Source organism: Stieleria maiorica (assembly GCF_008035925.1).
Lineage (GTDB): Bacteria > Planctomycetota > Planctomycetia > Pirellulales > Pirellulaceae > Stieleria > Stieleria maiorica.
In genome coordinates this window covers 5901261-5958931 of the sequence record NZ_CP036264.1, presented here as the reverse complement: position 1 = coordinate 5958931, position 57671 = coordinate 5901261, and the positions used below count along the sequence as shown (strand labels likewise).

Here is a 57671-nt window from a genome sequence, read left to right as displayed (position 1 = left end):
ATTTGCATTTTCAGCGACCTTCACGAGCATTCTCTTTTCTCGCTGGGCTTCCTTGAGTTGCTGATCTGCTGTATCCAGCTGTGTTCTGAAGTCCGCGAGATGTTCGTCTTTCGCCGGATCGCGTGCCGCTTTCTTGGCACGCTCTGACATCCAGCACGGGTCAGCCTGGCACCGAGCGTACGGTTTGGTTGGATCGGCTTCGTATTCCGCGATCTGTCTTTTCAGGAGTGTGATCGTTCCTCGACATTCCCCGATGGCACCCTCGGCGTCGGTCACTTGTTGCAGAGCCGCTGTGTGTGCAGACTCCAGTTCTGAAACTTTCGACTGGTCGATTCGCTCCTTTCTCAATCGTCGCAGTGAGGCGACTTTATCTGTGACGACCTTCGCAGGTGTGATGGAAGCAAGCGAAGGCTGGTCGTCTTCGATCTCGGCATCCTCGGTAAGCTCCAGCCTTTCGCGGAGTGATTCCCACAGCGTCTCCAACTTCTTTTGTTCGCGGTCGACGGTCCGTTTCTGTTCAGCACGCTGTTTCAGTAGATCGGTGTGCTTTAACCGCAACGCAACTTCATCGGCGGACATCATGCCCATCAGCCATTGCATGATCAGGCTGTTCTCGTCGCGATCGAGTGTGGGGCCGGAATGTGCATCCTCGTGTCGCCACTCGTTGGCTTTGCGATAGCCGCATTGGTAATCACGTGACAGCCAGGCGAGTACATCCAGCCACTTGGCATCACGGCCGCGTGGCAATGTGAAGGTCGGCAAGTCGGTAAGAACAGCCGCGTTGACCGTTTCAACAAAATAACGATGCGGAAGTTTCTGTTCAGGAGCGTCAATAGCCTGCTGCCACTGATTGCATTGGACACAGTAGGACTCGCTCGACTCGTCCATGCGCAACGGGCGAACGACAGCCCAGTCGTTTCCAGCAACCGTCCAATGAGCAACCACGTGGGCCGCTTCCAGCCCCGGTGTGCTAGCCAGGTTATGTTGGGTTTCCTCGGTTCCGAAGTACGGTTCGCCAAGCGTGTAGCGAATCATCCGCATCAGCAGCGTTTTACCGACGCTGTGACCGGCAACGGGGCCGCCCTGGGCTTTCATCTGTTTAGTTTTGATGATGTTCAGGCCACGGCGAAACGGGATGTTCCGAATCACGGCTTTGGAATCGAGTATTGACAGGATCACCACGCGCCGCAGCATGAGGTCCGGCTCGCGGCGATTCTTCGCGGGCTTCAGTGTCTCCCGATCAAGCGGGAATAAGGTCGACGTCGGCATCGACTACCTCCTCGCTGATGGTGACCTTGCCTGTTTCCCGTTCCCGATTCAGGAACTCTAGCACTTCTTCGACGCGTTTCTGATCATCAGCGGACAGCTCGGTCACAGGAGCAGCCTCGGTGATGCGCCAGAGCTGCTGATGTTCCGAATCAGCCTGTTCGATGTACCCGTCGATTTCCAGATCGGTAAAGAGCTGGTTGATCGTCGTGGATGACTTCTTGTTTCCAGACGAAACATTGCTGTTCGAAAGGACCGACGAGCGCAGAGAATCGTCGAGCATCAGAATTATGCCAGCGTTGAGGACGCGGCGTGACACCGAACGGCCCTCCCATTGCCGGAGCAGCATCAGCAGGCAGTGATGCTCGCGTTCCAGCGTTGTGGAGAATAGCCCGGCATCGTCTGGCATGGCTTTCGCTTTCCCCTTGGTGGACTCCTTCGGCTTCTTCTCCTCTTTCTCGGCCTTTGTGGATTGTTTGGCGAGGAGCAACTCTTCTTTGTGGCGTTGTTCGTTGAGTTCGAGGAGGCGGGCGAGGACTTCGTCTCGAAAGTCGTCGGGCCAGCGGTAGCGCCAGGGCTTCTTCTTTTTGGATTTCTTGCTGCCCGGCTCGTCTTCTTCTTCCTCTTCGTAGTCGAGCAGGAATTGGCAGAAGTCGGGCTTGGCGGCTTGGTCGGCCAGATCGTCCCAGCCGTAGGCCCGCAGCACCGCTCCATCCATCAAACCGTGAAGACGACGAAGCCCCAAGATGCCCTCATTACGCTCCTCCGGCGAATGAAAACGGTTGTAGGTGTCGGTAAGACCTTCATTAGCTGCTGACATTAGAGTCGCTCGCTCACTGTAATACCTCCTGCCGATATCGTTTAGATCTTCCAAGTCCGCTTGTAGCGGAAATGGGAACGTATCGAAACAATCCGTTGTTGAGTAGTTGAGCCGGTCTTCAAGCGTGGATCCAAAGAAGCGCGCCCATATTTCATGCACGCGACTTTGAAGTAACGCAAATGCCGAGTGAGAGTCGATAATGAGAATCCCAAGCTTGTGGGAAAAGACGTAGTGAGCGGGCAAGAAGGCAAAGCTCATATGCTTGGTGACCAAAGAGATTGCAAGAACCTGTTTCGTTCGAGCCAACGCTTCAAAAAGTGCAGGTGTGGTTTCCCCGAATCTCCACCAATACTTTTTTCTTGTAGCACGCTTGTTCTTCATACGGTCTGGCTTGACTTTGTCCTCGACAATCTGCATTAGATCGGGATACTGACGTGCCTCAGCTTCAGTACGATCGCGAAAATTAATGACGAAACGACGAGGGGCTTGGGTAGGGCTTGAGTTCAGCTCTTGGCCACCGATGTACGGAAACAGGCACTCGCGATTCTTGCTCGATGATTCAATCAGAGAGTGGTAGTCGGCGATACTGCTTGCCAATCCTTTTGTGTCGTCATCATCAAACGTAAATCCTATCCCCGACAGATTGCTTCCCTGAAAACTGATCCCCTGATTTGATTTCAATACATGTGGGTCAGCATGCCCGCCTCTGTGAAATAGGAACGCAGAAATAAATGGTGCGCTTCGGCCATCGAGCAAACGGGGGAAATCGCGCCCCCGAACAACGTGAATGACATTGACAATGACGGCCGCGACGCCGGGCCAACGCAACCCGCGACGTGCCGAAAAAATCGTTCCGCCATTCTCGCAAATCCACCTTAGCCCTGTGCTCCGAGTGTCACCTTGACCTATTGTGTTTGTAGCAACTAATCCTAACGTGCCACTGTTACGCAGAAGATCAAACACTCGGCGAAAAAAGTGCGCGACGATGTCAGCAGCTCCGTGCGTCTCTGGGTGCTGTGTCTTTAGCCAGTCTAAGAAGCTTTCGGGGTTCGCGTTGACGTAGTTGTTCTTCCCCGCAAACGGCGGATTCCCCACAAACGCATCGAACCCGGCATTCTCACGCGAAAAAACTTCGGGAAACTCAATCTCCCAATGAAACGCGGGAACGGGATGCTCCTGCGAACTGTCTCGAAGGCGAGCGGCGGCTTCCTGCAGACCCGTTCGACTTGCATGATCGACTCGCGGCTGCTTCTGACTTTCCAGATAAGAACTGGCCAGCCCATAAACGCGATCCGCTTCTTCTTCGCGGGCTTTCTTTTTCGACTCGGCAAAGAAACAACTGACGCACGCATCGCCAAGGATGCGGATCAAACCGATCGCATCATCAGCAACCTTCAATCGCTGCTCCTGATCTCTGTATTGAACATCCTCGCGGGCGTTTAGGATTTTCGCCCGGGCTTCGGTGGCTCGGTCGAGCCGTTTTTGGATCGGCTCATTCAAGAGCGTCTTGAATTTCTTCCGATCCCAATGGAAGCCGATGATTTGCTCTCGCGTCAGACCCACCAACGAGTCGCCGTGTCGAAGCGAATGATCCAGAAACGTAAACGCGTGATCCCGCGCCAGCGTCACCAGCCATAACGACAACTTCGCCAGATCGACCGCCATCACGTTCTTATCCACTCCGTACAGACAACGCTGGGCCACAAGGCGGCGGGCGTAAAGCACTTCGTCTTCATCCGCCGGGATGTCTGGCGGGACCATGTCGTGCGCGTGCCAAGCCGCGATCAGGTGGTCACCCAGTTGGCGACAGGCTTCGACCAGGAAAGCTCCGCTGCCCATTGCCGGATCGCAGATTTTCAGGTCGAGGATTTGGGAAGGGTGGGGTGTACCTTTCTCACGAGCGGCTTGGGCGTGATTGATGTGTCGCTCGGAGGCTTTGATGCGGAGGGCGATCTCGCCCTTTGTGAAACGTTTCTTATCGGCTGAAGTCGGCTCCCAGAGTGTTGGCAGGTCCTTGTCAGGATCGACCAGTTGATTCAGGATCGGTGCCAAAGTCGTGCGGACAATCGGCTCGGTCAGTGATCGGGGCGTGTAGTGCGAACCGCTGCGACGTCGCTCGTCGGAAGGCTGGAAAACGATGGATCCTTCTGGGACAACATTGGGTGTCACCGTTTTGGCGACCTTCTTGTTGAGGGCCAGCAAGAGTTCATCGATTGTTGTCGCTTCCTTCATTGCCTTGGCATCTGCGGTACCGAGCTTCTGGTCCGTGTGCTCTTTCAGCCACTTGGCACGGTCCTTGCCGGGCATTTCCAGCATTCGATCCAAATTGATCGTGGCTGGAGCACCGTGCTTCTTTTGCGGTTTGATTGCGATCGATCTGCCGCCCGCGACTTCGATCTCAAAGCCCATGATGGCTTCATAGACGCTGCCGATCTGTTCCACATCCAGCGTCCGGTAGCTGAGACGCTCCCCGTCCAAGACCAGCAAATTGCTGAGCACACGAAAGACCACGCCATCACTGACACGTGGGATATTGATCGGGGACCGACGTTCGGGATCGGAGTAAATATTGACGTCATTGTCATCAAATCGCCCTTCCAAGAACGGGTATCGGTTCGGATCAAACAAATACCCTTCCCGTGGCGGAATCCGCATCTCGCCGTGCTGTCCTCCGCCCGAGATCATGCGGAACAGGGCCAACAGTTGAGCCCATGCCCCGAAACGCTGATCCATCGTGTCGGGAAAGCGTCCGTGCTCTGCACGCAACCGATCGAATAACCCGGAAACGGAGTAGTGGTTCGCGTAGATCGGATCTGTTGAGATCAGACCGCGATCTTCTGCGTAGAGAATGAAGACGAGTCGCATCAGAACGGTCAGCAGACCGTGATAAACGTGCTGGGGATCGTTGTTCAGGATTGACCCAAGTAGCTCACCTTTTCGATGGTCATTGGCGGCCTGGAATCCTCGCAGCAAATCAAACAGTGCCGACATGACCTGTTCGGCCAACTGCGTCGACACGTTGTTCTGGTACCGACGACTGTTTTCCAAGATCGCCGGTAACCGCTGGTCATCGCCAAGCGAGAACATTCGCTCCGCCGACAACAGCATGTGCAACGCCGCGAACATCGGCCGTCCGGCGACCTGGACCATCTCGTCGACGTTGAACGTGGCGTAGCCGCTTGATTCACCTCGTGGGGAATAGACCAACCGAAGTTGACAACCGTTGGAAAGTAATCCGATCGGTACATCGGTTTCGCGAAGCAAGCGTTCAAACTTGGCCTGCGGGGCCGCATGCCAGTGTTTCGAGGAGTCGGCTTCACCTGCTTCGTCCAGGTCGCTTCCAGTAGGTATCTCTTGAACCAACATCATCCAGGGATTCTGTCCTTCCTCAGGACGGAATACCGGAACGGCGCGAGTCGGGCGAAGCGTCTCGTGATACTGAGGCAGAACGACCTCCAGCGACGCCATGTCACCCGTAAGCGGTTCCCGCTGCGGTATCGCGATCAGATCTTCCGACTCCCAACCGAGAACCTTCGAGGTGAACTCCGGCAAATCGCGGATCTCGGGGATAACGTTGTCATCCTCTTTCGGCAGGCAGCTAAGAAACTGCCCGTGTTCCTCCATGATGTTCTTGTTGACGTAACACTGCGCGTCCAACAGTGCTGGGATCGAGACGACGAGCCCGACAGGCTGAACGTACCCAAGCCATTCAAGGTGTGCGTATTCTTCAGGTGACTTGGCCATGAGAGCGAGTTGTAAGTTCTCAGTTGTCGGTTGTCAGTGATCGGAGCAGGCCGTTGAGAAGCCTTGCGACTTCTGAAACTCGGTCGATCAGTGGTTGGGACGCGTTCAAGTAGCCCAAGTTAGCTGCGATCAGGATTTGCGTCTCGACTTCGGCGAGCGATCCCTTAGCATTACCCAAGAATTGGCGAAACTCACCTTTCGTCAGTCTTCCTTGTCCCTCTGCGATATTGCTTGGGACCGACACAGCCGCCCGGCGCAACTGACTCGTGAGCCCGTAGACCTCCTCCTTCGGAAATGCCCTCGTTTCCCTGTAAATCTCGGTCACCATCTCCATCGCCTTCTGCCAAACAATCAATTCTCGAAAATCTCGCTTCGCCATCTTTGCCCCCAAGTGAAGTTGTGAGTTCTCAGTTCTCGGTTGTCAGTGATTAGCGCGGACCGCTGAGTAGCCTTCTGACTTCTGTGACTCATTTAACCAGTGATTGCACCACTGACAACTAAAAACTGACAACCGAGAACTAACAACTACCCCGTCACCGGCCACAGGTACACCAACCCGACTGGTTCCACGCGGCGGGCTATAACCGAGTACAGGTCTTCGATTCGGTCCGGTTCCGTTTTGAGTTCTTCTCTGATTTCCTCCAGGCGTTTTGCCCAGTAACGCTTGTTGGCATCAAGCTGCAGGAGTTCATCCTCCACTTCCCCAAAGTCGAGTCGCATCTGGCGGGGATCGAGCTTGGAGATCCGCTTGACCGTGTTTTCGATGTGCTTCTGTTGTGTCTGCAAAATCTCTCGCATCGCCTTTGCTTCCGCCGCGCCGCGAGCCGCAAGTTTTTGAATCGCATCGTCCGCGTATTCCTCGCCTCGCGTTTCTAAGTACGGCAGCAGCTCTCGAATGTCTGCTGGAGCGGCTTGCTGGAGTTGCCCCACGACCTCTGGCGTCAGTTTGATGCCGCCGGTTTCAAGCAGGGACTGGTCGAGTAGTGCCAGTGTTTTGGCTTCGGCGTCTTTCGCGTACGGCGACAGCGGACCTTTGCGGATACTCGGATCCGACCAGCGCGCGGTGACCGGGATCAATTCCTCGTGCAACCTCGCGGCACCGTTTCCATACAGACACAAACGGCCAAGCAGGACGACTCGTGGGATCGAGTCGGTGGCCTGAGCGAAGCACGCACGGGATAGATCGTGATGGACGAATCCCTGAGCGGTAAACCGACCGAGTAGGCGTTGGACGACCCGCTGTTCCAGGTGCAGATGCACAACGTCATCACCGACGATGCCAGGATCTTTGAAGACCACTGGCCGGATCGGTGACTCGCGTCGCCACTCCCAGAGCTTTTGATCACGCTTTCGTGGGGTACGCAACGTATCCATCGTCTCCACCCACGTCGGGTCCGCACCGGACCGCTCATCGATCGCCGGGAACTTATAGCAATGGATGCCGTCACCATCCTCGGTCGCTTCCAACTGGTCCGAGCCCAGTAAATGCAGTGAGCTGGAGATGGCAGCTTGAAAGTGCGTGTCTTCGAGACCGATGCTTTTGCGGGAGTTTTCCAGCAGCGTGCGAAGTCGGTCGATCTGTTCACGCAGCGCCTGCTGCCGCTCCCGAGATGCCTCCAACTCGTCCTCAATCGCAGCACGGCGCCCGTCGTCGATGTTCGCGGATTCCAGCTCCGTTTCAAGCTCGTCGATGTATCGGTGTCCGATCCCACGTTTGAGTGATTTCGCGAGTCGCGCATCGATCACCTGGGACAAGCTGCCAAGTTCCTCCCGAATGGTCTCCGTCTTCCGCACAAGGACTTGTAGGATCCGGTCCTCGGGGCGTTGCTTGTAGACGAAGTAGTGACAGAACACCTCGTCCATCGGTTGTAACTTGCGGTCGATCCGTCCATTCCGCTGCTCCATCCTGCTCGGGTTCCACGGAACGTCGTAGTGAAACAGGTTGTGGCAGTAAGCTTGCAGGTTCAAACCCTCCCGTGCCGCGTCAGTCGCGATCAGTATCCGTACCGGATGCTTGCGGGGATCGGTGTTGAAGGCCTGCTTGATCTCTTCCCGTTTGGCGGGCGGTGTTGGTCCGTGAAAGATCTGAATCCGGTTCCCCGCTTGATCACTGTTCTCAAGGGCGGCTTCGAGTCTGCTGACCAAGTAGCGTTTTGTGTCGTCGTACTCGGTGAAGATGAGCACGCGTGTGTCGTTCCACTTGGCACCTTGCTTTCCCAGGTCGGGACACATATTGTTGCGAATCCATTCGATCAATTTGTCGGTCCGAGCGTCATTGCGCCCGCGGGCTTGCTCAGCCACATCCGTCATCTCATCGAGCAGTTCTTGTTCCCGGGCAAAAAGCTGCTTGGCAGTCATGTCCTCCAGCGGCCCCATCGTCGCCGCGGACGCCGCTTGGAACTGGGCGTCCTCTTCGGCCTGAAGCTCGGACTCTTCCATCGTGGCACGGTCATCGTCGTTGTCGACGCTACCGGTGATCAGGTCGTTTGATGCCGTTGCCGGTTCCGCGATTCCGGCTTCCTCCTGCATCTTCTCCCACTGCCGCTTGACCGTCTTGCGATGCACCTTGAGCGTTCTCGCAAACGCTTCGATGGAGGAGAGCAGCCGCTGCTGCAGGCCCGTGATCAGCAACCCGGAAGCTGCTTGTTTCCGCTTGGTTTCGTTTTTGAGCCGTTCTTCGCGAGTCTGCCGGTATTCATCGAGCAATCGTGACAGACGCAACTCCGGGGCATCCTTGGAAAGACCGTCGATACTAACTTGCACCACGTTTCGCTTGGGGAAGCCGCCTTGGATCGAGCGGATATCCTCTTTGAGTCGCCGGACGATTACTTCGTCGCGATGCTTGTCGGTGACCTTCACACCTCGACAGAAGCGCTGGGGGTCAAGAATCTCCAGCAGTGCCGAGAAACTGTTCGAGTGTCCGTTGTGCGGCGTCGCCGACAGAAACAGCCGATGTTCAAACCGCGGCGCCAGGTCCCGCATGGCCCGAGTGATCTGCGAATCGATCGCGTATTTCTGCCCGCTAGAAGGGGCAGCGTGGTGGGCTTCATCCAAAATAAAGAGCGATCCACTGCGGAATGTCCCAAGATGGTCGCGAAGCGGCCCGGCGTACGCTTCATCGATCAACAGTCGGTGGGAAACCAGGAATCGGGTGTGCGTGCTCCAGGGATTGACGCCGAACCCCCGTTCGCGACGGACCCGTTTCATGTAGTCCTTGTCGAGGATCTCAAACGTCAGCCCAAAACGGGCCTCCAACTCTTCCTTCCATTGCAGGAGCATTGACGGCGGGCAAGAGACGAAGATCTCCTTGACCTTCTTGCGGAGCAGCAATTCCCGAGCGATCAGCCCAGCCTCGATTGTTTTTCCAAGGCCGACGTCGTCTGCGATGAACAGATTCACGCGCGGTAGTCGCAGCGCTTTGCGGAGCGGTTCAAGCTGGTAAGCGTCCAGCCGGATCCCGGCGCGGAACGGGGACTGAAACAGCTTGGGGTCGGTCGAGGTGACGCAATTCCATTTCAACGTGTTCAGATACGCCGCGAACAGCTTGGAATCATCGAACCCCTTCGACGCGATCGATTCCCAAGCCTCTCCCGTTAGAATCTGAGGATCCAGCTCGTTTTCCCAAAGAACCTCCAGCGGTGCACCCTGGTTGTCGTCATCAACGCACGAAAGCCGTACCAGCGTGCTGTCTTTGACGCGTTTCGGTTTGACAATTTCTTCGACCAGATAGGTCCGTTGGCGGATCCGCGCGATTTGACCGGGCGTTAGCGCTTCCGTGTTGTGATTCATTCGCCTGCCGAATCCAGCTCAAGATGTGTCTGTTAAGGTGCTATGCGTCTCCCATTGCGGTAACGCCCCTACCGTCCAAGAACCCCAAAGTCTATCACGATCCGATCGGGGGATGTAGCAGGCACCGGACACAGCGATTCATCGATTGAACTGGATGCTTGCCAATGGCGGGGCAGAAGATTTTTGAGAATGACACTTTACTTGGACGTCGTCTCGGTGCTCCGTGATGGCGGATTGATCGCCGTGGGATATGTCTGCGAAAACACTCTCGCACTATCTAACACAATCGCGCTCCCCCATTCGGCGTTATCGGTTAGCATGTTTGAACGATTGAGCTAAATATCTATTATCCGCCGGGCGCAAGGAGCCCGCTACGCAGCGAAGCTGGGAGCTGTTTCGGCGGATTTCGGCTACACGTGTAAGCGGCTTATCGACGACTTCAACGACACCGACATTCTGGCGATCCCGAGTGGAGGGACGGCGAAATCCTGAGGATCCAGCTAAACGGAGGCGTCCGGGGCCTCTACGGTTTGGCTCAATTGAAAGTAGGACCGCTGAAACAAATCATCAGACATTCCTTGAAGCCGTTCTTGTTCTGGGCGTCATGTTTCTTTCCGCAAACGACAAGCTCAACGCGCCCCATCGGGAGCAAACACTTGCTGCGGGCGGTCATTGCGTGAAACTCGCTTCGGGATAAAAGGTGTGAAAGACCACATGGCCGAGATGCTGGTCGGTCGGGTCACTGATGCTCTCCGCGTGCCATCGCAATTGAAAAGGAGCTGCGATATCGATCATTGGGTAGTCATCCATTGTCTGATCGGGGTGATAAGAATTCCACGACCACCCAAGACCGCCCAAAAAGAGTGAACCGCCTGATTCGACAAAACTGCGGATTGCTTCTATTTCTTCCGGTGCAAACTCGCTCCACGCATTCCCGACCACAAGCGTGGAAACGCTCGCCAAGCTCTGCGACGTCAGTGCTCCGTGGACCGGCTCGAAGACGAATCCTTCACCCGTCAAGTCATCCTGAATCGCGGAAAAATGGTCCACCGAATTCAGCCATTCGGAATGACCGGTAGAAAATCCAACGGTCTTGTTTTGGTCGGCACCGAGGTAGCGGAATGTGTTCCTCAGGAATTGAGCGTTGTCGAGCATCGTGTACGCACCAAACAGCCCCTCGTGACCCAACGCAACAATCTTTCCCGCCCCGTAGTCTCTCGCTGCGGCAACGACAGATAATGGGGAGCTGTCCTCATCGCCGGAAGCAATCGCGACCCAATTATCGGCGGTATCGATCAAGGGGCCCGCAGCGCCCGACCAGACGATTTGGCTGACGCCTGTGACGAGCGAGCTCCAGTCCGACTGTTGAGTAGTGGTCGAAGTTCTTGCGATATGGTTGATGACTCGCAACGCATCTAACGGCGTCGCAGTCTGGTCAGCGGAAACATCAACGTAGGCAAAGCCCCTTAACGTCGTGGGCGGTGAAAGCTGCGTGGTGTCCGGGTGACTTGCAATAAAATTGATAACGCCCAAAGCATCGATTGGCGTAACGACTCCATCTCGATTAACGTCAAAGGCCAGCACTGGGTTTGTCCAGGGCGTGTCATTACGCAGAGTGATTCGTCCAGATGGCGATACCAGAGAGTGGCTCGTCGAGTCGTCAAGGATGATCGGTTCGCTTGCGCCCCATTTGCCAACGAACACGGCAGGAATTGCCCCCCGAAGATCTAAGTCAAGTTCAGCAGCAGGTTCGGTGATTTCAAATACGGCGTTGTCGGTCCCAAATATCCGTAGCGAGTTCCCATGATCAGCTACTTTCCAGCTCTGGCTGCTTCTCACGGTCGTCGGGATCGATAGTTGCAGTGACAAATCGGGCGGAACGGAATCCTCCGCCGGCACATAGAACTCTCGAAAAACGCTCTCCCCCATCGACGAACTCGGCTTCACGTCGCCCATGACGCTGAGAACAAATTTTGCTCGCACGTCGGAAACGCCGTTTTCCATCCTTGGAGACTTAAACGGTAGCAAGTTGACTCCGCTCTCGAGCGTGAAGCTTTGACCTTGCCCGATGTGCTCGGCAGGATGATCAAACACGCCGTTTCGATCGAAGTCGATCCATCCGTCAAGTTGCGCGGGCGTCGTTGATTCAACAAAGACACTGTTGATATGCACCGCAGAGCCGACAAGCGGCTCAGATAACAGGCTTACCTGGCCCAATGCGGACGGCGCGACGACCTCAAAACGTAACGTCGAGGTATCGTACCCGCCTTCGCCATCGCTAATCGTGTAGGATAAGATCTCCGATCCCGACTGATTGGAGGCGGGCGTGTAGCGAAACTCCCCGCTCTCCAACTGTTCGAGGTTTCCGCTGGCAGGTTGATCGATTGAGATGATTTCTAGCGAGTCGGATTCATCGAGATCGCGATCGTTCTGCAGAGGCGCCACGACGATCGAGGAATTCCAATCAACAACGGCGACGTCGTCCACTGCTTCGGGCTTCTCGTTTTCAACGATTCCAAACGGTGTCAGATATTCTTCGCGGATAATAGCAGGTGTCGTTTCACCTGGAGGCGTCCATGCGATTTGCAGAAAATCTCTTCCGTGCTGCTCTTTCATCAGGGCCTCAATGTAGTACCTCCTGCCGGCTTCAAGCTCTATCGCGGGAGACTGCTGCTCATCGTAGCGTTCCCACTCGCCTGCCGTTACTGCAGATGGGGTATAGGCGACCACTCGGGCATCGTTCGGAGCAGATGAGCTGCTTAGATGCAATTCACCTTGATCGTCCGACGCTATCCACAACGTGTACGCTCCGGTGGTCGGCGGCGTCAAGTAAGCTCGCATCCTAAGGCCGTATCGATCCTTGCTGATTGCAGGCGATTGGAAACTCGGCACAACTTCTGAACTTGAAGGGTACGCGGGGTACCGGTTGCTACTCAGCAGATCATCCACCAACAATCCACTGATCTCGCCATAGCGTTCCATCAGCACGCCTCGCCCGTGCGCAACCGAAATATCGATCGGCAGACTGACGATGTTGCCCGCCGAAGATTGCAAGTTGACGGAAAAGGACTCTTTTGACGCCGACGTTGGATCCGGCACATATCTAAAGTTTCCGTTGCCATCCTCTTTCACGCTTCCACTCGTAGGTTGTGAATAGGATACGACCGTATAGTCACCGTCGAGGGTGCGAGCAATTTGATCGACGGGAATCTCGGCGGAAGAATGCTCGAATCGCAGATAGCGATCTCGCCCAGCAGTGATCGGAAGCCATCCAGGTAAATTCATGTCGCTGACGATTTCGATGGCAGCCGGTGTCACTTCGAGCCCCCAGTGATCGACCATGTAGCTGGTCAGGTCATAGCCAACAGACTCCGAAAATCGGATCAACCATTCGTCTTTTCGCTCCTGATTTGAATTCGGCAATTCCCTAGGATCGGAGACGAAATCGTCGACGTAGGTTCTCAAGACCGATGCGACGCCTTCCCAGCCCCAAGGACCGTCAGCCAGCTGGTAATAGAACGGATAGGGATTTGCTTTTTCATCAAAGCTCGCGGGAGTTCCAGCGTGCGTTTGCTCAACGGCCTCCGACATTACCGATTCCTCAATCGCGGACCATCCCCACTCCGCGTTCTCAAAATCGGACGCCATCTTCTCCAATGCTGCGTTTGCGAAGATGTTCACCGTAACCTCAGAATCCCCATCGAAGGTATAGGGATTCTTCCAGCGAAAACTATCGGGCCACTGCATCTCGTGGCCCAATTCATGAAACCATCCCCAGTCCCCGACTGATCGCAAATGCTCGAGATCGACGATGCTGTCACCGTACCCGGTTGGCCCCTGAATCGGGTAGCCGGCATGGAGTAGGCCGATGCTTATTTGGACATCCAGGTTGATTCTCTCAGGGCCCGTACGCAGGTCATCATATCCAGCGAGCCAATCCATGTAGGACACCACTTCGTCCCAATACATCATCAATTCAGTTGGATTTGCGAGATCCCGCACCCATGACGCCGGCACCGAAAAAGCCAGATGCTCGGAGTTGAATTCCGCATAAAGCCCCGGTTGGTTGCGTACGTCATTGATCCATTCTTCGTCAGTTGTGTCGCCAAGGGTGAAGCTTGGCGTGCGCAATGCCCCATGCACGGTGATCTCGACATTTCCGATGTTCAGCGGCTCTCCCCACCCATTCCCTATAAAGTCGACAAAAATCGATCCGCCCATCGGGGCTGCCAATTTCATTCGCGGTTGATCGATTTCTCTACGAATTGACGTTCCGAACGGGACTCGCCTCCACTGGCCGGCGCGAGTGCTTGCATATTTGTCAAGCGAGTCGGTATGGCTTCCAATGATGACGCTGAATCCTTTGTTGACCAATTGCACCGGGAAGTCTATCTCGACGGTTTCGCCAGGGGCGGCGTAGAACCCCGTCGCGACCCACCCCGACTTATTCGTCGGCAGAGAAACGGTTTGTTCAGTCAGGCGAGGTGCACCAGCTTGAATTTCTCCATAGACAGATGCCGCGGTGCGGTGTGCTGGCATTTCCTCCGCAGGCAACTGCAACAACAGTTCCATTTCGCGAGCGAGAAGCATCTTGTCAATGCTGTCGGTCACCGGAGACGAGGGCGTCGGCGAAACCGACATTACCAGCTCCATGGCCAACCGGTCGAGCGTCTTTTGCAGCGTGTCAGATTCAGGGAGGACTTCATTTACCTTTCGAAAAACTTCCCGAATGGCTTCCGGATCGACAGTTGCACGTTCGCCGGAAAGAACTCCTGCGAGATCATCTTTGGTAAACCGTCCGACCGCCGGCGATACGGCCTGTGCACCTGAGTTGGGGGAATCCTTTACGTAGCCAATTCCTGCCGCACGAAGAATTTGGTTGCCAGGGATCTCGGTCGTCTCTTTGTTCCACCACCAATCGTACCCAACACCGTAATCGCCGAGAAACAGACCTCCACCATTTGATGCGAACTGCACGAGCGTTGAAACGACCTCCGGCGGAACCGTCCGGCCCATCCAGTTGGTCAAGAATAAGTCCGCAGTTTGAAGTGCATCAGCTAACGCTGCGTTGTTAGCTGTAGTGACATTCGAGTATCCCTCCGATTCCAGCCATTCGAGCGTTTCATCGACCACAGCCTGGCGGTTCGGATCTTCAGCGTAAACGACTATCGAGATTTCTTTAGCCTCTGATTGGGCAAGCCAGCTGAGTCCATTTTTATAGAAGGCCCTCATGCTAGGGTCGTTTCCGTACTGCCCCATTAACAGCCACTGATGGTCGGAAACCGCAACGACGCGACCTTGGCCGAGTGTGGATGCGGCAATCATGGGGCTGTCCAAGCCTTTTCCCGGGTAATTCGCGACGCTCAGAGCAGTGGGGCCGAAGACAACCATTTCTCCCGGTTGCACGGCGTCAACGAGACTTTTCACCCCATCGAGCAGTTTCGCTCGCACCGCGGACTCTTCCAGAATCGCATTGACATAAACCGTTGCGGTCGCTTGCCCTATGACTGCGGAGTCCTTGGTGACCGTGTAGCTGAATGAGTCAATTCCGGCGAAGCCCGCGTTTGGCGAATATCGCACGGTTCCGTGGTCAACAACTGTAACCTGTCCGTTTTCGGCGGAACCCAAAATGATCGTTCGCGAGTCGCCGCCACCAGAATGGTCAACATCGTTGAGCAGGACATTGAAGTCGACGGCTTGTCCAGACGCAGTCGTGGCGATGTCATCGACCAACACGTCAGTTGGCTGGGGTATCGCAGCGCCCACTGGCGATAGGTAGCCGCCACTTATGATTGTGGGAGCGCCGACGATCGGTCCCGACCAAGCTACCGCACCGTAGTCTCCCCCGTACCATTCTTTCACCCTAGCTTCAATGTAATACTCTTGGCCTGCGGCTAGAAACACAGACGCGCTCTGCTGTTCAGCGTATTTGTCCCATTCTCGGGGCAGTGTCCATCCAGGAACACTCGCGATTAAAGCGGAGTCTTGCTCGCTGTCACTTGTGCTCAAACGCAGTTCACTGCCATCACCAGACGCTATCCAAAAGGTGTAGTGACCGGTCTTCGGGGGATGCAAGAGTGCTCGCATGCGAAAGCCATAGAAGTCTCCGACGTTTTCGGGTGCCTCGAACTGGTCAAGAACCGCCGTAGCGTCCGGAGAGTCGGGAAACGCCTCTGCTGCGACGAGATCCGCGACCGATGCTCCGGGAATGTCGTCGTAGCGTTCGTAGTAAATCCCCAATCCAGAATCTGAAGCAAGCGCGATGCGAGTCTCAAGTTGTTCAAGTGCAACCTTTCGCCATGCACGAATCGTGGTTGGCTTCATTTCGTTCTCGTGGCCGAATAACAAATAGCTCCAGGGGCTCATTAACGGGTGTGCTGGCACCCTGCATACTGGCGGCCAATCATAGTTGAAGGGTGAGGGGAGAGGAACCAGTTCCCGAGGACGGCACGCTTTGCTAAATTTGGACTCTGGGCCCTCTGCAGAAACCCGGGGCCACGAGCCGCATCCGTGATTGACAATGAAGCACGAGGTTCGAGCCGGATTCGAGCTGCCGGCCTTTTGACCGACACCGGCGTCCGGCGACGTAACGGGAGCTGGTCATCTATTTTGGGCGTGGAATGCGACGGAGCGACGCACCATTCCGCCAAGTCCATAGCCGACTGAGACCGATTGCGCGACGAAGTCATTCGGGCGCGTGGCTGGGAGCTTCACCGGATCTGGTCAATCGATTGGTTTCTAAACGAGACCGCCGAGGCGGATAAACTCCAAACGGCCATCACGGCGGCTATGAATGGCGAACGTCGCTGAGCAAGTCTGGCTGATTAGTTAGGCGACCTTTCCGACTGTCAGCCCCTCCGTAATGAATTGAACTGCGACCGCCTGACGAATTGCTGAGGTCGCTAATGATCGCTGGAGAGAATCTGCTTGAGGTCTTCGCCGCCTAGCCAATTCTGCAGGCTTTCTCCGCCATCGTCATGTGAAGTACTTTCGGCGGCGTAGGCTTCGTCAACGAGTGAGAGCCAGGTCTGCCCTGCAGCTTCCCCCGCTTCCTGACTCGTTTGGCCTATAGACTCTTGCGTTATCCGTACTTCATGCTCTGGCTCGACAGAGGTACGTTCGCTCAAACCACTTGGCGAACGAAGGAAGTCGACCATCGAGAAGGTGTCGTACTCGATCCGAGCGATCTCGTTGATCACTCTCAACGCGTCAAGTGGCGAGATCAAGCCGTCGCCGTTTTGGTCGACATAGATACCGGGCCAATCAACCAGCGTAGTAGGAGATACCAACTGATTCGTGCCCGTGTTCACATAGGCACTCCGAGCGATCGTATTGATGATCAACAATGCATCTAGTGGCGAAATTTCTCCATCGTCAGTCACATCGCTGGACCGTAGCGGATTCTGCCAAGCCTTCCAGTCTTGCTGCAGGACGATTACGCCGTTTCCATTTGCCATGCGAACGTTTCGTGACAATACACCGTTCTGGAGTTCCGCCTCGAACTGCCAATTGCTCGGATCACCAAAAACAAGTGAGTCGTCTGACTCTCCACTGACCTCAATGACAGTCTCGCCCGAGCTTGCATCAAAATCCGAACCTTGAATATGAAGCGAAATCGCGTTGAACTCGCCGAGATCGAGTTTGGCTGGCTGGAGGATTTCACTTTTGAGCATCTCATTCAGTGCGATGCTACCACTGCCCCCAGTGAGCTGAATCGATCGCAGCGGGTGCTGGCCGATCCGATCCAGCAGCCCAACGACCTCACTAAATGTCGGCAGGTCAATCCCCAGCTGGAAGTTCGGATCAAATGGCTCGATAGCGAAGCTCGCAAGTGAGCCTGACGGCCCACGGAAAAGCACCGCGTCATCAAGCCGAACAACCAGACTATTCCCCTCAAAATGCAGGTCCGGTGACTCCAATCCGGCGTTGGACCGAACAGCAAGGTTGGGCAGGTCTGATATCCGTATAGCGTGGTCCTCGACTTCACCGTCAGCCGCGACACCGTTGGGACCGAGGTCACCGTCGCTGCTGATGCGAATCCTCAGAGTCGCATCGCCGGAGGGCAAGCCGGATGGAATGGAAATGCCAACCACATTCTTACCAGCACTGACGGGAAATCGTCTTGCGATTTTCTCTGACTCAGCACTAAACCTTCCGTCCCCGTCGAAATCAATCCAGGCATCGACAAAACCCGGTTCCGACGAATCCACCAGCAGGCTGCTGCCAGAGTCTTCCATTTCAAATGTTAAAAGCGATACCGGTACCGTCACGCCATCGTTATCTTGTCCGAAAGCCTGGATTGCATCAACTTCATCGTCTCTTCGCTGTCCGAGCCTCGGTCCTATGGGCACATGACGCGGACCGTCGTCGGCCAACAACGTGGGATACGGAGAGCCCGCATTGCCAAAATCAAAATTCAGATTCTCGAACCAAGCGACTCGATCATCCTGCAGCGAGCTTGAGATCAGATCGAGATCGCCATCGCCATCCAGGTCCGTCGCATCAATGTGCCAAACGAAGCTTGCGTCTTTGCTGATCTCCATTCGGGAAAACTGTTGACTTCCGTCGTTTCGGTACCAAGCGATTCCACCTTCTCGCGGGGATGAAACCGCGATGTCGATGTCCCCATCTCCGTCAACATCAAATGGAACACTCGTTGTGAGAGGACCGGTACCACTGTCAATTTGACGCGCGGCGAATGTCCCGTTTGCTTGGTTCTCGAACCATTGGAGTTTGTCATCATAAGTGCCGGTGCCGATCACGTCCAAATCGCCGTCCCCATCGAGATCAGCCGCGGTGATGAAGCTCGCACCGGCAGTGTTCGAGTCGATCGTCCTCAGGGTAAAACCAAGGTCCCCATCGTTTTCTAGCCAAACGAGTGCATTGGCAAAAACCAACGACGCCAGAACGTCCAGGTCGCCATCCCCGTCAAGATCGGCGACCTCTACGGTTTCCACACCATTTGCCGAAGATGAAACGACGGACTCAGCGAAGCTCTGCTGCCCGTCATTTGTGTACAAGTAGATGGTATTCGCTTCGCGACCACCCGCAATCACATCGAGATCGCCGTCACCGTCCATGTCGGCTGTCGTGATCGTCAATACGTTGTCAACCGAATCAGAAATGACACGCCGAGAGAACTGTTCGTTGCCGTCATTTTCAAACCACGCAACGGTGTCGTCCTCTCGGGATGCACCAAGGATGTCGACATCTCCATCGCCATCGAGATCAATGGCCAGCGAATCCCATGCTCCATCTGAAACCGATGAAATCACGTGCCGTACGAATTCCTCTTCGCCGTTGTTTTCGTACCAAGCGAAGGCGTCATCCAAGTCGCTCGCACCAACCAGATCCATGTCGCCGTCGGAGTCGATATCAGCAGCGAACACATTACGGGCGCTATCAGCTTCCAGCGTGACATCCTTGATCGACGAAAAGACGCCGCTTGACAACACGTTAGGAGAAATCTGGACAAGGTAGTCCTCGACTTCGCCATCGGGAGCTGGACCGGAAACCCCAAGATCGCCGAGCGTGCTTATCCTGAACCTTGCCTGAACCTCACCAGCTACAGCGTTTGGCGGAACGTCAAACTGGATCAGGTTCAATCCGTTATTCACGTCAACGGAATCTGCAATCTGCTCTCCTTGCCCCGACAGACTGCCATCGCGATTGAAATCGATCCACGCGTCGAGCTTTGCAGGTCCGCCTACGACTTCAATCGTTGCAAATGCATCGAGTTGCCCGATCCGGAATTCGCCAAATTGCACGCCGTCATTGTCACTCTCAATACTCGCGGTGAGCATGACACGGCATTCCAATCGTTCAAATCGACAACTGCCCTTCTGACGAAAACGCCTCCGCCACACGTTGCTTGCCAAAATTTCTATCCTCAATTGGAGCTTTTCGCTTGTGGGGGTCCACCGCCACCCATTCGCAATCTGCCTAGTTTATCGCAAACAACGGTGCCGACAACCAGGCTCAATGATTGCGCCGACATCCCACTGAACACCGGCAGTGCCCCCGGCGTCGGCCACCGGTGTGCGCAAATGATGCTCGAAAATCGTGTCGGTCTCCTTCAACTCGTGCCTTATGGCGTTTCTGTTAAACGCCGCGATTAGCCGAACCTTACCCAGCTTCGACTGGACGATGCGGCTGAAGGCATCAAGCAAACGAGAGGCGACGCCGAGTGATATTCCGCCGACCCTGATTCGTTGAGAAATCGAACGGGCGGCCTGGCGCACCTTGATCGACAGGTCCGAAGCGGCTTTTGGTAGCATGGCAGGCCGAGTCGATCGGGTGAGTCAACTGATGAGCTATCACCTTGACGCCGCATTCATGTTCGACAGATGGCTCACAAATTCATGCGGTCGTCGTCTCAAGCGGGCTCTGAGAGAGCGCAACTTGTGGCAAAGCACAAAATCATCAAACCGGCTAGACTGGCGTCGTCCTCCGAAGTGCCCTGTCCCCCGATATCCGTCAAACACTGTCCCCCAATTTCCAATTTTGTCTGTTTGTGTTCCATTCGGTCAAGCTTAGTCTGCGGGAAGATCAGAAATGAACTTGATAAATTGCTTGCCAATCTCGGTAGTATGCGATCGCCACATGCCGTCCGGGCCTATCTGGATGTGGAGGTTTGAGCCACCACCTGACAGCTTCCTGTCGCTTAGGTCTTTGCAAACCAGCTCGTAGAAGTCGTGTTGGTTTGACAGTTCTGGATACGCCGACGTGACCAACTTGCTGAGGCTTCCAGTGACAACGGAGGTTGGCGGCTGCACTTCGTGGATTTGAAACCATGCGACGGGATCGTTGAAAAGATGGAGGATCCGAATGTGCCACACCGTGAATTCATCGACATAGTGGATGAACATTTGTTGGAGATGCTCGTCGATGGCTTCTGGCAAAGCTGCGTTGAGCACCGCATTCCCCAAAGCCTTTAATTTCTCTTCGCGGTGATTCCTCACCGCCGCGTGAGAGGCATGCATCAGAGTTGTGACGAATACATCGTTCTCATGAAGGGAGTCCACGTCGACTTTACCGGACTGTTCGAGCGCGTCGAGACGCTCGCCTACCCGTCTTCTCCACTCATCCCGTCGGCGCTCCAACGGCGGTGCAACGATCCGGTTGAAGATTTCGACAGCAGCAGTACCGCCGAAAGGGATTGCACCTAACGCGCCGCGAGTCGCTGCGTGCGCGAGGTCACCAGAAGATTCTTTGGGAGGGTTCATTTTGCCAGCCATTATTCATGCCCTTCTATGGCAGTGTTGGGAATCGCCCAATATAACTGGGCACATGACACCCCCGGACAGATGGTCGAGATGTCGCCTGAATTCTGGTAGGTTGAGTTTAACATCTACATATCGTGGGGTAATTGCCGAGTGAATAGTATTGACGGCCGAAAGTCAAATGTGCTGAGGTCAAGGAAAGGAAGCTCTGTTTATTCGGAGGCAACACTTTGGAAGATTTACCATCAAAGCGGTCGCGAGGACATCAAACTAAAGATTGGAAGGTTCAAAAAGCGACCACACGCTGACGCCAAACCAGAGCCGGAGAGCGCGCAGCCAAAAAGTGTCTTGACCCTCGAAAACGATGAATTCCTGGCGCTTATCGACTTCCTGCGGACCGAATACGAGCCGTTCCGCCAAGGAGTTAAGGCATTTATTCCATTGGAGGAGCCCTTCTCCGACGACAACGCGAAGCAGATGGGCAAGTTCTTTGCCATTCCCGACAAAGACGAACTGGTTGACTTCATCGTATCGAACGAATTGATTACCGCTGACCTCGATGCTGCCTTGAATCACCGGAGACGCTTAGATGCAATTGGGCAATTCAAACGGATGCTAGATGAAGATCTCAATGAGCGAGATCACTGGCAACGCTGGTTCGAAGAAAATAGTTGGGTACTTGGAAGCGATTTCGTCAGAGTCCTCGATGATCGCAGGATCGATGTTGGAAACGTTGCGGACTACCTCATGCTAGGTTTTGACGGTTTTCTGGACATTATCGAGATCAAACGTCCGGACGGCTCACTCCAATTTTGGAACGCAAAACGTGATCACGGTAACTATGTCCCTTCGCAGGAACTCGTGAAGGCGATAACTCAGGTTGCTCGCTACAATTTCGAATGCGAACAACAAGCGGACAGCGCCAAGTTCACGAAACGGATGAAAGGTGTTCGAACGGTAAAGCCAAGGTCCACACTGATTTTTGGGCGGTCCGCTGGTTGGGACGATGACAAGAATGAAGCCTTCCGGCTTCTTAACTCTCAGTATCACAATCTAACGATATTGACGTACGATCATGTGCTGGCCCGCGCCGAACGAATTGTGATGGCAAGTTCAGAGCAAGGCGAACCGCAAGGGGAAGAAAGCAAAACCAACAAGGACAGGCCACTTGACGAGGATGATCAACCGCCGTTCTAACGACTAGATCGACTTCGGCAAGTCTACCGTTTAAGAAAGCCGGAGTAGATTGGGGATAGACGCTACGGCGCGTCGGTGTCCGCCCCCTCACCTTACAGATGTTAGTTCAGCCTTGAGCGTCGCGTATTGGGTCGATGCAACCGACGCGACCTGGATTTCCAGTGTGTGTTGCACGAATGCGCAATGAACGACGGGCAAAACAGATGGACGCAAAATGATCACAACCTGAAATTGTTTTGGCCCCATTGTATTGCCGTTCCTACGAGGATGGGGCAATGAAAATGGGCAGGAAGATTTTTAGAGGTAAGAAAATGGACAGCTACGTTGGGCCTGGTTTCTGGTCTATTTTCCTACCTCCTAAATCTTCTTACTAACTGTCCTTCATTAGCCTAGGATGGACAAACCCAACGCATTTTCGAGATGCCCGAAAAGCCGGCGGTGCTGGGACCGATGTGAGTTTGATCCACTGGGCCAGCTTGCTCCGGCAGCCGACGGCGGAGCACGCTCTGAGTGCATAGTGTCGCATGTTTTCGACTGAGTTTTGCGGTGTCGATGCCGGCATTGGATTGAGCCACTATGGCGGCCATAAAGGTAGCCGACAGTTCGGCGATTTGCGACGCTGGATATTAACGACAACGCCCGCGACGGATTGTAGCATCGCGGGCGTTTCGGATTTCAGTTCGCCTTCCGGCTTACAGCACGACGAATTCCACCTCCCGGACAAAGCAGGTTGTGTTGTTTTCTGGAAATCATGCGTCGACGTTGAAGCAGGCGTCGCGAAAGCGGCCGACGTTCACGATGTCCTGGCGGTCTGTCTTTTCCATCTTGGCTGAATCAGCCTTGGAAAGTAAATGAGTCAATCCAATACTCAGCTTGCCATTGCGGAACGGAGTTTGGTCGGCACGTCGCAGCGTGCTACCGAGGCGTCGTCAGCCCCGACCAACGCCTTGTTCTACGATCCAACTGACTTCTAGACGCTGCTGCAGGGGGCAGGCGTAGGGGGTGAAGCACCCTACGGCTTCTACTGAATTCATCGCCAAAACTGGATGCCGATGCGTTCACTGCTCGCCGGAGTAGTTTGTGCGGTCGCAGCGGCTCGGGGATCGCGTTCGATCACTGGACGTACTCACTGGGCAGATCATCGCATAGACACCGTGTTTCAACGATTGCTTCAATCACTGATCGCATTGCCGAACGCTGCCGGGGGCCATCGTATTCCCTGGGGCCAATCGGTTTTTCGAGTGTACATCGCGGCAGGCAGACTGGCTCAACTTCGACTGCGTGTGGCATCCCCCTCACTCTGAGATAGTATTGGTCATCGATGCGATACACTGACGCAGATGGTGTTGTCTTCTTGCGAATCAGGTAGATCGGCTCAATGATTCTCCACACCGACCCGTCTGCGAGGCAGTATTCCCAGCCATCGACGAATCCGTCAAATCGACCACGCACATAGGATTTACAAACGGAATAATTCATCGGCCGGTCTCCACGAGTTTGGGAACGAATTTGTGTCCAACTGCATTAGATCGATGCGGCCCTATCGACCAAAAACTTTGGACACGCGCGGTTTGCGAACCGTTTGTTACGACATCGACAGTTACCTATGGACCTAGCCCTCCGCGTCGAAGCTGATTCCCTGATTCCCTAAGTCGCTTCGGCCTGCATCTCCCATGCGACGAAAACAAACTGGTGCCCGGCTGGGGGCTAAAAAATTGACCGGCGTGGCTCGAATGATTCGATTCCCGCCCAAACACCCTGCCGGACGAATCCGGCGGGGTGTGTTTGAGTCCTCGTGATAAGGAGTTAACGCTCCGGTAGGTTCACTTGATCTGATCGTGGCGACGTCTGGGGAAGACGCTTGGATTCGGTCGAAAGCATCTCGACAAGTACTGGATTGGCCTTGTCTTCTTCGATCTGCTCGACCTTGCCTTTGGCGAGCAGCAACAGGATCAGGGCAAGCGGCAGACAACACGCGAATAGGATGCCTACTGCTTCGATCGATTTGGCAATGATCGGGTCTCTGCGTTCGCGTTCGGACCAGTGCCGGCGGTCCGATTCGAGCTCGTCTCGGCCCTGGCTGAGTATTTCTTGCTGATCAAGCACTCGCTCCTGGGCGTCGAAGACTTGCTCAACCTGACGACCGGTCAAGACCGGTGGTTCGCGTTTGCATCCGCTCAGCAGCAGGGGCAGGAGCGTGATTGTCGAGATCATGGCGAAATTTGTTCTCATCGCCCTCCTCGTGTTTTTGAGGTTGGTTGTGGAGTAAATGATTCAGGATTTGCCGCAACCCTCGAATCTGTGTTTTCGACTGGAGCAAGAGCAAGGCCGTTACGGTCAATGCCAATGCCAGTGTGAAAACGACTATGTGGACGGGTTCCATGTTTGATTTCCTTTCCGCGAAGGAGTGGGACGCAGTGCGAAGACGCTATGCGGCGTCCCGGGATTCTTTCAACTCGCCGATCAGGCTGGAGGCTTGGCGAATCGAGAGTGCTGAAACTTCGGCGCCCCCGAAACGTTCTTGAAGCACGTGATCGAGATCCACACGTTTACGGCGAGCGATCGCCCGGATGGCGGCGACTTGCTTTGCCGTTGCCAAGCGGGGACTGCCGTCAGCCGAGCCGGATGTGTCGTGACGTTCACGTCGGCCCGAGCTGTGTGCTGCTGCCTGAGAGGACGAAATCGCACGCCCGGAAACGGCGTCGATGCAGTGACGAGCAGCTTGGTGAAGCCGTGACTCCGCATCGGCGTCGAGTTTGTCCAGCTGGAATTCAGCCGAACAGGTCGTCGTGGTTCCGTCCCGGCAGGGCGAACCGGAAACACTGATTGATAGTTTCATGGGGGCTCCATGGTTTGAGTGAATGGTTCAGCGAAGGGGATTGATCGCTAGGTGGGCATCATTTCCGATGCGAGAAGGTTGACGCTCAGGTCGCGTTCGACGGTAATGCCCCGTAGCCAGCGTGCCAGCTGATGGACCATCAACGATGCCGCAAGACTGGCGGCGTAGACGGTGCTGGCCGTGGTGCAGCTTCCCGTGTGGGCCTCCGCTGCCGCGAACAGCGTCGTTTCGTAGTGCTCGTCGTGTTTCGGATCATCCGACGCGAGCACTCGGACAACCTCGCCACGCATCCGGCCGTCGATCCACAGGTCGCAGCGAGATTTCACGCAGCGCCAGATGGCGGCCCGTGATGAAATCGAATCGACACACGAAATGACAATTTCGCCGCGGTCCTGCCGCGGCCGGAACCGGTCCTTCACGACTGTGACATCGATCGACAGATCCACAAGTCGCAAATCGCAAGCCGTTGCCCCCACCTTCGGCTGGCCGATCTGGTCGTGCCGGTAACCTTGAGTCGTGACGTTGGTCAGCTCAATCTGGTCGAAATCGATCAGCTGCAACCTTGGTACTCCGATCGAGGCGAGTTGCATTGCGACTTGGCGACCGACGGCACCGACTCCGATGACGGTGACCCTGCGGCCTGCAAGGCGTTCCCGAGGGACCAGCCCGGATTGCCGCGTAAAGCGATCTGCCGGCCCGCTCATGAAGCCACCCACTCGCTGGCATGCCACAGACTGTCTTCCCAGGATGCTCCCATGTCCGGCGAATCTGGTCGAAACTCACGCGGGTTGCTGTCCGGAAGAGTGCCGTGCCGCATCGCAAACGGATCCAACACGGTCACACGGCGCGCGTATTCGGTCGACCATAGGTCGTGATCGGTCGCGGCAAAGGGGGCCGAGTAGTCGATCTTCCGCCGCAATTGCGTTTCGACTCCCGGGCCGGTGTTGAACTTCAGACGCCCGTACGTGGCTCCGTGCCGGGCCAAAATGAACATCACGGCCCAGTCCGCCGAGCCGAAGCAGCGCTCAAACGTCTCTTCGTCGGTCCCACTGGGAGACGGACAGCTTCCCGGATGGGTGTGGATCCAGATCCGGGCAAATTGCTCCGGGGAGCGTCCCTCGTCGACCTGGTCATCGAAAAAGTCGGCCACCGACGCGTCGTCGAATTCGACCGTAACCGGTGTGCAAACCTGATCAATCATCACCACGTCTTCGATGAGCAGCAAGTCGTCGGCATTGCTGATTCCGAATCCGCCGACCTCGGTGCCGCCGAAGTCACGTAGGAACTTCAGTTTCGCCCAGGCGTAGGGGCTGAACCTCAGGGTTGGACTCCTGCTCAGCTTCTGCCGGCGTCTCGGTCGGCTCCTGCGACCGCTCTTCGTTCGTTTCTTGGTCAAGGCAATCATCGCATTGGTTCTCCGTTAAACAGTGTTTGCAAAAAGATTCCCCGCATCGGTCGCACGATTCCATGCAACCGTTGCAGTAGTAAGATCTGCAGCCTTCGCAGATCGATGTGCAGTCGTGACAGAACGACTCGTCGCACGCTTCACAGCCGCAGCTACAGTCGCTGCACGTGCGGCGACCGCAGCGATCACACCGGCATGTGTCGTCCTCGTCGACGTTCGCACCACAATCGCCGCATTCCACGCCGAACCAGTCGCCGAGGCTGATGTAGGCACTGTCGGGGTTGTAGGTCTGCAGGATCTGGCGAACGATCAGGAAGAAGTCGTACAGACGGCCGTCGGCGAGAGCGTGTTTGATCGGTTGCTGACCATCGCCCTCGCAGAGCGCTTCCGACTGTACGTGGGGGTGCGTGGTTGAGTCACAGCTCACCGCAGGCTGCGGATCTGTCGCGATCACGCGGTAGGGAGTGGACTGACCGAGGTAGCGAATTTCAAACTCGATCTTGAACGGTCCCAACAGCACGCCTTCCAGCTCGATCGGTTCGGTGATCACGCCGACGGTGCCGTTCTTCACATTCAGCTCGACGGATTCGAAGTCAGCTTCCAACGCCGCCAAGTCGCCGATGAGTTCCGGCAATTCACACCGGACGCCGGGCTCGACGATTTCGGCCATCGAAACCAGTGATTGATCAATCGACTCGCGGAGGGACTTCAACGTCACGGCAAATTCGCGATGCAGACGATTTGCCGCAAGCAGCCAGCCGCGTGAGACGGCGACCGGTTCGAGTCGCTGCAATCGAAGGAGCCTCTGCAGGGAATCCGTTGAGATTGGCGTCAGTCGGCGACGTGGCGAGGTATTGCAAACCGCCGCCAAAACCTTCTGTGCGATCTGGTACCGCTTTCGAGCCTGCTTGCGATCGAGTCTACGGTCACGCCTGCAAGCAGGCCGCCTCGGATTGGTGGCGTGCCCCGGGTCTGATGCCCGAATCACGACGCTCCCTCGATCTTGGTCGGTGTGATCGAGATGCGGTCGCCTTCCTGCAGAATTTGATCGCGGGGCACCGGCAGACGGTTGACCCGAATCAGATAATTCGATTCCCGGGCAGCTCCGATGCGTTGGTTGAACAGGTCTTGGACGGAAGTGTTGTCTTGCACGTCGACGTAGTCGGCGAAACCGGCACCGTCGTTGTTGATCAGTAGGACTTTCATGGATTGGTTTTTCTCTGGGGGGGATTGGAATGTGCCGTGTCGGCCGACCGCTCGCGTGTTTTGCGAACCCGCCGGCGGCCACGACGAAAGAAACGATGACCGGCGGCACGCTGGGCGCACCGCCGGTCATCGCGGGTGGTGGTGATTCCTGGTTGCGATCGATGGCAACCCGAACCACGGCAACTAGAACTCGAAAGACAACTCCGCATTGATGTCATCCTGTGCGGCATGAAATGCGTCCCAGTCGATGACGTGGGGGCCGAGATCCTCGGCTTCCGGGTCGCTGATCGAGATGTCGGGATCGGCGATCAGAAAGCCGAGACGCTTGATGGTGGCGACGGTTTCACCCGTCGCACGAGAAACACTGCGATAGAGGTCTGCTTGAAGCATCGGAAGGGTTCTCCAAAGAGGTGTGGGTAAGGAACGAAAAAAGCCCTCGCAGGTCAGCGGACAGCGCTGACCCGAAAGGGCTTCAAAAAACAGGACTCAAACGATTCAATCGGTGTGGAAGGCTTCCGCCGGGGCGGGCAGGAGCCAGTGCTGGTGCAGCCAAGCGACTTCCGCTCGCAAGGCCTCGCTACGGTTGGCGAACGGTCCCAGACTGGGGCCGCCGACAGGCGACAGATCAGCCGTCCAGTGGCCGTTCTGGTCGGGCTCCACGTGGGAGCCCCGCTGGATCGCTAGTTTGCCGATGACGGACAGGTCCAAGTCCTCGCCGTAAACGCAGCGGCAGTTGCCGCTCGGGGTGATGATCAGCTCCATGCCGATCACTTCGTCCGCCGCAGAATGTTGCGGCGGGGGCGATCGACCATCAGACCATCCAGGGACGACTGCACCGCAGCCAACTGTCCGGTGATTCGCTTACGCAACGACTCGCTGTCACGAAGACTCTGCGGTGCGACACCGTCAATGACATGGCGCGCCCGATCGACGACCTGATCCAGCTCTTCGTTGGAGCGGATGTTGAGTCGCTGGAACCGGTCAAAGAACTCGGCAAAGTTCTCGATCGCGGAGTCACGGAACACCTTGGGCTTGCCGTCATCGTTGCCGGTCAGCCTTTCGGCGAGGTGCTCGACCATTTTGTTGAGTTCGTCGATGAACGCCGCCTCGGCCAATTGCACTGCTTCGTCGAACCGGCTTTTGACGCGATTGCATTCCTGCTCGTACAGCTCCGGATTGAGCCTGCGCAGGTAGTCGGGCGGTTCCACGCTGGGGAATTCCCAGCCGATCTCAAACAAGCCCTGCAGCGTGTCCGGGTAATCGCTTTCGCAGTACAGATCGCCGAGACGATCCCGGGCCTCGTATTTCAGCTCGTCAAAACGAGTGTCCAGGGCCGCGACGGCTTCCGCCAACTCGTCCCGGAAGCCCTGCATCCGGCCATCGATCTGGTCGACCGAGGCTTGGGGAACCAGCCGGATCCCCGGTTCCGGGAACGGCAACGTCGCGCCCTTGAAGTATGCCGTCGCTTGGGTTCGGACAGAGGTAACGGCGCGAAAGCTCGCGTCGCCGGTGTCGATCAACTTTTTCCCAGCGCTGATGTACTTGCCTTCGGCGTGGAACGTGTTCGCCGCCAAGGCCTTCTGCTCGGACGACAGCGACTTACGCGTCCCGAACCAAGTGAACGACAACCGCATCGCGGCCATCGTCGTGCGAAGTTTGCCGCCGTGGTCGCTTGTTGCCGCGGGAGCGTCTTCGAGAGTTTGTTGCATGACATGATTTCCTTCGGTGGTGGGGAGATACGAAAACAGCCCTCCGCGGTGACGGGGGCTGTTGGGCAAAAACAAGGTGTTGCAGACCGGGTCAGTTTTCCGACGGTTCGCTGCGGGAGACGCTCCGCCGGGACGCACGGCGTTTGGGGCGATGCTGATAGATGCCGGACTGATCGGCGTCCAGGCAGCGTCCCGACGCCCACTTTCGGAGTCTGTCGATCGATTCCGCCGACGTGACCGCCACGGGAACGACGTTACTTGCGGCCTGGACCACGGGGACATCGAGCAATGCCGCAAGCCGGCAGCACGCCCTGATTTCCGCGCCGGTCCAGTTGTCATCGGCGGGCTTTCGCTGATCGGGTGCCAGAGCGAACAGTTCCAGATACAGCGACCAGATCGTGTCTTTCTGTTCTCGGCCCGGCAGGTCGACAAAGAAGACACCGTCGAAGCGTTCGCTGCGGCTGAATTCCGGCGGCAGCTTTGACGCGTCGTTGCTGGTGCAGACCACAAACACGTCGGACTCGTGATCGTTGAGCCAGCTCAAAAACGTGCCAAACATCCGCGAAGAGACGCCGCTGTCGTTACTGCCCGATCCACCGACGCCCGAGAACGCCTTCTCGGCTTCGTCAAGCATGAGCACGCACGGTGCCATCGCATCAACGATCTGCAGTGCTTGCCGGGTGCGTTCTTCGGATTGGCCGACCAGCGACCCCATCAGGCTGCCCACGTCCAGTTGCAACACGGGCCGACCGACTTCTTTCCCCAGTGCTTTGCAAAACTCGCTCTTGCCGCAGCCCGGCGGCGACAACAGCAACACGCCGCGGGGACGAACCAGCTTGTTTACCTGACTCGATCGCAGCAGGGACCGCCGCGTGAAGGCTTTCAGCGAAGCAAGACCGCCGAGGGCACTGAAATCCGCGTTTCCACGATACAGCTGCAGCGTCCCCGCCTTGGTCAGCATTTGAGACTTCTGCTGCCACAGCGTTTCGGCCGTCAGCCGGTTGTCTCGCACCAGCGACAGCGCAAACGCGTTCTCGGCTTCAAACCGGGTCAGTCCGGTCGCCGCATCGAGGACACGCTCGAATTGTGCCTCCTCGGGCTGTTCGCCCGGTTCGGTGGCGATTGCCGCGGCGATCTCACGCAGCTGCTGGCGGCTCGGCAATTCGTGGTCGATCACGACAAACAGCTTTTCGAGCTCCACCGGAAGCTGCACGACCGGCGCCAGAACGACCAGAATCGTCCGGGTTTGTTTGCCGGTGATGACCTGGTGAGCGATGGCCTGGATGATTTCCGGAGACTGCAGAAAACGGTGAAAGTTCTCCAGCACGACGACCGTCGTTTGGTCGTCTTCGGACAGCAGGCTGGCGACGCCGACGGCAGCCAGCGGGTCGCTGACGTCCTGCTCGACAGCCTGACCGCCGCAGCGGAGGCCGGCGGCGATATTCCAACTGGCCATCTTCCAGCCTTCTCGCTGGCAAAGCTGGCTGATTTCATCGATCGCATCAACATGTTCGTGTGATGTGATCCAGATTCCGGAGAAGCACGCGCGGACGTACTCCTCCATTCGCTTGGCAAGCGACATGGTGTACTCCAAGGGGGTGGTGTGTTGACGATGACGGCAGAATGCCGCGGGGGAAGAAGGCAAATGCCCGCGATCACTCGCTGGCCCGCTGTTGCTGCTCGGTGGCAGCCTGATGAAACTCGGGTTTCAGTTGTTCGCTGGATTGCTGGCCGAGAGCCTGCAACAGGAACCGGCTCGCCTGCCGGCAGTCGCTTCCGGTGAAGCCGTTGGTTTCCACGCGGGTGTTACCATCGGGGGCGACGATGATTTCAATGGTCTTCATGCGGCACCTCCGACCTGGACGGTGACCTTGATCGAACCATCGGCCAATTGCTGTTCCCGGACCGAGTGCCCCTGTTTCCGGGCCTCCAACTTGGCCCGCTCGACGGCGTAGGCCTGCATGAACTCATCGAGCCGTTTTGGGGATCCCCAACGGCCCTGGTAGTTGTCGTACTGGACCTTCCCGGTATCGAGCTCGCAGACGACCGGGTAGCGCCAGTCACGCAGCTGGACGCCCAGGCCGGACGCTGTCTTGCTAAACAGCTTGAAGGTGCCCTCACCGGGCGGCTGAAGCCCCAAGCGATTGCAGCCGGCCCGGACGGCGGCCGCATCGCGGATTTCGGTCTGAATTTCGACGATGTGCGACATCGTAAGTGCTCCGAAAGCGAAAAAAGTCAGGTTTCCGGGGGCAACATGCTCCCATCACCCGTACGTAGCGCTTTTTCGGACAGAATTAACCTTGGATGCCGGTCACCGATGTGGCCCCGAAAGCGAACGGCGTGAATGTCGATGCATTCACTGAGCCCCGCCTTCCGCACGCAACCTTTCATGCTCGTGACAAACGTTGGATTTTGTTTTTGCAACGTAAACGTCAAAAAGCCGGCCACACTCTCTTGCCAGGACACGGCTGAAGGGGGATTTGTTGCTGAGCATTTCGGTGTGCACGAACATGCAATGCACCCAGGAGCACAGCATCGCTTCGCTATCTCCCGCAATCCTGCGTTATATCTATCAACGAAGGCCTCTGAGCCATTGTTTAACGCGAGTTGCACTCGTCCCGCCTAAACGCCTGGAGTCGCACGAAAAACTCGTGAGGCGACGCCTGGGGAGCTGTGGTGCAAACGTTAAGGACATTGTCGAAGCCACCTCATGATTTTACCTTGCCGTTGTTCCGGGATGCGATGCAAGGCAACCACAGGGGCAACCACTGAGAGGCCCTCGATTGATTTCGCCCCGTGATTTGCGGTGTTTTTGCCGTTTAATTCGGGGCCAGTATCGCCCACTTGTCTTTCTACGGGCTCTTTTCTCATTACGGGATTTGCGAAACGAGCTGTTTCGCGTTGGCCGGCGAATCGGAAACAGCTTGTTTCCAATTTGCATCCGATTAGGCCCTCGGGCAATTGTGCAGCAGCTTGCTGCACGCTTGCTTCTGTATGCCTCCAAAACGTGCCCCACTTCCGCATGCAGAGATAGTTTCGCCGCGACAATAATAGCGTCACTTCCGGGAACTGCGCCCGTCGATCCTTTCTCCTTTGGTCGACAACTTAGTCGCCCCAACGGCCGGCAGCCTGCTTTTGAAGGTTATGCTCGGCCAACCGTTTCGTTTTTGCCCCGTTCGCGGAACGCTTGGAAGGGCCGAAGCACTGCTTTGGGGGAGAAGGGAGCCAGTGTGGAGTCGGCCGTCCTCGTAACGGAGATCGTCAGTCTCTACTCCATCAAACAACAATCACGCTTCCGTTCCGGCGGATCGGCGGTCGCCCATCCACGGGGATACTGCACGGTTGTTCCGAGTAAGGTGCTGTGGGGCTGGATCGACTGCGAAAGTTTTACACTCGGTCGGAAAATCGACACCGTCGAACGCTATAACGATCAATGGGGGACGGAAGGTGTGCTTTCGACTCCCTTTTCGTTCCGTGTTCCCGGAGACCAATCATGAAACGCTACGTAGTTGTGTTGCTTGCCTTGGCGCTGGTTTCAACGCCTAGCAATGGCGATCATCACGAGGAGCTCGGCTGGCTGGACCTGCAGAAGTGCTCGATGTGCAAACTGATGGGAGCCAACATGGACATGATGGCCCATGTGACTTGGGAGAACCACAAGATCGACAACGGAGCACTTTCGGCGTCCGTCATACCGAAGGAGTACCAGGATCGGATGCAACAGCTGCATCAAAAGATGAAGATGGTGGAGGAAAAACTGGACGCCGGTGAAAAAATGCCCTTGTGCGGACACTGCGCCTCGTACGGCAAGTTGAAGATGGCCGGTGCAAAAACCCAAGAGATCGAAACGGACTTCGGAATGATCGCCTTGTTCACCTCCAATGATCCGGAAGTGGTCAAGCAGATTCACGCGCACACCGACAAGACCAACGCAGAGTTCAAGAAATTCCTTGAAGCTCAGATGCAGAACGACAAGAAGCCGGAATAGAATCGATTCGGTGCTCGCATCACAACGCTTTGACGGGCCGCAACGAGCAACTTGCGGCCCGTCGACTCTTTCACAGTGCCGGCGACAACCGCCGGCGACAACCGCCGGCGACAACCGCCGGGGACAACCGCCGGGGAGCGTAGGAAGATCGGCGGCGGGAGGCAGGGATCGTCGTCCGTCTGAATCCGATACCGAATCGCGGGCGTGGAGAAAAAAAGGCCTGTGCAACACCACAATTGTTGAAACACAATCCGTGAAGGTTCGCTTGGAAAGTTGAACGGGTGACATTCGATCCCTCTTGGTTTTTTCGATCCAAGAGGGGCGAAACACGCGTTTGGTCTCGCTCTGAATTCCACGCAAACCAAACGGACGGTACGACAATGGCAACGATTCAAGAACCGGCGCGAAAGGCGCCTTGGCCACCCATCGCAGCGACCGGCAAGCAACCGGTTCCCTACCCGGTCGGCCAGAAAGAAGGCGAGACCTTTGGCACAATCGCAAAGGACCATGGGTTAGATGCGAAAGAACTGATCCGGTTCAACTTCGGCACCCTGAAATCGGCCGAGATCAATTGGTATCTGGTCAACTACGTCCAATGTCCCCGGCCATCGCGCGGACAAAAGTATGTTCATTTTCGCGGGGCAAAATACGACGCGACGAATAAATCCGGGATGATCTTTCTGCCCGGCGACGACTCGCAGCCACAAGGAAACACGTTCGGGAACAAGGTCGTCGAACTGTACAACAACCTGAGCGAAAGTGAAAAGTACCCCGGCGGGTTGTGCTACCAGATCGCGTACAACCGCGTCAAAGCCGCTGCGAATCAAGTCGGCGTTGCGCTTCCGTCGCTATCGAGCCGCAACTCGTTCGGCCGACTCTGGGGATCGTTTATCAACACCAGGACGAACACCTGGTTCAATCTTCCAGAAAAGTATCGCGGCAAAGGGGCTGCCGGAGCGATGGCGTATGCGAAGCTCGGCACGCTGGTCGACCAGAACGGGATCTGGGCGGGGAATCTGAAACCCGGTGCCGTGATCCAAACCTGGAGCACCAAGTCCAACTACGAACTGGTTCGCGACAATCAACGGCCCCGCGGAATCGGCCACTCGTTCATCTTCCTGCGCTATTCGTCCTCCGGATCGACCATCGATGGCATGCACATCGCCGACCAAGGGTACCAGGGGCGACGTTTGCTGGCCCGGGGTAAATGGGGTTGGTGGGTTGGCGCTAATTTGGCTAAGGGCGGTTGAGGAGGTACAGGAAATTGAGGGACAGAAAAGCAGGGGCAAAACGATGGGGGCAAAACGATGGGGGCAGAACGATGGGGGCAGAATGATGGGGGCAGAATGATGGGGCAGAATGATGGGGCAGAATGATGGGAGGAGGGCGACAGGAAAATGGGTGACAAGAAGATGGGGTGGCGGGTTGCGTCATTCGATCGCGATAGGGCCGGATTGCATCTTCGGAAGAATCTCGATCGGTGCTTGGGGATCAGCGGCTAGGACGCGACACTGGCGAAGACGCTTTGTGATTTCGTCGACGATGCGTTTTGTCGGTTCGCCGCCGAGTCCGCCATAGACCGATTGAAATTCGTCCCGCGAGATCCCTTCCGGCAGGCCCTCGATCGGTGGGCAATAGTCCGCAGCATCTAAGCCGTCACGAATGGTTTGCTGAAGCGTCGTGGCAGACGTGGCATCACGGGTCGCTGCCATTGCGAACAGGACGCCGGCGCGATCGGCGACGAGATCGACGAACGAGAACCCCGAGCCTCCGGGGTTCGAATCCATCAACTCTTTCGTCACCCCGACCGACGTCGAGCGGTTTCCATCGGCCAACAAGGTCAGCGATGCGCTGACCCAAAAGTGTCGCGGTAAATCGCCGCGGCCGTGCAGTTTGACTTTCTGGCGAAGTCGACTGATCGCGCCGTGGTGGGAGTCATCCAGCGAGCGTCGCGCGAGGGTCGCGACATGTTCATCGCCCAGGATGACGCCGAGTGCGAGGATCGCCGCCTGGTTCGTGTGGACCGGATCGGCCGCGTCGGAATTCTTTGCGGCGAAACGAAACGCCAGCGCAACGCACTCGGCAAAGCCGTCGTCACCGGCAGGAATCTCGTCGACGTGTGCCAAAACGTGCTGGCCCGTGATTCGAGCACTGCGATCCAAATCGTTTGAGATGCCGTGCGGGATGCCCCAAAGGAACAGACCGCACAGGATCACGGCCAGCGAGATCCTGGCGACCAGACTCTTTCTCAGAGCGAGCCCGGCGGCCACACCGATAACGGCAGAGGCGATCGCAAGCTTGATTTGTGACGGGATCGGAAAGTAGCCATGGTTGATCCACAGCGATGCGACAGCCAGGGGGGACGCGACAGGGAGCGCGATGAGTGCCGATTGCCACAGCGGTCGACGGCTGGCAGCGAGCGCCACCAGAAAGCCGAGCATCGCGATTGAAATGACACGCAACGCGATGGCCGTCGCAGCTCGAGAGGACGCTTCTGACAATCCGGTCAGTTTGCCGACGACCGAGACCGCGGCGTCGGGGGCTCCCAACGGCCGCGGATCGGGAACCAGGCACAGCAACGCGAACCAAACCAAAACGAGGGGCAACCCGATTGCAGGTGATAGACCTGGGAGACGCGATGGCGGCCGAATCGTGACCCTTTCCATGACTGTTTTATCCCGTTTGTTTCACGACGTGGATTCTCTTGCGATCGTGCGAGGGACAGTATTCTCAGTCGTGCGTCGGGTTTTGCAATGACGGATTTAATGAACGATCGAATCAACGTTCGGAGACGCTTTATGTCTCTCCCACAGCGTTCGCTTCGGTGTGGCACTGGCGAGCTAGTGCGTCGGCGGGAAGACAAAGTTTTTAAAGGTCGCCGTGACGGGAATCGGCTCTTTCCGCCACTGGACGCTCCAATAGGGTTTGCCGTCCAGTTCGGCTCGCAGCGCGTAGGAGGTCATCGGGGCCAACGCGACATTCCAGGTGGCGTCTGTCGAGGAGGCCTGTTTGTTTTGGGGAGAGCGTGCTTCGATGATCACGAACAGTTCGGGATCGGTGCCATGGGCAAACACGAACACGGCACCGTCGATCGTGGAATCATCGTGGTAGCGTGCGATCGGCGTGGTCATCAGCCGCAAGCGGTCTTCGTCGCCGCCTTCGAAGTCATCCTGCGCGGAAATGCGACGGACGAGACGACGCATTTGAAGCAAGCGGGCGGCTGGTGTGGCGGCGGGCTGGGGCGCGCCGGGAATCGATTCAAACGAGACGCCGGCGGTGGCAGGTGCCCATGCAGACCGCCCGTTGTATTGGAATCGCAGCGGCCGGGTGGACAAGGACTGAAACTCGTGCAGCCAGACGTCGTCGGTGCCGGGAATGATAAAGATCTGTGCCGCAGCGACGGGACGTTTTGCACTGTCTTCCCAAACAAACAGCCCCCCGTCGACGACGCCGCTGACCGGATTGGTGAATCGCAGCACCGGCTTGTCGCGAAACGTGACCGCTTCTTGGGTCCGGCCAGTGTCGACGGTGACTTCGTAGGAGCCGCCCGTGGTTCGCATGTAGGTCAAACGTTCGTCCGGGCTGTCGTGGACGGTCGCAACTTTATCGCCGACTGCAACTTGGCAGACGAGTAGAAACAGCGCCAGCGTTGTTGCGGTTGCCATCGATTCGCCTCATCCCGAGGAAAGTAGGAACGGAAGGTGTCGCCTTGCGGTGTAATTCAGTCACGGCGTCTATAATGGGCGATGCGAGAGCCCAAGTCAACTTGTTTTGTTACCGTTGTTCATAATCATCGAGCGCGCAGCGAAAGCCGACAATATCATCATCGGCTCGGGTAGTGTCGACGTGTTCTCCGAACTCGTCGCCCCGGAGGCGAAGCTTCCCTCAGCGACGACCTCGGAGAGGACGTCGACTAATCTCACTCGCGAGGTGGGCGGGGTGTTGGTTTGGAGGGCTATTTGGTCGATTCGATCTGCTTTCGCATCTGGTCGATGATCGCGGGCAGGTAGATGATGCCGGAGTAATGGTTGGCCAACAGTTTGACGTGATGGGATGAATTGAGTTTGGCTGCGGTGGCAAGCGCGTTAGCACTGGACATCGGGACGACGGTGTCCAGGGTGGCGGAATAGATCCAGGTGCGGTCGGGGTCCAGGCGGTGGGCGATGCGGGTCGGTTCGATTTGGTGGACGAGCGATCGAAGCTGGTCGCCCACCAGCCCCGCACGCTCCAACCGCGCGCGGACTTTGGCGGCGTCTTTGGCTCCGTTTTCGATCACGTTCAACAGGTCGCCGCCGGCGAGCGTGATGAACACATTGTCGTAACCGTTGTCGATCGACGCCGCGGTGGCCGATACAAATCCGCCCAAACTGGTGCCTTGAAGCGAAATGCAGTCGGGATCCACCACAGGCAGGCTGGCGACCGCATCCCGGGCTCGTCGCACATCGGCGATCGCTTGACGCATCGCGGAAAAGAAAAACGCGTCGTCCGGCTTTTGGCCGTCGATCCGACGTTTGCCGTAGTGCGGCAGGTGAATTAGAAACGCATGGAAACCGCAATGCTGGAACCCGTGCGCGAACATCCGTCCGACCGCCATGCTGCTGCTGGTTTCGTGAACCACAACCACCGCGCCGGCCCGTTTGGGACGCTGTTGTTGGTCTCGGGCGATGTACCATTCCATCGACACCAAGTCGTTCTGCGGATCACCGGTATCGATGGGAGATGGAAAACGTACCGTGACGTCGCCACGCAGACGATCCGGCGCATTGCACTCGGTCTCAAAGGGTGACGGCTTCCACGTCAATCCGTTCAAACACGCCAGCGCATCTTCGGAAGGTTCATGACCGATGTCCAGAGAATCGGCGGCCTTGAACGACTTGCCGACCAGTTGGATCGGCAGCGGTTCCATGGCGTCCTCCCCACGGCAGACGAATCCGATACAGATGGCAACCGCAAACCAGAACGTGCTCAGTCGACGCATTGTGATGCCTGTTGGGGTGAGTACGGGAAGGTCGGATTGGACGTGACAGAATAAACGGGTCAGAAATACAGCAGTCGAAACAGGAAGATGCGGGTCAGGGATGAGCCTGGAGGTGGATGGCAGGGTGAGTCAATTGAAATCGCGCGTCGGTCGGTTGGTCGTCAGGAGCCAAGCGATGGAGAAGCGTTTCGTATTTGGGTTCCTGATAGGCAATGGCAGCGCGGCGGAGCAATTCAGCGAGCTTGGCGCCGTCCAGCGGAGTGATTTGTTCGTGTTTCCAATCGCTTTCTGACAGAGCGAAGGGGATTAAGAAGTCCAGCGCGTCTCGAATTCCGCCCGCGTTATCGGAGTGATGGTTCCACAAATCGACGTCGACGTGATCGGCCAGCGTGGCCAGGTTGATGAACGCCTTGAGGTTCATCACGGAATAGTCCCACGATTTGGTCCGTGCCAGTTCGTGGGGTTGTGATCCGTCATCGCGGATCTGGGATTTGATGCGACGCTCGGCGACGTTTCGCAAGACTTCGCGGGCGACATCAGGCTGGCCGGCGTACAGGGCGAAGCAGGCAACTTGGGCGTCGTACCAGGTCGCGTGATTGTTTTTCGTCCGGTCTTCGTCACGACCGTGTTTGCTGTGGCGAAGCCAATGCAAATACTGCGCAAACCACTGCCGCAGCGACCGCGCGTCGGCGTCTGTCCAGGCGGGGGACGTTTCCAACAGCAATGCGGCGTCGACCGCTCCGATCAGGCAGGCGGTGTCGATGATCCCGATCCCTCGTCCAGTCGTTCTTCCGGGGATGGCTTGTCCGAAGTTGAGATTCGGGTTCATCGCCGTTTCCGGGCGCACGAACCAAGTTCGCAGCAACTCCGCGGCGTGTCGGGCATCATCGGGGTTGCGGGTGTAGTACCAAGCTAGCGCCAGGGTCAAACTATTACCGCAGGTCTTCTTCAGCCCTACATTGTCGTATTCCATCCGCTCCGGATTCACTTCACCGTCGCGGCGAATGTAAGGCTTGCCGTCGGGTTTGGCGGGGTCGGGCCACCAGTAGGGGCCCACGCTGATGTAGTCGTGTTTATCACCGCTGGGTGGAACGATTGACTTGGAAACGACCGTCCAGGGGCCTTCGGTCCGACACTCGTCGGCCTCACGTCGCAAGTTTTCAATCGCCGGCGGGACGCTGTCGCCAGAATCCTGCCATCGGGCGTACTGGCCAGCCATTCCCTGGGCATCCAGGATCAGCGTCCGGGGCGGATCAATTGCGACGGGATCCTGGGCGGCGATCGCCGTTTGCAACAGGGATCCGATCGCCAGCAGCCAGACACATCGGGGGATCATCGTATGCATCGCGTCGAGTCGTTCAAGGTGCGTGGACTTGATGCTCTGGGGAGCGTGAGTGCGTCAACGTAGCGCGGGGCAGCAGCGTCTCGCCGTGCCTGGTGATCGGCACGACGTCACCACTGGGGGCTAGGCTCGCTGTGGCAATTGTACGCGTCGGGTCAGACGAGTTCCAATTCGCCAACGGCGGGGGTTTCGCGACGCGGCGACTGGGCCGACGGTTCCGGCTGCGATGCATCACCGTCAAGCCGTCGATTAGTGCTGACGATCAGGTACAGCGCGGGAACGACCGCCAGGGTCAACAGCGTCCCCAGGGCCATGCCGGCCACCAAGATGATTCCGATGCTGTTTCGGGCTTCGGCCCCCGCACCGGTGACCAAGACCAACGGAAAGTGGCCCAAGATGGTGGCGGCCGACGTCATCAATACCGGGCGCAGTCGTGTTTGCGCCGCGTGCATGATCGCGGCCCGTTTCTCCCAGCCGTCGTGCCGCAGCATGTTGGCAAATTCGACGATCAAGATGCCGTTCTTGGCGACCAAACCGACCAGCGTGATCAGTCCGACTTGAGAGTAGATGTTGATCGTCGTGAAATCCAAACAGGTCAGCACCAAAACACCGGTGATCGCCGGCGGAACCGAACCGAGCAGCACGACCAGCGGGTCGCGAAACGAATGGAACTGGGCGGCAAGCACCAGATAGATCAGCACCAAGGCGAACCCCAGCGTCCCGGCCAACTTGGAACCCTCGTTTCGGATTTGACGTGACTCGCCGGCGTAGTCGATTTCAGCAACGGCGCCGGTGACGTCGCGTGCGATCTGTTCGATGGCGTCCAGGCCCGTCGCCTTGGTCACACCGGGCAGAACGGCCGCGGAGATCTTGAGCGAGTCTTGTTGTCCGAAACGGTTCAGGCTGCGTGGCGCGGTCACCGGTTCGATCGAAGCAAACGCCGAAACGGGAATCAACTCACCGGCCGGGTTGCGGATTTTTAAGTCCATCAACGACCCGACGTCTTCACGTTGGCGGGCATCCAGTTGTGGAATGACGCGGTACGAGCGGTCGAAGAAGTTGAATCGGTTGACCTCGCCGCCGCCCAACAAAACGCCCAGTTCACGCCCCACCGCGGCCTGGTCGAGTCCCAAGTCGGCCAACACTTCGCGATCGACGATCACCCGGGCCTGGGGCAGATCGAATTTCAAATCCGAGTCGACGAACATGAACATGCCCGACTGGCCGGCTTGTTGCATGATCTGCTGGGACCATTGAAGTCGTTGCTGCGTGGGCGCATCGCTTTTGATGACGACCTCGACGTCGAACTGCCCGGCACCGGGAAGCGGCGGCACCAAGACCGGAAACGCTTCCAGCCCGACACTTTGCGACGCGATGCCGTAGACTTCGGGGAGCATCGATTGGGTGTCGCGCTCACGTTGGTCCCAATCCTTGGTGATCACGCCGCCGAATCCACCGCCGGCGGTGACCAATGACCACATGTAATCGGTTTCCGGGATCGCCTGCAACGTTTCGGCCAACTCACCGGCCCAGCGGGTCGATGCGTTCAGCGTCGAATCGGGGGCGGCGCTGACGACCAACGAGATCGCCCCCTCGTCTTCGATCGGTGCCAGTTCTTTCCCGGAAAACATGTACAGCGGGACGGCTGCCAGGGCGGTGATCAACGTGGCGGCGGCGATCGACCAACGCAGATCGAGCACCCAAACCAACATCCGCGCATACACGGACTGCAGTCGTTCAAAAAACCCTGCGGTCAACCGGCTCAGCCGCCCCTCGCGTTCTTCGGCCTGTAACAACACCCCGCTCATGATCGGCGACAATGTCACCGCGACGATTCCGGAAACGATCACGGCGGCGGCCAGTGTGAACGCGAATTCTCGGAACAGCATGCCGGTCAATCCCGACTGAAACCCGATCGGTGCGTACACGGTCGCCAGCGTGATCGTCATGGCGATCACGGGACCGACCAGTTCGCGTGCCCCGACCAGCGCCGCAGACTTTTTGGACAGGCCCTGGCGGAGGTGACGCTGGACGTTTTCAACGACGACGATGGCGTCGTCGACGACCAGACCGACCGACAGGACGATGGCCAACAGAGTGAGCAGGTTGAGCGAAAAGCCCAACAAAAACATCACGACGGCGGCACCGATCAGCGAGACCGGCATGGCGACCAAGGGGACCAAGGCCGAACGCAGCGATCCCATGAACAGGAACACGACCAGGGCGACGATCCCGACGGTTTCCAGCAAGGTCGTAAAGATTTCCGAGAGCGCCTTGCGCATGAATTTTGTGCCGTCGTACGCCATCTGCATGTCGACGTGGGAGGGCAATCGCGGCTGGATCTGGGACATCGCCACCGCGACGGCGTCGGAGACTTCGATTTCGTTGCTGCCCGGCAGCGGCCAGACGCTCAGGTAAACCGCTTTCTCGCCGCGATACATCGCCGTGGCCGTCGGCTCTTCCGAACCCAATTGCACTTCGGCGACGTCTTGCAACCGCACGATCGAATCGTCGGTTTGCGAAACGATCAGGTCACCGAACTCTTCGACGTTACGCAGGTCCGTGTTGGTCAACAAGTCGATTTGAATCGATTCGCTTTTGACCTGCCCGATGGCGGCCAGGAAATTATTCCGCTGGAGGGCTTGGTAGACGTCGCCGGGGGTCAGGTTCAACTCCGCCAATCGCTGCGGGGAAATCCAAATCCGCATCGCCGGCGTCTGTCCGGCTTCGACCCCGACGCGTTGGACGCCGCGGACGGTCGCCAACCGGGGTTGGACGTTGCGGGCCAGGAAATCGGTCAACTCGGGGATGTCGAAACGATCCGACGTGAAGCTGATGTAAAACGTCGCATAGGGTTTGTCGGCCCGTGCCAGATCGACCGTCGGCGGCTCGGCTTGGTCGGGCAACTGTGACCGAATCTGGCTCAGTCGAGCGTTGACTTCCGCGAGCGCCCGTGTGGAATCGTGATTGAGTTGCAGCTTGACGGTGATCGTGCTGATGCCGGCGACGCTGGTCGATTCGATCGTGTCGACGCCGGCGATCGACGATACGGCTTGTTCGATCGGCGTGGTCAGGAAGCCGCGGACGGTTTCGGCGCTCGCCCCGTAGTACAGCGTGGTGACGGTGATCGAACTGCTTTCCAGTTTCGGAAACTGTTGGACCGGCAGCGACATCGCGCAGCGAAGTCCGATGATGACCAGGATCGAATTGGCGACGACGGCCAGCACCGGGTGGCGAATGAACAGATCGGTGATCGCGCGGCGCGGCGGCGCGCCATTTGGCTCGTGCATCAAGAAGTGCCTCCCGTGGCCGTTGGGCCGGTGGCCAGCAAGCGTCCTTCGCTGACCTTGAATGAACCGTCCGTGATCACCGTGTCACCGGCCGCGACGCCGTCGGCGATCCAGGTTCGGGAGCCGTCGCTGCCCAGCACGACAACCGCGCGCGACTCGGCCCGCAATCGGCCTTCGCTTTCAACCGCGACGAAGACAGTCGTGCCCGTCGGGCCGCGTCGGATCGCGGTCGACGGAACGGTGACCGCCGGGATTTGCGGACCGAAGGGGATCCGAACCTTGACCGAATCTCCGGGGTGCAGCGTCGTCGGCGGTTGATTCAGTCTGGCCCGGGCCAGCAAGGACCTTGATTGCAGGTTGGCGGAGGCATCGACGGCGATGATTTTTGATTCCAGCGGTTCGGCCGCCGCCGGAAGTAACAGCTCGACCGTGTCACCGGCACCGACCGAAGCGGCCACCGCTTGCGGCATCGCAAAGTCGACGTTTAAGAAGTCGTCCAGCCCGGACAGTTCGGTGATCTCGCTGCCGGCGGCCAAGTACTGGCCGGGATGAAGGTCGAACAGCCCGACGCGGGCGTCGAATGGGGCGAGAAGTGTTTTCTTCTTGATCAGCGCTTCGAGCCGCTCGACTTCCGCGATCGATCGGGACAGGTCGGCCGTCGCTTCTTCCAACAGTTGTTCACTGCCGGCTCCGGAGCGTTTCAGCCGTTCGTTTCGCGCCAAGGCATCTTCGGCCAGTTTGCGGGTGGCCAGTGCACTCTTGAGTTCCGCGGATTCCAGCTCGGTGTCGAATCGGAACAGGACGTCGCCGCGACGCACCAGGTCGCCCGGTTTGACACCGACTTCGGTCACCACCCCCGTCAACTCATTGCTTAACGTGACCGATTGCGGTGCCAGCGCGGTGCCGATCACCATGCTGTTGCGTCGGTAGGGGGCATCGACCGCGGCTACCGAAGCGACCGCAACGGGCATTTCCGGCGGCGGAGGCATCGAGCTGGCGGCTTGGATTTGACGGTATTTGGCGTAGCCGACCGCCCCGATCGCCCCCACCACAAGGAGGAGGACGAAGACGGAACCGGCGATCAGACGTTTCATCGGCGAATTAACAAACGTGGAAAACAGGCAACAGGGATCGGGGAGAGTAGTTCATCGATCGACCAGCGCGAATCCTGTCGGCTGAGAATCCAGGAATCGCACGGGCGGCAAACCCCGTCCCCGGACCGTTAGGGAATACTCCTGTGACGCCGGTAGCTTACAGCGGGTTCGCCGTTTCGCTAGGCTTTTGTCTCGCCTAAGTACTCAGGAAGGCAGTAGTGGACGACGCGAGGAGTCCTTGCAGTTTGCGAGGGAAAAGGACTCGTCGCCTCGCCCACTACCGGAAAAGCCCACTACCTCAAAAAAACTATTCACTGGTTCCCAGCACCCTATTCCGGGAATGAAGAAGAAACGGTCCCCCAAAAAGTCCAGCCATGACGCGAGCCCCGTTTCGGTCCAGATCGCACGTCAAGCGATCGCGTTGACGATCGCCGGATCCGATCCCAGTGGCGGGGCAGGATTGCAAGCCGACCTCAAGGCGTTTCAGCAGAACGGCGTTTACGGCATGAGCGTGGTGACGCTGCTGACCGTCCAGAACACGATGGGGGTCAAGCGAGTCGAAACGATGCCGGTCGATCTGGTCGAGCAGCAACTGGAAGCGGTGGTGGAGGACATTGAGCCGCTGGCGATCAAAACGGGAGCGCTCGGCACGCCGGCAATCGTTCGTGCGGTCGCCGAGCGTTTGAAGTCCTATCACGGTGACGTGATCGTCGACCCGGTCTTGATCAGCAAGCACGGTGACCTGCTGGGTGGCGACAGTATGGTTTACGCGTACCGCAAGTACTTGTTTCCGGTCGCCACGCTGGTCACCCCCAATCGGTATGAAGTGGAGGCCCTGTTGGGGAGGAAGCTGACCGATCTTGATTCGATTTGTGATGCCGCGCACGAGCTTTTGCAATTCGGTCCCGAATACGTTTTGATCAAAGCCGGCGTGATCGATGGATTGCGGCACCACGTCTTGGCCGACCAGGAACAGACGATCAGTGCCGCCGTGAAGGATGTGCCGGGCAATCATGGGCACGGTGCGGGCTGCAGTCTGTCGGCGACCATTGCGGCTGCTCTGACACGTTGTGCTCGGACGCACCCGCAAGCGAAACGCGTTCGAGCGGCGGTGGAGTTTGGCATCGCCGCCGTCCACGCCGCAGTCACACTGACGCCCCCGTTGGGGAAAGGATGTCGCCCGGTCGAGCATCGTGTCCTGGACAAGGGGACGAGTGGCAAACTGGACTAGGCTCTGTCTGAACACGGCAAGGCCGTGGGCGATTCGAAAACGGGACGGGCTTAAGCCCAATACGCTGAGCCGTAGGTGCTAGCCTCGGGCCTTACCGCCGTGTTAAAAGGCGTATCACGGCCCACGGCTAGCGCCGTCGGCTCACTAAGCCCGTGCTATAGACCCCCGTCCCCTTTTCACTCGCTGGCAGCCTATCCCACGTCCGAAATCGGTTCGGTGGCGTTGCCGACAGGCGGCGCGGAATCGGGGACGCCGCGTACTTTCACAAAACCGGAAATCGCGACGATGATGGCCGCCAATAGGACCAGGACCTTGATCCAGGTGGACTTCTTGTCGCGGATCGGTTGCAGCTTGGCGCTCCGCCCGACCAAGGCTGCTGCGAGAAAGAAAACGGCCAACGCCAGCAGCATCTTTGTGCCCACCAAGGCGTGGTAAAGCGAGTCGCCCTGGTGAGCCGGCATGGCGCGAAAGTAGTTGTAAAATCCGCTGACGAGAAACAGCAACACGCCGAGGTGCACGAACCGCTTCCAACGCGAGGTCACCGAGCCGGCCAGTTGGGCGTGCGCATCGTCGCTGAGTTCTTTCGCCGATGGCATCAACACGAACGCCGTGAAAACGCTTCCGCCGACCAAAGTGATCGCGGTGCCGACGTGAACGATTCGTGAGACGATATCCAGGATTTCCATGGAGGCACTTGGAGCGTGGGGAAGTGTTTGCGCCCGCGGGGCGACCGGCCAGCGGAACACTGTACCGGCCCGCCCAGCAGGACGGAAGCCGATGGGCGGCCGCGGATTCGACGTGGCTAGTTTGCACTCGAATTTCACGCGACTCTCTCCTCGCTCGATCCTATAGGCACCAAGCTAAGACGACACCCACTTTGGAAGCATTGATGTTCAACACAACTTACAATGGCTCCCTTCTCCCCCGGCTTTGTGGGGGAGAAGGGAGCCATGCCCTAAACTGCGGACCAATTTGTTTAGACACCAATGCCCTGGAAGGGAGGGTGACTTCATACAACCGCACGACCGCTTCCCAAAAGGAACTGTCATCATCCAACGCCGGAACGGTTTCACTTCGCCGGAAAGAATTTCCGCAGCCTCTCCGCGTCGGGTTTGGGGGTGACCAAGGAGACGATAACGGTGGCCAGTGTGGATAGGATGAAAATCGTCGCCACCGGCATCGTGTGAATCGTCGTTTCGCCCAAGGTCAGGTCGACCGACCAGTTTTCGATGGCGCCGAATTGGGACGCTGCGAACAACCAGAACCAAACCGTTGCTGCGGTCAGCACGCCGGCATAGGCGCCCCACTTGGTCAATCCACGCCAATAGATCGCCAAAAACGCTAGCGGGAACAAGCTGCTGAATCCGCTGAAGCACCAGATGCCAAGTTGGAACACCCGCGTCTGGGCGATCGTCGTCAGACTCAGCAGGAACGTCGCGGCGACCACGGCAACGATGAACCCGCGCGAGATCATGACGATTTGCTGATCGCTGAATCGATTCTCGCGGCTGTAATGCACCACGATGTCTTTGGTGAACATCGTCCCGATACAAAGGAACTGGCTGTCCAGGCTGGACATGATCGCGGCCAGGATCCCGGCCAACAGGAACCCTCCCAGGACGTCTCCCGAAAGCGATTTGACCATGAAGCCGAGCACCTTGTTGGGGTCACTGGCGATCGGGGGCGGAATATTGATCAGCCCCGTCGTGGCCCAGACCCCGATCAGAACGCAGGGAATCCAGACGATCAAAATGAACACCGGGTGGGCGACCACGGGCAGCTTGAATGCATTGGCATTCTTCGCCGTCAGCCAGTGTTGAAACAGGTGCGGAAACATCCCGACCGAAAACGGAATCAGCATGTACGTCAAAAACAGCCAAGGGTCCATCCGTTCTCGCGTACGGAATTGAGCAGGGGCTTCGACGGTTTCGATTTGATCCGACAAGTCGACTTCGGCGCGCACCCGCCGCGCTTTGGGAATCTCTTGGGACACGATGTGCAAGGAATCCATCAGCCCCGATGGCGGTTCGGTACGAACGACTCGCTGGCCGTCACGTGTCTCGTGCGCACGTCCGTCGGCCACCGCTTTGGCGGCCAATCCCGTGGCGATCAAATAGAACGCAACGACGCCCAGCACCATGAACACGATGGTCTGGAAGGCGTTGGCCCATGCGGTTCCACGCATGCCACCAAAGAATACATACACCAGGACGACCACACAGATCACCAACTCGGTCAGCCAGGGTGGGATGCTGCCCGATTCAGTCAACATCGGAAAATCACCGCGTGTCGCACCTTCGATCGCTTTGCCGGCCGAGATGATTCCCACCAGCAGGTACGGGATCACCAGTGAGACCAGGATCGGGAACAACAGCAAGCCGATCTTGTCGCTGCCCAATCGATCGCGGAAGAACCCGATTTGCGTCGTGTAACCGTATTGTTTGCCCCACGACCAGAGTTTGATCCCCAGCAGGAAAAAGCAAAGCGAGTGGATGATCCCTGAAGATGACGCAAGCATCGCGTAGACGCCCACACCTTCGGCGAACGCTTCACCGGTCGATCCGACCAAGGCGAATCCGGTCATCGTGGTGCCGAACAGCGACATCAACAACAGAAAGGGGCCGATCGAATGGCTGGCAAGCAAATAGTCTTTCGACGTACCGCGAAACAGCCGCGACGAAAACAAGCCTAAGCAGACCAGCGCCGCCAAGTAGACTCCGATGATGACAACTTTGATGACTCCGGGGCTCATGACAACGCCTCCGCTTCCTCGGCGGTGGTTGCCGATTCAGTCATCTCTTCCAGGTCATTCGGCCAAGCGAACTTGGTTGCCATGAACCAGACGATGCTTGCTGCAACCGAGATGCCGGCGTGGTACGCCAAGGTGACGGGCAGGAACCCCAGCACCAACCGGTCGTTGTCCCAGTTCCATAAGTCGTGATGTAAGATGACCAGCAGGACAACAAGTCCCCAAACAAGGTATTTCATGAAGTGTGATTTAGGATTCTTAAAAAGGATTGTTGCAGGCGGCGAGAGCGATGTGCGTCAAATGAGACGTAGCTACTTTCGCCAGAAAGTGGATCGTTGTTGTCGCCTCGTTCCAAGGCTCCTCCTTGAAACACACTGCAGGTGTGGCTCCGGCCACACACACCGCGTCCGACCAGAGGCCGAGCCTCGGGAATGAGGCGTGGATGGGAGGGCATCACGCGCAGCCGAATTGTAGCGTGTGAGCGGCGGTCCGAGTGACGTTCGCCCGGCGGATTCTCGGTCGTCTAATTCGTGGCCGTTGGATTGGCGACGACGGAGACGTTGTCGATGAAGATTTCGGCATTGGTCGCGTTACCGAACAAGCCCGGACTGCCCTGGGTGTTCGGTGCCGGGTCGGTCGCGGTCAGCGTCCAATCCTCCGGTTCGGGCGTGCCTCGCGGCCAAACCTTGCCGTGCAAGACGACTTGTCCGTCTTCGCGGGTGGCTTGGAACTTCAGCGTGTACCAAGTTTCGGGTTTCCATTGATATGACACGCTGCGTGCCATCCGGTTTTGCGCCGGCCAGGTACGGATTTGAAGTTGCTGGTTGGCGCCCATCAGATCCAGCGTGTAGCGTTGGGCGATCAACCCCATGTCGGGCAGCTTTGAGGCCGGCCCCGCTTTGACGTCAGCGGTGATCGTGTAGTCGTGCATGTCGGTCGGCCCCATCCACGATTGGCTGCGTGTTCCCTTGGGGATGGTCGTGATTTTGACCAGCGCCGGGTCGCCGTCGACCTTGGTGGGTTCATGGCGATAGCGAGCACCGATCCAGGTGATCGGGACGGTGTTGTCGCTGAAATCGAACTGCCAGGGCAACGGGGTCACCAGACGCAAACGGGCCGTGGCCGTGGTGTTACCAAGCTTTGCCGTTACGATCGCTGCGCTGTGCTGGGAATGAATGTCGGGCGTGTGGAAGACGTGATCGGCATCCACTTCGCCGGCGCCTGCCACTTCGAACGCGACGTCGTCGGGAGTTTGCAGACGTTGGCCGAGCGCGTTGTAGGCGACGACTCGCAGCGGCAATGGCGATCCCCGACTGGCAATCGCCTCGGCCGGGATCAACTGCAATTGGCTGACGGTCGTGTCGGTGATGTTCGGATTGGTGGTCTCTGTCTCCGGCGCGACGTTCGGTGTGGATGCGATCGCGTCGTCGGACTCGGTGGCTAAACAATACAGGCCTTCGGTGGTCGGGAGATACAGTCGTCCGCCGGCGACGACCGGTGATCCACCGACTTCATGGCCCCGCGGCATGCGCGACTTGTAGACCGATTCCACGCCATCGTCGGTCGGTTTGAGAATGTGGAAGTACCCGGTCGCGGTGCAGGCATAGATCTTTCCGTCGGCATAGATCAGGCTGCCACGCATCGCGGTACCCAGCTTGATTCCCGCACCGATCTCCTCGCCGGTTTCTACGTCCAGCACGTGCAGGTGCGACGAATCCTCGACCACATACAGCCGGTTTCCGACCAGCAGCGGTGAGCTTTTTCCGACGGTCAGCTCGGCCGTCCGCCAGACTTCGGCCGACGGCCCGTCGAGCGTCGCTCGCGTTGCGTCGATCCGGACGACGGCTCCCATCGCAGTTCCGGTCGGGTTTTCTTCGCCGTGGGCCGTGTAGACTTGGCCACGGCCGTCAACGACCGCCGAAGTGTTGATACCGCGGCGCGAGATCGATTCCTGCCAGAGGATCTTTCCGGTTCGCGGTTGCATGCCATAAACGAATCCGTCGCCCGCGCCGGCGATCATCATGTCTTGTCCGTTGACCGAGATGATGACGGGCGTGCTGTACGTGGTGTCTTCCGGAAAGGGGCGGGTGGAGGTGATCCAAACCAAGTCGCCGGACGTTTTTTCAAACGCCATGAATCGATGGGCGGGGCGTGCGGTTTCATCCCAGCCTGTCGTGACGCCGCTGATGATCACCAAGTCTTCGAACACGACGGGCGTGTTGGTTCGGCCGCCGTAGGTGCTGAGCATCCCGAATTCTTCGCTCAGCGATCGGGCCCAAAGCGTCTTGCCGGTTCGTCCGTCGATGAATTGCAACAGACAGCAAGCACCGAGTGCGGTCACGTTGCCGGTCGCCGGGTCGCATGCCACGTTGGACCAGCCGATTCGCTCGGCCGGCACGTCGGACAGAAACACGTTGTAGACGTTTTCCCACAGTTGCTCGCCGGTGTCCGCGTCCAGGCAAATCACCTTCTCGGCGTCTTCGGGAGTGCCCGGTTGATCGCGGACGATCGTGTAGAGCCGCCCGTCGAAGATGACGGGCGTTGAGATCCCGGCGGCGTGCTCGTTCTTCCAGCGCACATTGCTTCCGGCACCGCCTTTCCAATTGACGTCATCGATCAGACCCGAGGCGTCGGCGATGCCGTTTTGAGCCGGCCCGCGCCAACGGACCCAGTCGGCCGAATCCTCGGCCACCGCGGCGGGCATGAGAAACAAAACCGAGAGGCAGCAGGAGAGAACGGTCGCGTCGCGAGTGTTGGACATCAGTGTGCTTGGAGGCGGGCTTTGAAAATCGGCGTCACAGACAGACGTTGGGAAAGATGCCGCGCGCGGCGCACGATCGACCTCCCGTCCCCGGTCTATTTTTCACGTCGGCCCGCAGCATGCACGAATCGTGCCAGAGACAGGAATAAAGCCACACCGTGACGTAGCTACGCTCGCCAGAGCGTGGGAGACGCTGTCGCGGGACACGCGCGGGAGAAACCACCTTCTGGCGAAGGTAGCGACATTCGACAAGCGGCCCACCCCGATCGCTCCGCCGCGGCTGGCAAATCTTTTTCCGATGCTGGCAGTTTCTTTGCCGCCCGGAAGCCATTTCCACGTCGTACATGGGCGTCGCGTGGGGGTCGCTGGATGTAGGCTTCGAAGGATCCACATTGGTACAAAACGTGCTCCGTCGCCAACCGCTCATTGACGCGCTGCGATCCGTTGCCGCGGATGAGTGTTGCTGTCTTGCTTGTGCCGCTTCATGAAACATGCCCTTCACCTTGAAATTCAACCGCAGCCGAACGATTCGAGTTGCGGGCCGACCTGTTTGGCCGCCGTTTATGCCTACTGGAACGATCCCGTTGATCTGAGCCAGTTGATCCGCGAGACGGGAGGCGGCGATGGTTCGGGGACGTTGGCGGTCCAATTGGGGTGCCATGCGCTGCGCCGCGGCTACGACGCCGAAATCACGACGTACAATCTGCACCTGTTTGATCCGTCTTGGTTCGATGCGGTCGACGGAACCGCGCCGGCGGATCGATTGTCGGACAAGCTCCAGGCGCAGCTTGACGCGAAACGCATTCGCAACGACATCGATATCCGACGCTTCGAAGCGGCGACCGACTATTACGTCGAATATCTGCGACTGGGTGGACGCGTCCAGATGCAGCCGCTGGACGATCGTCTGATCACAAAAACCTTGACCGCCGGCGTCCCGATCCTGTGCGGTTTGAGCGCGACGTATCTTTACCGGGAAGCACGTGAACGTCCCCAACCGCTTGATGCCGAGGGGCGCAGCAGTGTCGCCGATGATATTCTGGGCGACCCGGCAGGGCATTTTGTGGTGTTGCACGGGTACGACTGCGGTTCTGGAAACGTCTTCATTGCCGACCCGTTGCACCCCAATCCGATTGCACCGACAAACAACTATCTGGCTCCGTTGTCGCAGGTCACGTCCGCGATCCTGCTGGGCATCGTGACCTACGACGCAAATCTGTTGACCTTGGAACCTGGCTCGAAATCAAAAGGGAGTTTGGCTTGAACATCGTCCTTGTCGCCGAATCCGCCGACGACTGGATCGGCAGGTTCGAGGGCGTTCAAACGATTGATCCCGGCGAGTTTCTCTCGGGCCCCAACGGACGCATTCCGCGCGGGGCGAGAGTTTACAACCTGTGTCGATCGTACGCCTACCAAAGTTTGGGTTACTACGTGTCGCTGCTGGCCGAGGCACGTGGGCAACGCGCAGTGCCGGACGTGGTCACGATCCAGGACCTGCGTGGCACGGCGGCGGTGCGGCTGATCCCACAGCATCTTGAGGAGCTGATTCAAAAATCGTTGCATTCGTTGACGACCGACAGTTTTGTACTGAGCGTTTACTTTGGCGAGAACGTCGCCAAGAAGCACGCCCGATTGGCGAAAGAGCTATACGGACTTTTCCAGGCCCCCCTGTTGCGATTCAAGTTTGCACGTGGCAGCAAGTGGCGACTGCGCAGTGCGTCGGCGATCGCGCTCAACGATGTGCCCAAGCACCATCGCCAATTCGTTGCCGATGCGGCGCAGCGACACTTCACCCGCCGGAGCACGGTGCGCACCAAACGTCAGGTGACGCGCTATGACATGGCGATCCTGCACGATCCCAAGGAAGGCGATTTGGCACCGTCGGACGAGGCCGCCCTCAAAAAAATGGTCAAGGCCGCCGCCAAAGAAGGCATCGCCGCGGAGTTGATCACGCGTGAAGACAGCGGGCGTCTGCTGGAATTTGATGCGTTGTTCATCCGTGAAACGACCGCCGTCAACCACCACACCTACCGAACGGCCCGGCGCGCCCAGGCGGCGGGAATGGTGGTGATCGATGACCCATTGTCGATCCTCCGGTGCAGCAACAAAGTTTACTTGGCCGAGTTGCTTGATCGGGCCAAGGTCCCCACGCCGCGAACCATCGTGGCCACTCGAGGTAGCGCCGACGAAGTCATCGGACAGCTCAGTTTTCCCTGCGTCTTGAAACGCCCCGATAGCGCGTTTTCCAAAGGCGTGGTCAAAGTCGAAAACTCAGACGAGTTGAGGCGGCGGCTGGCCGAGTTCTTTTCCGACTCGGAGCTGTTGATCGCCCAGGAGTACATGCGCACCGACTTTGATTGGCGGATCGGAATTTTGGATCAACGCGCCGTGTTCGCCTGCAAATACCACATGGCGCGAGGGCACTGGCAGATCGCAAACCATGGTTCCAAGGGGACCAAGCCGAAATTCGGCAAGTGCGAAACGTTGCCCGTTGAAACCGCCCCGCGCAAAGCCGTCTCGGTGGCACTGAAAGCCGCCAATCTGATCGGCAACGGTCTGTACGGAGTGGACGTCAAAGAGTCCGATGGCCAGTTTTATGTCATCGAAGTGAACGACAACCCGAACCTCGACTCCGGGATCGAAGATGCCGTGCTCCGCGACGAACTTTATCGCAGGATCATGGAGTCCTTCATTCGCCGGATTGAAATTCAAAAGCAACTAGCAGGCGCGAGATAGGCATGGCAGACCGATTGAAGTTGTTCGAAGCATTCGGCATCGAACTGGAATACATGTTGGTCGATCGCGACACGCTCAACGTGCGTCCGGTCGCCGACGTGTTGTTGGCTTCTTTGGCCGGTGGGGAACCGACTTCAGAGTTTTCGCGTGGACCGATCACATGGTCCAACGAACTGATGTTGCACGTCATCGAGCTGAAAACGACCGATCCGGCCAAGAAGATTCGGCCGTTGCCGGGCCAGTTTGAAACAGCCATTCGAGATCTCGGGCCGGCCCTCGAGTCGCTGAACCTGCGTTTGATGCCCACGGCCATGCACCCGTGGATGGATCCGAAGGAAGATGCCGCGATTTGGCCGCACGAATACCACGAGATCTACGAAGCCTACGACAAGATTTTTGATTGCCGACGACACGGATGGGCGAACGTCCAAAGCGTGCACTTAAACCTTCCGTTCGCCGATGACGATGAATTCGCGCGATTGCATGCCGCCGTCCGATTGGCACTGCCCTTATTGCCAGCGCTGACCGCCAGTTCTCCCGTGGTGGAGGGTGTCTATACCGGCGATCTCGATTCGCGAATGCAGTTTTATGCCGAACATTGCAGTGCCGTGTCTTCGTTGGTCGGCGATTTGATCCCCGAGCCGATCTATGACCGGCCCACTTACCAGACAGAAATCTTCGATCGAATCTATCAAGACATTCGTCGCCACGACGCTAGTGGTGCCCTGTGCGGCGAGTTTTTGAATGCACGCGGAGCGATCGCGCGGTTTGATCGAGGCTCGATCGAGATTCGCGTGATGGATGTGCAAGAGTACCCCGGTGCCGATGTCGCGATCTGCGCGGCCGTGATCGCGTTGGTCAAGGAACTGGTGTCCGAGACTTGGTCGACGTGGGAGGAACAGCGAAACGTTCCAACAGCTCTGCTTCGTGGGATCCTGGATCAGGTCAGTGAACACGCCGAAAACGCAGTGATCCAATCGCCAGAAATGTTGAAATTGTTTGGGCATTCCGGTTCAAGCTGCCGAGCGGGTGATCTATGGGCCAAGCTGTTGAATCGTATGAAGCGACACGATGAAGTGCTGGACAGTTTGTTCGCACCGCTGGAAGTGATCACCGATCGGGGAACGTTGGCGACACGAATCGTTGCCGCGCTCGGCAAGCGATTTACGTTGGAGGATTTGAAGGCGGTTTACGATGAAGTGGCCGACTCGCTGGACCACTGGGGGCCTTTCGAGCCGTGAGTTCAGCCTCTGAGGTGGCACCGACGATCGTCGTGACCTGCGAACACGGCGGAAACCACGTGCCGCCGGAATTTGCTGATGCGTTTGACCGTCGCGATGCCAAGGCGTGGTTGGCCAGTCATCGCGGTTACGATCCCGGCGCTCTGGCGGCCGCCACGCATTTGGCGGAGCACTTCGGGGTGCCGCTGATCTCATCAACCACGACACGTTTGTTGGTTGATTTGAACCGATCGCTTGATCATGAAGCGTTGTTTTCAAAGTTCACGCGTGACCTGCCCGAGACGCGACAGCAGGCCATCCTGGACCAGTACTACCATCCCTATCGCGATGCGGTCACCAGCACGATCGATGCGATTGTCGGCCGAGGACAAACGGCCATCCACGTTTCCGTTCACACCTTCACGCCTCGAATCGCGGGCGTCTGGCGGCCGATCGATGTCGGCCTGTTGTTTGATCCCGATGCCGACGGCGAAGCGGAATACTGCCGGGAGTGGCAACAATGTTTGATGAAATGTCATCCGCGGCGGCGCGTCGTCATGAATCAACCCTACGCAGGTATCGACGACGGACTGACGACGGCGCTGCGAAAACGATTCGATCCGAAGCAGTACTACGGGGTCGAGATCGAAATCAGCCACCGGTTCGTCAAACAATCTCCGGATCGTCAACGAAAGGTCGTCGATGAATTGATCGGTTGTGTTCCGTGACGACCACGGCCGATGCGTTGCTTAAGCAATACGCTGAGCCGTAGGCGCTAGCTCGGGCCTTACCTTAAGCCAATATGCTGAGCCGTAGGCTCTAGCCTCGGGCCTTACCGCCGTGTTAAAGTCGCATCAAGGCCCGCGGCTAGCGCCGTCGGCTCACTAAGCCCGTGACATTCAACCCCCGTCCCCTTTTGGGGTCAGGTGAGGTCGTTGTAGCGTTGGCTGTCTTCACGCAGGCCTTGGGAAAAATGGCCGAATTCGCTGCTGTTGACCAGCAATTGGGCGCCTTGGGCATGTCGCTTTTGCATTTCGTCGTGCGTCATCGTCGGACCGCCGAACGCGACGCCGTGCTTTTTGCATGCCGCCGCCACGGTTTCCCAGGCCTGGTCGATCGTCATCTGGCCGCTTTGACGCAACCGTAACCCCAGGTCACCGGGCCCGACAAAGATCATGTCGACGCCTTCGACCGCGGCGATCGCGTCGATGTTGGCGACTCCCTCGGGCGTTTCGATCTGGACGCATAGGAACGTTTCGCGGTTGGCCCACTGGGTGTAGTGATCGGGGTCGTGGATATGGAAATCCGCATCCAGCCCGGCGTTGTCGATTCCGCGATCGCCCAGCGGCGGAAACTTGACCGCATCGACCAGCATCTCGGCCTTTTCGACCGTGGAGACGTGCGGGATCAGCAACCCCGTGGCGCCTTCTTCCAGGTAACGATACAGCCCGGTTTTCTCCAGCGTCGGCGCGCGCAGCATGACATCAATGTCGTACAGGTGGGCGTACGCCAGCAGTGCTTGGATCTGATGAATCGACATCGCCCGGTGCTCCAGATCCAACCACAGGCAATCATATCCGGCGCGCGCGGCGTGACAGACATAGGCGGGAATGTAGTGACCCAACACGCAGGTTCGAATCGTTTCGCCGTCGCGGATGCGCGAGAGTGTTTTGCTTTTTCTCATCAGGAGTTTTTTTACCGAGCAGGGAAGTTTCGAGCAGTGAAGTTTCGAGCAGGGAAGGACAGATGGTGGGACCGCGTCAGAACCGGCCTTCTGATACACTTGTTCCGCGTCGCGAGCCAGGGACGCCGCAGCTCCACTCGCTTGCGCTTCGGGCTGGTACCGAAGACGATTGAATCAACAGGCCGGAACGCGGTCGGCATTTTCGTCTTGCCGCGGGGGGATTCACAATGGGGCTATGACGTTGGTCGTTGGCATTGGTTTGCCAGAATTCTTTCCCGGCGGGGCAATGATCGTTGCGTCAGCGGGTACAATGCGGCGCTTTAAAACTGCTCGATCGCGGATGGAATATGAAAGTCGCTTCCTCTTTTGCCGTTTTGGTTTTCGGTTCGCTATGGATTCCGGTGTCGCTGCCCTCCGACCTGCGTGCGGACGAAACGACGTTGCGGCCGAACATCGTGTTGATGATGGCCGACGACATGGGCATGGGCGACACGAGTGCCTATCAGGATTTCACCGGCAACGGAGACGATGTCCAGGTGCACACACCGCAGATGGAGCGGTTGGCCCGAATGGGCATGCGCATGACCGACGCCCACACGCCCTCCTCTCGCTGTTCCCCGACGCGCTATGGATTGTTGACCGGACGCTATCCTTGGCGCAACCGTTTGAAGCACTGGGTTCTGTTCGGCAGCCAAGGCGATCCGATGATCGAAGCGGATCGGCCGACGATCGCATCAATGCTTCGCGATCATGGGTATTCAACCGCGATGGTCGGCAAGTGGCATGTCGGACTGCGTTACCGACGCGGCGATGGTTCACCGGCCGCCGGTTGGGACGATGCCGATCTGCGGCAGCCCCTGTTCACCACACCGGTGGATCACGGATTTGACTTCGCCCGATTCACGTCGCGCTCGCACGGAACCTCCGGGCCTGACGCCGGGGCAGAAAGGATTAAGAATGCGTCGAAGCGAAACGGGCCAAGACAGACGATCGGTCCCGGACACATTCATGACCGAACGGCGATCGGTGCGACGGGCAACGGAAAGCAGCTCGCGGCGAAAGGTCCCGACGCATATGTGTTGAGTGCATTGGGCAGCCGGCACTCGGATCACGCGATCGAGTTTCTGCGGCAGCATGTCAGCCGAGATGCGACCAAGCGAAAACCGTTCTTCTTGTATTACCCCTCCAATTCAAACCACGGGCCTTATACGCCGGACAGTGCGATCGATGGTCAGCCCGTTGCAGGAGCGGCACGGACAAAATCGGGTGAACCGATGGATGCACGCCACGATTTCATCTATGAAAACGATGTGGCACTGGGGCGGTTGCTGGACTGGTTGCAATCGACCGATGACCCGCGGAATGTCGGTCGAAAGCTGTTGGAAACGACGCTGGTGGTTT

The 57671-nt window shown here is 57.7% G+C and carries 41 protein-coding genes (2 of these 41 cut by a window edge); 10 read left to right on the top strand and 31 right to left on the bottom strand.

Annotated features, from left to right (window positions below):
• From Mal15_RS20345 to Mal15_RS20310, 8 genes are all read right to left on the bottom strand, one after another.
• Positions 1 to 1269 carry the 5' portion of a coiled-coil domain-containing protein gene (locus Mal15_RS20345; protein WP_147869440.1) on the bottom strand. Its footprint begins 672 nt before the window's first position, so only the first 1269 of its 1941 coding nucleotides appear in the window; it begins with the start codon at positions 1267 to 1269; its stop codon lies beyond the left edge, outside the window.
• Positions 1241 to 5710, bottom strand: coding sequence for an Eco57I restriction-modification methylase domain-containing protein (locus Mal15_RS20340; protein ID WP_147869439.1), 4470 nt, complete (start codon positions 5708 to 5710; stop codon positions 1241 to 1243). The genes Mal15_RS20345 and Mal15_RS20340 overlap by 29 nt, the downstream gene beginning before the upstream one ends.
• 139 nt (positions 5711 to 5849) lie before the next feature.
• Entirely contained in the window at positions 5850 to 6209 is a 360-nt protein-coding gene (locus Mal15_RS20335; protein WP_147869438.1) for a four helix bundle protein, read from the bottom strand.
• 146 nt (positions 6210 to 6355) lie between these two features.
• The gene (gene drmD / locus Mal15_RS20330) at positions 6356 to 9619 is read right to left on the bottom strand and encodes a DISARM system SNF2-like helicase DrmD (protein WP_147869437.1); all 3264 of its coding nucleotides are present in this window, start codon (positions 9617 to 9619) and stop codon (positions 6356 to 6358) included.
• A 669-nt stretch (positions 9620 to 10288) separates the two neighbouring features.
• Positions 10289 to 15943, bottom strand: a complete 5655-nt coding sequence (locus tag Mal15_RS20325) for a M60 family metallopeptidase (protein WP_167546928.1) — start codon at positions 15941 to 15943, stop codon at positions 10289 to 10291.
• Between the two features lie 578 nt (positions 15944 to 16521).
• Positions 16522 to 19422, bottom strand: coding sequence for an FG-GAP-like repeat-containing protein (locus Mal15_RS20320; protein ID WP_147869435.1), 2901 nt, complete (start codon positions 19420 to 19422; stop codon positions 16522 to 16524).
• Between the two features lie 144 nt (positions 19423 to 19566).
• Positions 19567 to 19896: a hypothetical protein gene (locus Mal15_RS20315; RefSeq protein WP_147869434.1), complete on the bottom strand. Its 330-nt coding sequence runs from the start codon at positions 19894 to 19896 to the stop codon at positions 19567 to 19569.
• A gap of 255 nt (positions 19897 to 20151) precedes the next feature.
• A complete protein-coding gene (locus Mal15_RS20310; protein ID WP_147869433.1) occupies positions 20152 to 20844 on the bottom strand; it encodes a hypothetical protein in 693 nt (230 codons plus the stop codon).
• Between the two features lie 150 nt (positions 20845 to 20994).
• Between Mal15_RS20310 and Mal15_RS20305 the strand changes: the two genes are divergently transcribed.
• Together Mal15_RS20305 and Mal15_RS20300 are read left to right on the top strand one after the other, a co-directional pair.
• A complete protein-coding gene (locus Mal15_RS20305; protein ID WP_147869432.1) occupies positions 20995 to 22038 on the top strand; it encodes a Shedu anti-phage system protein SduA domain-containing protein in 1044 nt (347 codons plus the stop codon).
• 524 nt (positions 22039 to 22562) lie between these two features.
• The gene (locus tag Mal15_RS20300; RefSeq protein ID WP_147869431.1) at positions 22563 to 22871 is read left to right on the top strand and encodes a hypothetical protein; all 309 of its coding nucleotides are present in this window, start codon (positions 22563 to 22565) and stop codon (positions 22869 to 22871) included.
• Between the two features lie 973 nt (positions 22872 to 23844).
• Here Mal15_RS20300 and Mal15_RS20295 read toward each other — a convergent pair.
• From Mal15_RS20295 to Mal15_RS20240, 12 genes are all read right to left on the bottom strand, one after another.
• Positions 23845 to 24252: a hypothetical protein gene (locus Mal15_RS20295; RefSeq protein WP_147869430.1), complete on the bottom strand. Its 408-nt coding sequence runs from the start codon at positions 24250 to 24252 to the stop codon at positions 23845 to 23847.
• A 214-nt stretch (positions 24253 to 24466) separates the two neighbouring features.
• On the bottom strand, positions 24467 to 24877 hold the full coding sequence (locus Mal15_RS20290) for a hypothetical protein (RefSeq protein WP_147869429.1): 411 nt from the start codon (positions 24875 to 24877) through the stop codon (positions 24467 to 24469).
• A 47-nt stretch (positions 24878 to 24924) separates the two neighbouring features.
• Complete coding sequence (locus Mal15_RS20285) at positions 24925 to 25581, bottom strand: ThiF family adenylyltransferase (protein ID WP_147869428.1); 657 nt, start codon at positions 25579 to 25581, stop codon at positions 24925 to 24927.
• On the bottom strand, positions 25578 to 26078 hold the full coding sequence (locus Mal15_RS20280) for a hypothetical protein (protein ID WP_233903562.1): 501 nt from the start codon (positions 26076 to 26078) through the stop codon (positions 25578 to 25580). Before Mal15_RS20280 ends, Mal15_RS20285 begins: the two co-directional genes overlap by 4 nt.
• A 73-nt stretch (positions 26079 to 26151) precedes the next feature.
• The gene (locus Mal15_RS20275) at positions 26152 to 27075 is read right to left on the bottom strand and encodes a hypothetical protein (RefSeq protein WP_147869426.1); all 924 of its coding nucleotides are present in this window, start codon (positions 27073 to 27075) and stop codon (positions 26152 to 26154) included.
• Between the two features lie 191 nt (positions 27076 to 27266).
• A complete protein-coding gene (locus Mal15_RS20270; RefSeq protein WP_147869425.1) occupies positions 27267 to 27488 on the bottom strand; it encodes a molybdopterin converting factor in 222 nt (73 codons plus the stop codon).
• Positions 27489 to 27671: 183 nt separating this feature from the next.
• On the bottom strand, positions 27672 to 27878 hold the full coding sequence (locus Mal15_RS20265) for a hypothetical protein (protein WP_095736772.1): 207 nt from the start codon (positions 27876 to 27878) through the stop codon (positions 27672 to 27674).
• 105 nt (positions 27879 to 27983) lie between these two features.
• Positions 27984 to 28250: a hypothetical protein gene (locus Mal15_RS20260; RefSeq protein ID WP_147869424.1), complete on the bottom strand. Its 267-nt coding sequence runs from the start codon at positions 28248 to 28250 to the stop codon at positions 27984 to 27986.
• Between the two features lie 5 nt (positions 28251 to 28255).
• Positions 28256 to 29197, bottom strand: coding sequence for a hypothetical protein (locus Mal15_RS20255; RefSeq protein ID WP_147869423.1), 942 nt, complete (start codon positions 29195 to 29197; stop codon positions 28256 to 28258).
• A gap of 91 nt (positions 29198 to 29288) precedes the next feature.
• Positions 29289 to 30779 (bottom strand): AAA family ATPase, encoded by a 1491-nt coding sequence (locus Mal15_RS20250; protein WP_147869422.1) that lies wholly within the window; start codon positions 30777 to 30779, stop codon positions 29289 to 29291.
• A 73-nt stretch (positions 30780 to 30852) separates the two neighbouring features.
• On the bottom strand, positions 30853 to 31041 hold the full coding sequence (locus Mal15_RS20245; RefSeq protein ID WP_147869421.1) for a DUF2997 domain-containing protein: 189 nt from the start codon (positions 31039 to 31041) through the stop codon (positions 30853 to 30855).
• On the bottom strand, positions 31038 to 31406 hold the full coding sequence (locus tag Mal15_RS20240) for a DUF1257 domain-containing protein (RefSeq protein ID WP_147869420.1): 369 nt from the start codon (positions 31404 to 31406) through the stop codon (positions 31038 to 31040). The genes Mal15_RS20245 and Mal15_RS20240 overlap by 4 nt, the downstream gene beginning before the upstream one ends.
• Positions 31407 to 32690: 1284 nt before the next feature.
• Here Mal15_RS20240 and Mal15_RS20235 point away from each other — a divergent pair.
• Both Mal15_RS20235 and Mal15_RS20230 read left to right on the top strand, forming a co-directional pair.
• A complete protein-coding gene (locus tag Mal15_RS20235; RefSeq protein WP_147869419.1) occupies positions 32691 to 33185 on the top strand; it encodes a hypothetical protein in 495 nt (164 codons plus the stop codon).
• Between the two features lie 380 nt (positions 33186 to 33565).
• On the top strand, positions 33566 to 34435 hold the full coding sequence (locus Mal15_RS20230; RefSeq protein WP_147869418.1) for a LysM peptidoglycan-binding domain-containing protein: 870 nt from the start codon (positions 33566 to 33568) through the stop codon (positions 34433 to 34435).
• Between the two features lie 180 nt (positions 34436 to 34615).
• Here Mal15_RS20230 and Mal15_RS20225 read toward each other — a convergent pair whose 3' ends face one another.
• From Mal15_RS20225 to Mal15_RS20200, 6 genes are all read right to left on the bottom strand, one after another.
• Positions 34616 to 35791, bottom strand: coding sequence for a hypothetical protein (locus Mal15_RS20225; protein ID WP_147869417.1), 1176 nt, complete (start codon positions 35789 to 35791; stop codon positions 34616 to 34618).
• A 234-nt stretch (positions 35792 to 36025) separates the two neighbouring features.
• Positions 36026 to 36850 (bottom strand): hypothetical protein, encoded by an 825-nt coding sequence (locus Mal15_RS20220; protein ID WP_147869416.1) that lies wholly within the window; start codon positions 36848 to 36850, stop codon positions 36026 to 36028.
• Positions 36851 to 37140: 290 nt separating this feature from the next.
• Positions 37141 to 38163, bottom strand: a complete 1023-nt coding sequence (locus tag Mal15_RS20215) for a dienelactone hydrolase family protein (protein ID WP_147869415.1) — start codon at positions 38161 to 38163, stop codon at positions 37141 to 37143.
• Positions 38164 to 38257: 94 nt separating this feature from the next.
• Entirely contained in the window at positions 38258 to 39499 is a 1242-nt protein-coding gene (locus Mal15_RS20210) for an alginate lyase family protein (RefSeq protein ID WP_167546926.1), read from the bottom strand.
• A 161-nt stretch (positions 39500 to 39660) separates the two neighbouring features.
• Positions 39661 to 42795 (bottom strand): efflux RND transporter permease subunit, encoded by a 3135-nt coding sequence (locus Mal15_RS20205; protein WP_147869413.1) that lies wholly within the window; start codon positions 42793 to 42795, stop codon positions 39661 to 39663.
• Entirely contained in the window at positions 42795 to 43889 is a 1095-nt protein-coding gene (locus Mal15_RS20200; protein ID WP_147869412.1) for an efflux RND transporter periplasmic adaptor subunit, read from the bottom strand. The genes Mal15_RS20205 and Mal15_RS20200 overlap by 1 nt, the downstream gene beginning before the upstream one ends.
• Before the next feature lie 340 nt (positions 43890 to 44229).
• On the opposite strand from Mal15_RS20200, the gene thiD reads away from it, so the two are divergent.
• Positions 44230 to 45120, top strand: a complete 891-nt coding sequence (thiD, locus tag Mal15_RS20195) for a bifunctional hydroxymethylpyrimidine kinase/phosphomethylpyrimidine kinase (protein WP_147869411.1) — start codon at positions 44230 to 44232, stop codon at positions 45118 to 45120.
• 191 nt (positions 45121 to 45311) lie between these two features.
• Here the strand turns inward: thiD and Mal15_RS20190 are convergent, their stop codons facing one another.
• The 4 genes from Mal15_RS20190 to Mal15_RS20175 all read right to left on the bottom strand — a co-directional run bounded on the left by Mal15_RS20190 (position 45312) and on the right by Mal15_RS20175 (position 50573).
• Entirely contained in the window at positions 45312 to 45806 is a 495-nt protein-coding gene (locus tag Mal15_RS20190; RefSeq protein WP_147869410.1) for a hypothetical protein, read from the bottom strand.
• A gap of 383 nt (positions 45807 to 46189) precedes the next feature.
• On the bottom strand, positions 46190 to 47872 hold the full coding sequence (locus Mal15_RS20185; protein WP_147869409.1) for a sodium:solute symporter family protein: 1683 nt from the start codon (positions 47870 to 47872) through the stop codon (positions 46190 to 46192).
• Positions 47869 to 48108, bottom strand: a complete 240-nt coding sequence (locus tag Mal15_RS20180; RefSeq protein WP_147869408.1) for a DUF3311 domain-containing protein — start codon at positions 48106 to 48108, stop codon at positions 47869 to 47871. The genes Mal15_RS20185 and Mal15_RS20180 overlap by 4 nt, the downstream gene beginning before the upstream one ends.
• Positions 48109 to 48392: 284 nt before the next feature.
• Entirely contained in the window at positions 48393 to 50573 is a 2181-nt protein-coding gene (locus tag Mal15_RS20175; protein ID WP_233903561.1) for an outer membrane protein assembly factor BamB family protein, read from the bottom strand.
• 541 nt (positions 50574 to 51114) lie between these two features.
• Here Mal15_RS20175 and Mal15_RS20170 point away from each other — a divergent pair.
• From Mal15_RS20170 to Mal15_RS20155, 4 genes are read left to right on the top strand one after another with little or no spacing between them, the layout of a single operon-like run.
• On the top strand, positions 51115 to 51894 hold the full coding sequence (locus Mal15_RS20170) for a cysteine peptidase family C39 domain-containing protein (protein ID WP_147869406.1): 780 nt from the start codon (positions 51115 to 51117) through the stop codon (positions 51892 to 51894).
• A complete protein-coding gene (locus tag Mal15_RS20165) occupies positions 51891 to 53366 on the top strand; it encodes a RimK family protein (RefSeq protein ID WP_147869405.1) in 1476 nt (491 codons plus the stop codon). Before Mal15_RS20170 ends, Mal15_RS20165 begins: the two co-directional genes overlap by 4 nt.
• Positions 53367 to 53368: 2 nt before the next feature.
• Positions 53369 to 54607: a carboxylate-amine ligase gene (locus Mal15_RS20160; RefSeq protein WP_147869404.1), complete on the top strand. Its 1239-nt coding sequence runs from the start codon at positions 53369 to 53371 to the stop codon at positions 54605 to 54607.
• Positions 54604 to 55314 carry an N-formylglutamate amidohydrolase gene (locus tag Mal15_RS20155; RefSeq protein WP_233902913.1) on the top strand — a complete coding sequence of 237 codons (711 nt, stop codon included), beginning with the start codon at positions 54604 to 54606 and terminating at the stop codon, positions 55312 to 55314. The genes Mal15_RS20160 and Mal15_RS20155 overlap by 4 nt, the downstream gene beginning before the upstream one ends.
• 194 nt (positions 55315 to 55508) lie before the next feature.
• On the opposite strand, the gene Mal15_RS20150 is transcribed toward Mal15_RS20155, so the two are convergent.
• Positions 55509 to 56270: an HpcH/HpaI aldolase family protein gene (locus Mal15_RS20150; RefSeq protein ID WP_147869403.1), complete on the bottom strand. Its 762-nt coding sequence runs from the start codon at positions 56268 to 56270 to the stop codon at positions 55509 to 55511.
• A 401-nt stretch (positions 56271 to 56671) separates the two neighbouring features.
• Between Mal15_RS20150 and Mal15_RS20145 the strand changes: the two genes are divergently transcribed.
• Positions 56672 to 57671: the 5' end (the start) of a sulfatase family protein gene (locus tag Mal15_RS20145; RefSeq protein WP_233902912.1), read on the top strand. It continues 1127 nt past the right edge of the window; the window shows 1000 of its 2127 coding nt (coding positions 1–1000); it begins with the start codon at positions 56672 to 56674; its stop codon lies off the right edge, out of view.

Coding starts and splice junctions, on each gene's coding strand:
- Mal15_RS20315 (WP_147869434.1), bottom strand. CDS start 19,896: ATGCTACCAAAAGCCGCTTCGGACCTGTCGATCAAGGTGCGCCAGGCC.
- Mal15_RS20230 (WP_147869418.1), top strand. CDS start 33,566: ATGGCAACGATTCAAGAACCGGCGCGAAAGGCGCCTTGGCCACCCATC.
- Mal15_RS20260 (WP_147869424.1), bottom strand. CDS start 28,250: ATGGAGCTGATCATCACCCCGAGCGGCAACTGCCGCTGCGTTTACGGC.
- Mal15_RS20285 (WP_147869428.1), bottom strand. CDS start 25,581: ATGAGCGGGCCGGCAGATCGCTTTACGCGGCAATCCGGGCTGGTCCCT.
- Mal15_RS20160 (WP_147869404.1), top strand. CDS start 53,369: ATGGCAGACCGATTGAAGTTGTTCGAAGCATTCGGCATCGAACTGGAA.
- Mal15_RS20310 (WP_147869433.1), bottom strand. CDS start 20,844: ATGAACCCTCCCAAAGAATCTTCTGGTGACCTCGCGCACGCAGCGACT.
- Mal15_RS20220 (WP_147869416.1), bottom strand. CDS start 36,850: ATGGCAACCGCAACAACGCTGGCGCTGTTTCTACTCGTCTGCCAAGTT.
- Mal15_RS20270 (WP_147869425.1), bottom strand. CDS start 27,488: ATGAAAGTCCTACTGATCAACAACGACGGTGCCGGTTTCGCCGACTAC.
- Mal15_RS20335 (WP_147869438.1), bottom strand. CDS start 6,209: ATGGCGAAGCGAGATTTTCGAGAATTGATTGTTTGGCAGAAGGCGATG.
- Mal15_RS20250 (WP_147869422.1), bottom strand. CDS start 30,779: ATGTCGCTTGCCAAGCGAATGGAGGAGTACGTCCGCGCGTGCTTCTCC.
- Mal15_RS20290 (WP_147869429.1), bottom strand. CDS start 24,877: ATGAAACTATCAATCAGTGTTTCCGGTTCGCCCTGCCGGGACGGAACC.
- Mal15_RS20205 (WP_147869413.1), bottom strand. CDS start 42,795: ATGCACGAGCCAAATGGCGCGCCGCCGCGCCGCGCGATCACCGATCTG.
- Mal15_RS20190 (WP_147869410.1), bottom strand. CDS start 45,806: ATGGAAATCCTGGATATCGTCTCACGAATCGTTCACGTCGGCACCGCG.
- Mal15_RS20200 (WP_147869412.1), bottom strand. CDS start 43,889: ATGAAACGTCTGATCGCCGGTTCCGTCTTCGTCCTCCTCCTTGTGGTG.
- Mal15_RS20325 (WP_167546928.1), bottom strand. CDS start 15,943: ATGAAGCCAACCACGATTCGTGCATGGCGAAAGGTTGCACTTGAACAA.
- Mal15_RS20245 (WP_147869421.1), bottom strand. CDS start 31,041: ATGAAGACCATTGAAATCATCGTCGCCCCCGATGGTAACACCCGCGTG.
- Mal15_RS20185 (WP_147869409.1), bottom strand. CDS start 47,872: ATGAGCCCCGGAGTCATCAAAGTTGTCATCATCGGAGTCTACTTGGCG.
- Mal15_RS20340 (WP_147869439.1), bottom strand. CDS start 5,710: ATGGAGGAACACGGGCAGTTTCTTAGCTGCCTGCCGAAAGAGGATGAC.
- Mal15_RS20320 (WP_147869435.1), bottom strand. CDS start 19,422: ATGCTCACCGCGAGTATTGAGAGTGACAATGACGGCGTGCAATTTGGC.
- Mal15_RS20170 (WP_147869406.1), top strand. CDS start 51,115: ATGAAACATGCCCTTCACCTTGAAATTCAACCGCAGCCGAACGATTCG.
- drmD (WP_147869437.1), bottom strand. CDS start 9,619: ATGAATCACAACACGGAAGCGCTAACGCCCGGTCAAATCGCGCGGATC.
- thiD (WP_147869411.1), top strand. CDS start 44,230: ATGAAGAAGAAACGGTCCCCCAAAAAGTCCAGCCATGACGCGAGCCCC.
- Mal15_RS20210 (WP_167546926.1), bottom strand. CDS start 39,499: ATGATCCCCCGATGTGTCTGGCTGCTGGCGATCGGATCCCTGTTGCAA.
- Mal15_RS20235 (WP_147869419.1), top strand. CDS start 32,691: ATGAAACGCTACGTAGTTGTGTTGCTTGCCTTGGCGCTGGTTTCAACG.
- Mal15_RS20240 (WP_147869420.1), bottom strand. CDS start 31,406: ATGTCGCACATCGTCGAAATTCAGACCGAAATCCGCGATGCGGCCGCC.
- Mal15_RS20300 (WP_147869431.1), top strand. CDS start 22,563: ATGTTTTCGACTGAGTTTTGCGGTGTCGATGCCGGCATTGGATTGAGC.
- Mal15_RS20180 (WP_147869408.1), bottom strand. CDS start 48,108: ATGAAATACCTTGTTTGGGGACTTGTTGTCCTGCTGGTCATCTTACAT.
- Mal15_RS20255 (WP_147869423.1), bottom strand. CDS start 29,197: ATGCAACAAACTCTCGAAGACGCTCCCGCGGCAACAAGCGACCACGGC.
- Mal15_RS20280 (WP_233903562.1), bottom strand. CDS start 26,078: ATGATTGATCAGGTTTGCACACCGGTTACGGTCGAATTCGACGACGCG.
- Mal15_RS20150 (WP_147869403.1), bottom strand. CDS start 56,270: ATGAGAAAAAGCAAAACACTCTCGCGCATCCGCGACGGCGAAACGATT.
- Mal15_RS20175 (WP_233903561.1), bottom strand. CDS start 50,573: ATGCCCGCCGCGGTGGCCGAGGATTCGGCCGACTGGGTCCGTTGGCGC.
- Mal15_RS20265 (WP_095736772.1), bottom strand. CDS start 27,878: ATGCTTCAAGCAGACCTCTATCGCAGTGTTTCTCGTGCGACGGGTGAA.
- Mal15_RS20295 (WP_147869430.1), bottom strand. CDS start 24,252: ATGATCTCGACAATCACGCTCCTGCCCCTGCTGCTGAGCGGATGCAAA.
- Mal15_RS20215 (WP_147869415.1), bottom strand. CDS start 38,163: ATGCGTCGACTGAGCACGTTCTGGTTTGCGGTTGCCATCTGTATCGGA.